Origin of the sequence: Streptomyces sp. NBC_01283, assembly GCF_041435335.1 — a bacterium.
GTDB lineage: Bacteria > Actinomycetota > Actinomycetes > Streptomycetales > Streptomycetaceae > Streptomyces.
The window spans coordinates 3,513,726-3,571,396 of the sequence record NZ_CP108430.1 but is presented as its reverse complement, the minus strand read 5'-3'; the positions used below and the strand labels follow the sequence as shown (position 1 = coordinate 3,571,396).

General features: G+C 70.3%; 47 protein-coding genes (2 of these 47 cut by a window edge). 32 read left to right on the top strand and 15 right to left on the bottom strand.

The genetic code is table 11. The features are described from left to right. The 6 genes in view from OG302_RS16110 to OG302_RS16085 are tightly spaced (each overlapping or abutting the next) and all read left to right on the top strand, a layout consistent with a single transcriptional unit that may run on beyond the window. A protein-coding gene (locus OG302_RS16110; RefSeq protein ID WP_371750136.1) for an O-antigen ligase family protein crosses the window boundary here: on the top strand, positions 1–411 show its end. 897 nt of this gene lie to the left of the window's left edge; only the last 411 of its 1,308 coding nucleotides appear in the window; its start codon lies beyond the left edge, outside the window; its stop codon occupies positions 409–411. Further along, positions 408–2,120 (top strand): murein biosynthesis integral membrane protein MurJ, encoded by a 1,713-nt coding sequence (gene murJ / locus OG302_RS16105; protein WP_371527429.1) that lies wholly within the window; start codon positions 408–410, stop codon positions 2,118–2,120. Before OG302_RS16110 ends, murJ begins: the two co-directional genes overlap by 4 nt. Then, positions 2,110–2,895: a polysaccharide deacetylase family protein gene (locus OG302_RS16100; protein ID WP_371527428.1), complete on the top strand. Its 786-nt coding sequence runs from the start codon at positions 2,110–2,112 to the stop codon at positions 2,893–2,895. Before murJ ends, OG302_RS16100 begins: the two co-directional genes overlap by 11 nt. Beyond that, positions 2,892–4,022 carry a glycosyltransferase gene (locus OG302_RS16095; RefSeq protein WP_371527427.1) on the top strand — a complete coding sequence of 377 codons (1,131 nt, stop codon included), beginning with the start codon at positions 2,892–2,894 and terminating at the stop codon, positions 4,020–4,022. The genes OG302_RS16100 and OG302_RS16095 overlap by 4 nt, the downstream gene beginning before the upstream one ends. Beyond that, positions 4,022–4,681 carry a lipopolysaccharide biosynthesis protein gene (locus OG302_RS16090; RefSeq protein WP_371527426.1) on the top strand — a complete coding sequence of 220 codons (660 nt, stop codon included), beginning with the start codon at positions 4,022–4,024 and terminating at the stop codon, positions 4,679–4,681. Before OG302_RS16095 ends, OG302_RS16090 begins: the two co-directional genes overlap by 1 nt. Then, positions 4,681–5,799, top strand: a complete 1,119-nt coding sequence (locus OG302_RS16085; protein WP_371527425.1) for a GNAT family N-acetyltransferase — start codon at positions 4,681–4,683, stop codon at positions 5,797–5,799. Before OG302_RS16090 ends, OG302_RS16085 begins: the two co-directional genes overlap by 1 nt. A 10-nt stretch (positions 5,800–5,809) precedes the next feature. Here OG302_RS16085 and OG302_RS16080 read toward each other — a convergent pair whose 3' ends face one another. Further along, positions 5,810–7,084: a glycoside hydrolase family 26 protein gene (locus OG302_RS16080; RefSeq protein WP_371527424.1), complete on the bottom strand. Its 1,275-nt coding sequence runs from the start codon at positions 7,082–7,084 to the stop codon at positions 5,810–5,812. Positions 7,085–7,214: 130 nt separating this feature from the next. Here OG302_RS16080 and OG302_RS16075 point away from each other — a divergent pair, with 130 nt between their 5' ends. After that, positions 7,215–8,549, top strand: a complete 1,335-nt coding sequence (locus tag OG302_RS16075; protein ID WP_371527423.1) for an ATP-grasp domain-containing protein — start codon at positions 7,215–7,217, stop codon at positions 8,547–8,549. Next, the gene (locus OG302_RS16070) at positions 8,549–9,817 is read left to right on the top strand and encodes an NAD(P)-binding domain-containing protein (RefSeq protein ID WP_371527422.1); all 1,269 of its coding nucleotides are present in this window, start codon (positions 8,549–8,551) and stop codon (positions 9,815–9,817) included. The genes OG302_RS16075 and OG302_RS16070 overlap by 1 nt, the downstream gene beginning before the upstream one ends. Before the next feature lie 246 nt (positions 9,818–10,063). Here the strand turns inward: OG302_RS16070 and OG302_RS16065 are convergent, their stop codons facing one another. The 3 genes from OG302_RS16065 to OG302_RS16055 all read right to left on the bottom strand — a co-directional run bounded on the left by OG302_RS16065 (position 10,064) and on the right by OG302_RS16055 (position 11,934). Continuing rightward, positions 10,064–10,960, bottom strand: coding sequence for a chaplin family protein (locus tag OG302_RS16065; protein ID WP_371527421.1), 897 nt, complete (start codon positions 10,958–10,960; stop codon positions 10,064–10,066). Positions 10,961–11,058: 98 nt separating this feature from the next. After that, the gene (locus OG302_RS16060) at positions 11,059–11,316 is read right to left on the bottom strand and encodes a chaplin (protein ID WP_371527420.1); all 258 of its coding nucleotides are present in this window, start codon (positions 11,314–11,316) and stop codon (positions 11,059–11,061) included. Between the two features lie 207 nt (positions 11,317–11,523). After that, positions 11,524–11,934: a rodlin gene (locus OG302_RS16055; protein ID WP_371527419.1), complete on the bottom strand. Its 411-nt coding sequence runs from the start codon at positions 11,932–11,934 to the stop codon at positions 11,524–11,526. Positions 11,935–12,140: 206 nt separating this feature from the next. Here OG302_RS16055 and OG302_RS16050 point away from each other — a divergent pair, with 206 nt between their 5' ends. The 7 genes from OG302_RS16050 to OG302_RS16020 all read left to right on the top strand — a co-directional run bounded on the left by OG302_RS16050 (position 12,141) and on the right by OG302_RS16020 (position 18,364). Further along, entirely contained in the window at positions 12,141–12,551 is a 411-nt protein-coding gene (locus tag OG302_RS16050) for a rodlin (protein ID WP_371527418.1), read from the top strand. Positions 12,552–13,149: 598 nt separating this feature from the next. Then, positions 13,150–14,085, top strand: coding sequence for an LCP family protein (locus OG302_RS16045; RefSeq protein ID WP_371527417.1), 936 nt, complete (start codon positions 13,150–13,152; stop codon positions 14,083–14,085). Between the two features lie 111 nt (positions 14,086–14,196). Further along, positions 14,197–14,604: a rodlin gene (locus tag OG302_RS16040; protein WP_371527416.1), complete on the top strand. Its 408-nt coding sequence runs from the start codon at positions 14,197–14,199 to the stop codon at positions 14,602–14,604. A gap of 104 nt (positions 14,605–14,708) precedes the next feature. Next, the gene (locus OG302_RS16035; RefSeq protein ID WP_371527415.1) at positions 14,709–15,026 is read left to right on the top strand and encodes a trypco2 family protein; all 318 of its coding nucleotides are present in this window, start codon (positions 14,709–14,711) and stop codon (positions 15,024–15,026) included. An 11-nt stretch (positions 15,027–15,037) separates the two neighbouring features. Then, positions 15,038–16,105 carry a trypsin-like peptidase domain-containing protein gene (locus tag OG302_RS16030; protein WP_371527414.1) on the top strand — a complete coding sequence of 356 codons (1,068 nt, stop codon included), beginning with the start codon at positions 15,038–15,040 and terminating at the stop codon, positions 16,103–16,105. A 124-nt stretch (positions 16,106–16,229) separates the two neighbouring features. Further along, positions 16,230–16,394 (top strand): hypothetical protein, encoded by a 165-nt coding sequence (locus OG302_RS16025; RefSeq protein ID WP_371527413.1) that lies wholly within the window; start codon positions 16,230–16,232, stop codon positions 16,392–16,394. Positions 16,395–16,447: 53 nt separating this feature from the next. Then, positions 16,448–18,364: an HEXXH motif-containing putative peptide modification protein gene (locus tag OG302_RS16020; protein ID WP_371527412.1), complete on the top strand. Its 1,917-nt coding sequence runs from the start codon at positions 16,448–16,450 to the stop codon at positions 18,362–18,364. A 33-nt stretch (positions 18,365–18,397) separates the two neighbouring features. On the opposite strand, the gene fxsT is transcribed toward OG302_RS16020, so the two are convergent. The 3 genes from fxsT to OG302_RS16005 all read right to left on the bottom strand — a co-directional run bounded on the left by fxsT (position 18,398) and on the right by OG302_RS16005 (position 25,587). Continuing rightward, the gene (gene fxsT, locus OG302_RS16015) at positions 18,398–22,300 is read right to left on the bottom strand and encodes an FxSxx-COOH system tetratricopeptide repeat protein (RefSeq protein WP_371527411.1); all 3,903 of its coding nucleotides are present in this window, start codon (positions 22,298–22,300) and stop codon (positions 18,398–18,400) included. A gap of 398 nt (positions 22,301–22,698) precedes the next feature. Then, the gene (locus OG302_RS16010) at positions 22,699–24,150 is read right to left on the bottom strand and encodes a hypothetical protein (protein ID WP_371527410.1); all 1,452 of its coding nucleotides are present in this window, start codon (positions 24,148–24,150) and stop codon (positions 22,699–22,701) included. A gap of 321 nt (positions 24,151–24,471) precedes the next feature. After that, positions 24,472–25,587, bottom strand: a complete 1,116-nt coding sequence (locus OG302_RS16005) for a threonine synthase (RefSeq protein ID WP_371527409.1) — start codon at positions 25,585–25,587, stop codon at positions 24,472–24,474. 286 nt (positions 25,588–25,873) lie between these two features. Between OG302_RS16005 and OG302_RS16000 the strand changes: the two genes are divergently transcribed. The 9 genes from OG302_RS16000 (at position 25,874) to OG302_RS15960 (ending at position 37,357) form a co-directional block, all read left to right on the top strand. Beyond that, on the top strand, positions 25,874–27,448 hold the full coding sequence (locus OG302_RS16000; protein ID WP_371527408.1) for a S8 family serine peptidase: 1,575 nt from the start codon (positions 25,874–25,876) through the stop codon (positions 27,446–27,448). Between the two features lie 231 nt (positions 27,449–27,679). After that, positions 27,680–28,900 carry a DUF4190 domain-containing protein gene (locus tag OG302_RS15995; protein ID WP_371527407.1) on the top strand — a complete coding sequence of 407 codons (1,221 nt, stop codon included), beginning with the start codon at positions 27,680–27,682 and terminating at the stop codon, positions 28,898–28,900. A gap of 115 nt (positions 28,901–29,015) precedes the next feature. After that, positions 29,016–30,281 (top strand): alpha/beta hydrolase fold domain-containing protein, encoded by a 1,266-nt coding sequence (locus tag OG302_RS15990; protein ID WP_371527406.1) that lies wholly within the window; start codon positions 29,016–29,018, stop codon positions 30,279–30,281. 174 nt (positions 30,282–30,455) lie between these two features. Further along, a complete protein-coding gene (locus OG302_RS15985) occupies positions 30,456–31,208 on the top strand; it encodes a GntR family transcriptional regulator (protein ID WP_361833161.1) in 753 nt (250 codons plus the stop codon). Positions 31,209–31,387: 179 nt separating this feature from the next. Next, a complete protein-coding gene (locus OG302_RS15980) occupies positions 31,388–33,082 on the top strand; it encodes a cytosine permease (RefSeq protein WP_371527405.1) in 1,695 nt (564 codons plus the stop codon). Between the two features lie 205 nt (positions 33,083–33,287). Then, on the top strand, positions 33,288–33,473 hold the full coding sequence (locus OG302_RS15975; protein ID WP_371527404.1) for an SPOR domain-containing protein: 186 nt from the start codon (positions 33,288–33,290) through the stop codon (positions 33,471–33,473). Between the two features lie 18 nt (positions 33,474–33,491). Further along, the gene (locus tag OG302_RS15970) at positions 33,492–33,878 is read left to right on the top strand and encodes a (deoxy)nucleoside triphosphate pyrophosphohydrolase (RefSeq protein WP_371527403.1); all 387 of its coding nucleotides are present in this window, start codon (positions 33,492–33,494) and stop codon (positions 33,876–33,878) included. Positions 33,879–34,137: 259 nt separating this feature from the next. After that, positions 34,138–34,554: an ATP-binding protein gene (locus OG302_RS15965; protein WP_371527402.1), complete on the top strand. Its 417-nt coding sequence runs from the start codon at positions 34,138–34,140 to the stop codon at positions 34,552–34,554. Positions 34,555–34,720: 166 nt separating this feature from the next. Next, positions 34,721–37,357 (top strand): SpoIIE family protein phosphatase, encoded by a 2,637-nt coding sequence (locus OG302_RS15960; RefSeq protein WP_371527401.1) that lies wholly within the window; start codon positions 34,721–34,723, stop codon positions 37,355–37,357. Positions 37,358–37,417: 60 nt separating this feature from the next. Here the strand turns inward: OG302_RS15960 and OG302_RS15955 are convergent, their stop codons facing one another. Next, a complete protein-coding gene (locus OG302_RS15955; protein WP_371527400.1) occupies positions 37,418–38,131 on the bottom strand; it encodes a PspA/IM30 family protein in 714 nt (237 codons plus the stop codon). 103 nt (positions 38,132–38,234) lie between these two features. Continuing rightward, a complete protein-coding gene (locus OG302_RS15950) occupies positions 38,235–40,328 on the bottom strand; it encodes a TPM domain-containing protein (protein ID WP_371750135.1) in 2,094 nt (697 codons plus the stop codon). A gap of 359 nt (positions 40,329–40,687) precedes the next feature. On the opposite strand from OG302_RS15950, the gene OG302_RS15945 reads away from it, so the two are divergent. Further along, positions 40,688–41,410 (top strand): DUF4232 domain-containing protein, encoded by a 723-nt coding sequence (locus OG302_RS15945; RefSeq protein ID WP_371527399.1) that lies wholly within the window; start codon positions 40,688–40,690, stop codon positions 41,408–41,410. A 138-nt stretch (positions 41,411–41,548) separates the two neighbouring features. Here OG302_RS15945 and OG302_RS15940 read toward each other — a convergent pair whose 3' ends face one another. From OG302_RS15940 to OG302_RS15915, 6 genes are all read right to left on the bottom strand, one after another. Then, positions 41,549–42,232, bottom strand: a complete 684-nt coding sequence (locus tag OG302_RS15940; protein WP_371527398.1) for a phosphotransferase — start codon at positions 42,230–42,232, stop codon at positions 41,549–41,551. A 52-nt stretch (positions 42,233–42,284) separates the two neighbouring features. Beyond that, positions 42,285–43,520 carry an alpha/beta hydrolase family protein gene (locus tag OG302_RS15935; protein ID WP_371527397.1) on the bottom strand — a complete coding sequence of 412 codons (1,236 nt, stop codon included), beginning with the start codon at positions 43,518–43,520 and terminating at the stop codon, positions 42,285–42,287. A 216-nt stretch (positions 43,521–43,736) separates the two neighbouring features. Then, the gene (locus OG302_RS15930; protein ID WP_371527396.1) at positions 43,737–44,582 is read right to left on the bottom strand and encodes a succinate dehydrogenase/fumarate reductase iron-sulfur subunit; all 846 of its coding nucleotides are present in this window, start codon (positions 44,580–44,582) and stop codon (positions 43,737–43,739) included. Then, a complete protein-coding gene (locus OG302_RS15925) occupies positions 44,579–46,516 on the bottom strand; it encodes a fumarate reductase/succinate dehydrogenase flavoprotein subunit (RefSeq protein WP_371527395.1) in 1,938 nt (645 codons plus the stop codon). Before OG302_RS15925 ends, OG302_RS15930 begins: the two co-directional genes overlap by 4 nt. Next, complete coding sequence (locus OG302_RS15920) at positions 46,516–47,349, bottom strand: hypothetical protein (protein WP_371527394.1); 834 nt, start codon at positions 47,347–47,349, stop codon at positions 46,516–46,518. Before OG302_RS15920 ends, OG302_RS15925 begins: the two co-directional genes overlap by 1 nt. 92 nt (positions 47,350–47,441) lie before the next feature. Further along, positions 47,442–47,756, bottom strand: coding sequence for a hypothetical protein (locus OG302_RS15915; protein WP_371527393.1), 315 nt, complete (start codon positions 47,754–47,756; stop codon positions 47,442–47,444). Positions 47,757–48,170: 414 nt separating this feature from the next. On the opposite strand from OG302_RS15915, the gene OG302_RS15910 reads away from it, so the two are divergent. The 7 genes from OG302_RS15910 to OG302_RS15880 form a co-directional block, all read left to right on the top strand. Next, positions 48,171–50,513: an ABC transporter family substrate-binding protein gene (locus tag OG302_RS15910; protein WP_371527392.1), complete on the top strand. Its 2,343-nt coding sequence runs from the start codon at positions 48,171–48,173 to the stop codon at positions 50,511–50,513. A 242-nt stretch (positions 50,514–50,755) separates the two neighbouring features. Next, positions 50,756–51,061 (top strand): helix-turn-helix domain-containing protein, encoded by a 306-nt coding sequence (locus OG302_RS15905; RefSeq protein ID WP_371527391.1) that lies wholly within the window; start codon positions 50,756–50,758, stop codon positions 51,059–51,061. Between the two features lie 168 nt (positions 51,062–51,229). Then, positions 51,230–53,104 carry a translational GTPase TypA gene (gene typA / locus OG302_RS15900; protein ID WP_371527390.1) on the top strand — a complete coding sequence of 625 codons (1,875 nt, stop codon included), beginning with the start codon at positions 51,230–51,232 and terminating at the stop codon, positions 53,102–53,104. A gap of 625 nt (positions 53,105–53,729) precedes the next feature. Then, a complete protein-coding gene (locus OG302_RS15895) occupies positions 53,730–55,355 on the top strand; it encodes an ABC transporter substrate-binding protein (RefSeq protein ID WP_371527389.1) in 1,626 nt (541 codons plus the stop codon). Between the two features lie 81 nt (positions 55,356–55,436). Next, positions 55,437–56,366, top strand: a complete 930-nt coding sequence (locus tag OG302_RS15890) for an ABC transporter permease (protein ID WP_371527388.1) — start codon at positions 55,437–55,439, stop codon at positions 56,364–56,366. Beyond that, positions 56,359–57,321, top strand: a complete 963-nt coding sequence (locus OG302_RS15885) for an ABC transporter permease (protein WP_371527387.1) — start codon at positions 56,359–56,361, stop codon at positions 57,319–57,321. Before OG302_RS15890 ends, OG302_RS15885 begins: the two co-directional genes overlap by 8 nt. 11 nt (positions 57,322–57,332) lie before the next feature. Further along, positions 57,333–57,671 carry the 5' end (the start) of an ABC transporter ATP-binding protein gene (locus OG302_RS15880; protein ID WP_371527386.1) on the top strand. 723 nt of this gene lie beyond the right edge of the window, so 339 of the gene's 1,062 nt are visible here — the first part of the coding sequence; it begins with the start codon at positions 57,333–57,335; the stop codon falls past the right edge of the window.

Below are 57,671 nucleotides of genomic sequence, written 5' to 3'. Positions count from 1 at the left end.
AAGGCCTTCCCCGACCACCGCGACAGCCACGCGTCGCTCGCCCTCTCCTCGGCCAGCGACACCGGGGGCGCGGGCGCCAAGTTCAGCCGTCAGCCGCTGCTCTCCCCGCACAACATGTATCTGCTCGTCCTCGGCGAGCAGGGGCTGCTCGGCCTGTGCACGCTGGTGGGCAGCTGGGCGGCCTTCCTGCTGCTCGGCATGCGGCGGCTCACCCGGGTGCGCGGGGGCGCCGGAGCGGACTGCGCGCTCGTCGCGTGCGGGCTGCTGCTGTGGCAGCTGGTGGACTTCTCGTACGCCGACATCGGCGGGCCATCGACGGTGCTCATGGCCGTGGTCCTCGGGCTCGTGGCCTGGTGGTCGCTGTCCGGGCGCGCCCTGTCCGCCCCGATGCCCGGGGAGGCCCCGCGATGACCTCCACGACCCACGAGGTGGACACCGGCCGCGCCGGGAAGGTGCTCGCCCCGGACACCGGTGCTGGTGCCGACTCCGACTCGGAGTCGGGGTTCGGGTCCGGGTCCGGGTCCGGGTCCGGGTCCGGGTCCGGCAAGGGTTCCGATCCCTCCAACGGCTTTCTCGCCAAGGCCGCTCTGGTCACCGCGCTCCTCACGGTGGCCGGCTCCGTGCTCGGGCTCGTGCGCGACCAGGCGCTCGCCCACTTCTTCGGGGCGGGCTCCGAGACCGACGCCTTCCTCGTCGCGTGGACCGTTCCCGAGGTGGCCACCACCCTGCTCATCGAGGACGGCCTCGCGTTCGCGCTCGTCCCCGCCTTCAGCATGGCGCTGGCCCGCCGCGGCCGGGGCGCGCGCCGCGATCCGGTCCGCGCGCTGGTGGCCGCGTCGCTGCCCCGCCTGATGCTGGCCTCCGGGATGGTCGCGCTGATCCTGATGGCCGGGGCGCCGGTCCTGGTGGAGGTCCTCGCGCCGGGTCTGCCCGACCCGCGCCTCGCCGTGGACTGCACACGGCTGACCGCCACCTGTGTCTTCACCTTCGGCCTCGCCGGATACTGCAGCGCGGCCCTGCGCGCCCACCGCCGGTTCGTGGCCCCCGCGGCCATCTACGTCTTCTACAACATCGGCATCGTCACCGCCGTGTTCGTCCTCGCCCCCCGCTACGGCGTCCGGGCGGCTGCCCTGGGCGTCGCGGTCGGCGGCGTACTCATGGTGCTCGTCCAGGCCCCCTCGCTCTGGCGCCGGCTCACCCGCGACACGGCGGACGCGCCCGACGGGAAGGCGGCCGGCCCCTCGGCCCCCGCGCTGATGAGCGGCACCCTCGTCGCCACCGTGCTGCTGTTCGCGCTGTGCCGCCAGTCGCAGGTGCTCATCGAGCGCTTCCTGGCGTCCTCGCTGCCCTCGGGAGCCATCTCGCACCTGAACTACGCCCAGAAAGTGGCGCAGGTGCCGATGATCCTCTCCCTGATGCTGTGCACGGTCACGCTCCCCGTCGTCGCGCGGGCCCTGGCCGACGGCGACGTCAAGCGCGCCAGGTCACGTGTCGAGCGGGACCTGGGCCTGGCGGGCTGCGTGGTGCTCCTCGGCACCGCCGTGGTGATCGCCTGCGCGCCGCAGCTCATCCACCTCATGTTCCAGCGCGGTGCGTTCACCGCGCAGGACACCGTCGCCACGGCCGCCGTGATGCGCGTCTACGCCCTGGGTCTCCTCGGTCACACGCTGGTCGGGGCGCTCGTCCGCTCGTACTTCTCCGGCGGGCGGGCCACCTGGTTCCCGCTGGGCGCGATGGCGGTCGGGGTCGCCGCGACCGCCGGGATCGGCAGCTGGGCGGTGGACCTGTGGGGCGTACGCGGCATCGCGCTCGCCAACGCCGCCGGGATCAGCGTCGCGGCCTTCGTGCTGCTGTGCGGGATGGGCCCGCGCAACGTGCCGATCCGGGTCCGCCAGGTCCTTGGCGAACTGGTCAAGCCGGTGGCCGCGATGGTGTGCGCCACCGGGTTCGGCGGTGCGATCGCGAGCAACGTCGACTCGCCCGTCCTCGCCGTCGTCGCCGGGTCCGCGGTCGTCGCCGCCGTCTTCGCCCTGGTGCTCCGGGCCCTGAAGGCCCAGGCCTTCGAGCCCGTCGTCCGTTCCGTCACATCCGCCACACGAAAGCTCGCGCATGTCCGTTGACACAGCATTCGGTGAGACCCCCCGATCACGGCGCACGCGGCACTGGCTGCCCGAAGCGCCGATGTGGGTGGCGATGTACCACTCCGTGGACACCTGCGCGGACGACCCCTACAAGATCACCGTCTCGCCGGAACGCCTGGCCGCCCAACTGCGCTGGCTGCGCAGACAGGGCCTGCGCGGCGTGAGCATGTCGCGGCTCCTCATGGCGCGGGCTCGTGGCGAGGGGCGCGACCTGGTGGGCCTCACCTTCGACGATGGGTACACGGACTTCGTCGACCACGCCCTGCCGCTCCTGCACCGCTACGACTTCGACGCCACCGTCTTCGTGCTCCCGGGCCGCCTCGCGGGCGACAACGCGTGGGATCCGCTTGGCCCGCGCAAACCGCTGCTCGACGCGGCGGGCATCCGCCACGCAGCCGCCGAAGGGATGGAGGTCGCCTCGCACGGCCTGACGCACGTCGACCTCACCCGGGCGGACGACCGGCTGCTGTGGCAGGAGACCAGCGGCAGCCGGGTCGCACTCTCCGACCTCATCGGCCGCGAGGTCGAGGGCTTCTGCTACCCGTACGGCACCGTCGACCAGCGCGTCGTCGACACCGTGCGAGCGGCCGGCTACCGCTACGCGTGCGCGATCTCCCCGGGCCCCCTGACCGGGGTGCACGCCCTGCCCCGCGTCCACATCGGGCAGGAGGACACCGCCCTGCGGCTCCAGCTGAAGCTGCGGCTGAACCGGCTGCGCCGCCGCGCGGTCCGCGAACCGGCGGTGACCGGATGAGGGCCCTGCACATCATCACCGGCCTCGGCGTCGGCGGTGCCGAACAGCAACTGCGGCTTCTTCTGCGCCACTTGCCGGTCGACTGCGACGTCGTCACCCTCACCAATCCGGGACCGGTCGCCGAGGGCCTGACGGCCGACGGGGTGCGCGTCATCCACCTGGGCATGTCCGGCAACCGCGACCTGGGCGCCGTGCCCCGCCTCGTGAAGGTCATCCGCGGCGGCGGCTACGACCTCGTGCACACCCACCTGTTCCGCGCCTGTCTCTACGGGCGCGTCGCCGCCCGCCTCGCGGGGAAGCGCGCCGTCGTGGCCACCGAACACTCCCTCGGCGACTCGCAGATGGAGGGACGGCCGCTGACCCCGGGCGTTCGCGCGCTGTACCTGACCGGCGAGCGCCTGGGCCGGGCCACGGTGGCGGTCTCCCCGTCCGTCGCCGAGCGGCTCAGCCGCTGGGGGGTGCCACGGCAGCGCATCCACGTCGTCCCGAACGGCATCGACGTCGAGCGGTTCCGCTTCGACCCCCGGGCCCGGATCGCCGCCCGCCGTCAACTGGGGCTCCCGGACGCGGCGTTCGTCGTCGGCGGGGTCGGGCGGCTGGCCCCCGGCAAGCGGTTCGACGTCCTGCTGCACGCCCTGGCCGCGCTGCCCCAGGACGTGCGCGTACTGCTGGTGGGCGGCGGCCCCGACGAGGCAAGGCTGCGCGCGACGGCCGCCCAACTGGGCGTGGCTGACCGGGTGTTGTTCGCGGGGGAGCGGCCTCATCTGTCCGGGCAGGGGGCCGACCTGCCCGCGCTCCTCGCCGCCATGGACGTCCTCGCGTCGCCGTCACCCGAGGAGGCCTTCGGCCTTGCCGTCGTCGAGGGCCTCGCCGCCGGTCTGCCGGTGCTCTACGTGCGGTGCCCCGCCGTCGAGGACCTCCCGCCGGGGGCGGACAGCGGCGCCGAGCGCGTCACGGGCGACCCGGACTCCTTCGCGCGGGCGCTGCTGCGGGCTCGGTCGGCGGGGTCACGGGCGCGGCTGCCCCTGGCGGCCGCGCACCACTACGGCATCACCCGCAGCGCGGCACAGCTGATGCATGTCTACGAGGCAGCAGCCTCCGGCTCGACCCCGAGAGTGAGTTCCTGATGACCGATACCCTCAGCAGGCGGCACCGCCCGGCAGGACCGGCCCCGATGCTGGCCCGCGTGAAGCGACTGCCCGCGTGGTGGATCCTCCCGGCGGGAGCTGCCATCGGCGCCCTCACCGGCGGTCTGTACGGCGTGGTCAAGACACCCGAGTACACCGCCACCAGCTATGTGATCGCCGTCCCGCAGAAGGACTCCGACCCCACCGCCGCACTGGGCTTCGCCACGGCGTACGGCCGCGTCGCCACCCAGCTCGCCGTGCTCGGCGACGCCCAGGTGGAGTCGGGCGTCTCGCCCGGGACGCTGCGCGAGAGCGTACGGGCGGCCACCTCGCCCGACGCCCCGATGATCTCCATCTCGGCGACCGCGGCCCAGGCCGGCAAGGCGGCCGACATCGCCAACGCGGTCTCGCGCTCCCTGACCGAGAACGCGAACCACACCAAGGACCGCACGCGGGTACGCCTCCTGCAGCTCTCCCGTGCGGTCAAGCCCGCGGACCCCGCATCGGCGACGGCGCCGATGACCGCCCTGGTGGGCGCCAGCGCCGGAGGCCTGCTCGGCGGGCTCGCCCTCCTCGTGCGCCCCCGCCGCGCCGAGGACGCGCCGTCGGCCGCGGTACCGGGACCCGCGCAGTCCGCCGACCTCAACCGGGAGAGGTGATGGAGGTGGCCGACAGCGCACTGACGGTCGAACTCTGCACGGACGAGGCCGAGTTCGGCAGCCTCGCCGCGGCGTGGGCCCGGCTGCACCGCAGATGCCGCACGGCGACGCCGTTCCAGAGCCACGCCTGGCTGCACTCGTGGTGGCTCTCCTACGGAACCCGCGGGCGGCTCCGCGTGGTCCTCGTGCGCAAGGACGGCGAGCTCGTCGCCGCGGCCCCGCTGATGCGCGCGTACGTCCCGCTCCCCGCGCTCGTGCCGCTGGGCGGCGCGATCTCCGACTTCACCGACGTGCTGCTCGACGACGCGTTCGCCGACGAGGCCGCGGCCGCGCTGGCCGACGGCCTGTCGGAACTGGCCCGCACCGCGCTGATCGACTTCCGCGAGGTCCGGTCGGGAGCGGCCGTGGAGCGCATCTACGAAAGCTGGCGCGGACCCCGGCTCCGCCTCGTGGACTCGCTCTGCCTGGAGCTGCCCGCGGCCTCGATGGAGGAACTGCTCGGGCGGCTGCCCGCGCCGCGCGCCCAGCGGGCCCGCGCCAAGATCCGCAAGATCGACGCGCTCGGCGTCGAGCGGCGGATCGTACGGCACGACGAGGTGGACGCATCGGTGCGCACGCTCCTGCACCTGCACCAACTCCAGTGGCAGGGACGCAAGGTGACGTCCGAGCACCTCCAGGAGCGGTTCTCCGAGCACCTGATCAGGTCGGTGGGGCTCATGGTCAGGTCGGGCGACGCGGTGGTCACCGAGTTCCGGCTCGACGACGCCGTGGTGGCGGCCGATCTGACCCTGCTGTCGCCGCACCTGATCGGCGGCTATCTGTACGGGGCGCATCCGCGACTGCGCGAGCGGAAGGTCGACGTGGCGACGATGCTCCTGAACGCCTGCGCGCAGCACACCGAGGGCGACCGGAGCCGGGTCCTGAGCCTCCTGCGCGGCAACGAACCGTACAAGCACCACTGGCGACCCGAGGAGGCCGTCAACCACCGCCTGCTCCTCGCCCGCAGACGCACCGCCCCCGTGCTGCGGGCCGCCGCATGGGACGCGGCGGCCCGCAGCCGGGGCAAGGAGCTCCTGCGCAAGCGCCGGGAACGCCAGGAACGCCGGAAACAGTCCTGAGCGCCCTTCCCTACGGCCGCTTGTACCAGTCGAGGCGCATACAGAGCTTGCCGCCGAGCCAGTGCTCGACCCACTCGCCCAGGTTCAGCGGCGAACAGTTGGGCGGCGTCGTGGGCTGCGTCGGCTCCGGGGCGGTGGGCTCGGTGTCCGTACGGCCGAAGAGCAGGGAGCGGTAGGCCTTGGACGACTTGGGGTTGTCCCCGCACTGCCACACGCCGTGCGGGCAGTAGTCGGTGACGGTGTTGTACAGCGGTTTGTGCTCGTCCATCCAGGCGAGCATCTTCCGCATGTACTCCTCGTTGTCGCCGTTACGGAAAAGGCCCCACTCCGGGTAGGAGATGTCCTTGCCGTGGGCCTTCGCGAATTCCACGTGCTGTTTCAGGCCGTACGGCTCGCTGACCTGCTCGGCGAAATCGGTGCCCGTCGGCTGGTCGTACGAGTCCATTCCGACGATGTCCACGACGTCGTCCCCGGGATAGCACTGCGTCCAGGGAATGGCGTCCCGGCCCCTGTTCGGCGTGAAGTCGAACTTGAACTTCTGTCCCGGCACCGAACGCATCGTCGTGACGATGCGCTTCCAGTACTTCTTCCAGGCCTCCGGGTCGGGCCCGCACCGATGGGTGTACGTGGTGCCGTTCATCTCCCAGCCGAGCACCACCACGGTGTCCGGGACCTTCAGCTTCACGAGCCGTTCGGCGAGGGCGCGGTAATGCTCGTCGAAATCGCCCGCGGCGCCGCGGGCGAGGAGCGAACGCACCTCCGAGTCGCCGACGTGGTCCTCGTTTCGCTCCATCATGGGGACGTTGAGCACGAAGAGCCGGTTGTCCTTCTCGCGCCGCCACTCGGCCCAGCTCTCCAGGAAGTCCGGAGCCCCCGCGATGTTGCTCCACCGGTCGCCCGGCAGGTAGGTGTGCCCCACGCGCAGCTCGGCGCCGCCCAGCCACTTGCTGAGCTCGGCCATGCGCTGCACGCCCTGGGGCCCGTAGGCGAGGTAGGCCCCGAACGCGGGCTTCCCGGCCGCCTTGGCCGCGTCCGCGGGGCTCGGCGTCGCGACGGGCTGCACGCCGGACGGGGCGAGCGGACCGACCGGGGGTGTCGGGGCGGCCGGGGAGGGGACCGGGACAGGTGCCGCCGTCGGCAGACCGGGCAGGGCGGCCGGTGGTTCGGGGTCCTGGCCGGCTCCCCACGCGTAGCCGGGTCCGACGGCGAGGGCTGCCGATGCAACGATTCCGGTGGCAATGAATGCCAGCCGTTTACTGGTGGTCTGGCGTCTCTGCAAGGCCATGGTCGCTCCTCATGCTGCGCCTCCGTCTACTGACACTCAGTCATATGTATTTCTATTGCGCCAATCGAGCCCCTAATCCTTTGGGCGTGCCCATCGCCCGCATGGGGGATCGAATTGAGAGAATTTGGCCGTGCTAACTCTCGACACCCGAGTCCCCGCGGTTCTGCTGCGGATCGATCGGAACCCTTTTCATCACGGCACACTCGGAGCTGTCCGGTCGCTGGGCCGCGCGGGAGTGGAGGTGCATGTGGCCGCCGCGGAATCCGCGGAGAGCCCGGTGCGCAGATCCCGCTATCTGCACCAGACGCACCCTCCACCGCCGCCGGGCGCGTCCCTCGGGGAAATCGCCGCCGTATTGCGCCGCATCTCCCACCGGGTGGCCAGACCGTCCGTCCTCATTCCCATGGACGACGCCGGAGCCCTCGCGATCGGACGCCTGCAGAAGGACCTGTGCGCCACCTATCTCCTGCCGGACCAGGCGAGCGGACTCGCGGAGCGGGTGGCCGACAAGGCGACGCTGGCCCAGGTGTGCGCCGCGGCCGGGATCCCCCACCCGGTGACGCTCCTCCCGCGGAGCCCGGCCCAGGCAGCCGCAGCCGTACGGCGGTTGGGGCTTCCTGTAGTGGCCAAGTGGAGCCGCCCGTGGCTGGTCCCCGCCGGGACGGACCTGCGCAGCACGGTCCTGGTGCGGTCGGCCGACCAGGCCCAGGAGCTCTACCGGCGCAGCGAGGAGGCGGGCAGCCGCCTGCTGCTGCAGGCCTTCCTGCCGGGCGGCCCCGGGCGCGACTGGTTCGTCCACGGTTACGCCGACCGGACGGGGTCCGTGCGCGGCGGCGGCTCCGGCCGCAAGCACCGCTCCTGGCCCCGCGGGGCCGGTCTGACGGCGGTGGGTGAGTGGACGCCCGACCCGGGCCTGCGGGCCGGCGTGGAGAGGCTGATCGGCACCCTGGGCTACCGGGGGATCTTCGACCTCGACTTCCGGGTGGACCCCGCGACCGGCGAGCACTGCCTGCTCGACTTCAACCCGCGGCCCGGCGCCCAGTTCCGGCTGTTCGCCGACGGGGCCGACCTGGACGTGGTGCGTGCCCAGCACCTGGACATGACACACCGGCCGCTGCCGGCCGCCGCCGCTCTCCCGGGCCGCTCGTTCGTCGTGGAGAACTACTCCCCGCTGGCCGCCGTACGCGTCCTGATGACGGCGGGGCCCGCCTCCACCGCGGCCCACCGCCGCGAGCTGGCCTGGCACGCCCGCGACGACATGGCTCCCGCGCGCGCCATGTGGGTGCTGTGGTGCCGGCACGTGACGCGGCGCCTCCTCGGCCGGCTGAGGCGGACGGCGCGCCCCGCCGGACCGCCCCCGGGGGAGGACGTGCGGGCGCGGATGGTGCGCCAGGTGTGCACGCCCGACGGCCCCGGCCGCGCCGAGGACGCCCGCACCGATGACGAGAGAGCGAGCAGTTGCTGATGTATGACCTGTTGGTTGTCGGAGCCGGGCCCTACGGTCTCTCCATCGCGTCGCACGCGGCCGGTGCCGGACTCGACGTACGCGTCTTCGGCAGACCCATGGCCTCCTGGCGCGACCACATGCCGCGGGGCATGTTCCTCAAGTCGGAGCCCTGGGCGTCGAACCTCTCCGACCCCCGGCGCCGCTACGGCCTCGCCGCGTACTGCGAGCGCAACGGGATGCGGGCCCGACACGGCGAACCGATCTCCGTGGAGACGTTCGCCTCCTACGGCCTGTGGTTCGCGCGGCACGCCGTACCGGACGTCGACGAACGCATGGTGGCGTCGGTCGGCGCCTGCCCCGGCGGCTTCGAGCTGGTCACGGACGACGGTCAGACCGTCCGTGGCCGCACGGTGGCCCTGGCCGTCGGCGTGATCCCCTTCGTCGAGATCCCCTCGGCCCTGCACGGGCTCGGCCCGGAGCACGTCACGCACAGCAGCCACCACCGGGACCTGGACCGCTTCCGGGACCGGGACGTCACCGTGATCGGCGGCGGCCAGGCGGCCCTGGAGACCGCCGCGCTCCTCGCCGAGCAGGGCACCCGCGTGCGCGTGCTCGCCCGCTCGCGCCGGCTGAGCTGGAACACCGTGCCCCCGGAGTGGAAGCGCCCGTGGTGGCAGTCCGCCCGCGCCCCGCACAGCGGCCTCGGCTGCGGCTGGCGCAACTGGTTCTACGCCGAGGTGCCGGGCGGCTTCCGGCGGCTCCCCGAGGCCACGCGCGCCCGCATCTCCGCCTCGGCGCTCGGCCCCGCGGGGGCCTGGTGGGTGCGCGACCGGGTCGAGTCACGCGTCGAGGTGCTGCTCGACCACGAGGTCGCCACGGCGTCGGTCACGTCGGGCCGGGTGCGGCTCGCCACCGTCGGCAGCACCGGCGGCGGCCCGGACTTCGAGACGGACCACGTCATCGCCGCCACCGGATTCAAGGCCACCGGCGCGCGCCTGGGCCTGCTGGCCCCGGAGGTGCGCGGCAGCCTGGCGGTGAACGCCGCCGACGAGCCCTACGCCTCCACCGGGTTCGAGTCGTCGTACCCCGGTCTGTTCCTGGCGGGCCTGGTGACGGCGGGCAGCTTCGGCCCGGCGATGCGCTTCGTGCAGGGGGCCTCGTTCACGGCGGAGCGGCTGGTACGGGGCGTGCGGCGCAGCCTGCGGCACGGCCCGGCGGGCTCCGCCGTCCCGGCGCCGGCGGGCGAGCGGGGCCGCCGGTCGCCCCTGGGCGCCGTCAAGCACTGAGCGGGAATCCCGGCTCTGGCGAACCCGATCAGGTGATGCCATCGGCGAACGGGTGAATCGGTTCTTCGTCCGCGGCGATCAGGTGGTGGACTCTGTCGTCATGGGACGGGCCTGGTTGCCCTCCGCCAGCCGTCGGCTCCATGCCGTGGGTAGGCAACACCCCCTTCGCGGGCCGGCCCCCCTCCCGTTCTGGCGGGGAAGAGACCCTCGGGTGTCTCTTCCCCGCCAGCGGCTTGTCCGGGCGGACTAGCGGCCCGATGAGGCGAACCCGCGGCGGTACAGGATCCCTCCGCCAACCAGCAGAGCGGCGCTCGCCGCTGCGGCGGCCAGGAGGTCCTGGTCGCTTCCGGTCTCGGCGAGCCGGGCGACGGCGTGCGGCGCCTCGTGGGCGGCCGACGGCATCTGCCGCGAGGTCGAGGACGCGACGTACTGCGGCGGCTGACCGGCCTTCACCGGCGGCATGGCGCGGTCGGTCGGCGGCTCGACGGACCGGGGAGGCGTCTCGGGCGAGTGAGGCGTCTCGTGCTGCGGGGGCGTCGGTGCGGGCGCTCCGTTGGCACAGCCGTTGCCGAACGCCGGGTTGAGCGCGGCGATCACGTCCACGGTGTTGCCGCAGGCGTTGACCGGGATGTCCAGGAGAGCCTGTACGTCGTTGCCCGACAGGATGCCGGGCGAGTGGCTGGCCTCGCTCTCGGCCAGCGACTGGGTGCCCGCGTGCGTGTCCTGGTAGGCGTCCCTGTCCGAGTCGTCGCCGTACCCGGACCCGTGCCCCGAACCGTGCCCGGACCTGTCGTGCGTCTTGGTGGCCGCAGGTTCCTGCGTCGCCGCCCGCTTCGGGGCGACGGCGTGCTGCTTCGGGACGGCGGCGTGCCGCTTCGGGGCCTCGGCGTGCTGCTTGGGGGCCTCGGAGTTCGCGCAGCTGTTGCCCATGGTGGGGTTGCCCACGCCGACCGCGTTCGCGGAGTTGCCGCAGGCGTTCACCGGCACCTCCACGGGGGCCTGCACGCTGTTCCCGGACAAGATCCCGGGCGAATCCGTCGCCACGCCGTCCGCGCCCGCGGCGAACGCGTGCGTCCCGGACAGGGAGAGGATGCTGGTCGCGGCCGCGGTCGCGAGCATCCCTTTACCGATGACCTGTCGCATGTAGTTGTCTTCCTCTGAGCAGTGGAAAAGCCGGCCTTGGAGTCGTAGCGACGGTCCAAGGCCGGCCAGGAAAAACAGCCCGGTGGCTGGGTGCTACCTCAGGTGTTGGCGCAGGTGTTGCCGAACGCCGGGTTCAGCAGGGCGATCACGTCGACGGTGTTGCCGCACAGGTTGACCGGAACGTGGACCGGGACCTGGACGAGGTTGCCGGAGAGAACGCCCGGGGACCCGACGGCCGCACCCTCGGCGCCGGCGTCGGCGAACGCGGGGGCCGCCATGCTCATGGCCATGACGACACCAGCGATGATCGTTGCGCTCTTCTTGTGCTTCACAGAAGTTCCCTTCTCTGTGGTCATGCCGATCTGGCAGTCGAAACCGAGCGAGAACTACGTTTACGTCTCGCACCATGACCCGCAGTCTGCAAACGAGTTGAGAGTCCGGAAGAAACCGGCGTTTTCGACCGTTCGGTAAATTCACCCGAATTACCGCAGAAGAAAATGAAGAAGCCCGGGCTGCCCGGCCTTGAATCAGGCGGGCAGCCCGAGCGTTCTCACACCGGCAGATCAGCCGTTGAGCTCACCGTTCCCGGACAGGACCGGGATGTCGTTCAGGATGTGCGACAGCGGCTCGTCGCCCTTGGCCTGCGTGGAGTTCTCGGTGCACTGCTGGTTCTGAGGCGCCGACAGGATCGGGATGTCCTGGACTCCGACGTTCACGAGCGCGACGAGCGACTGGAGGTTCGCCTTGACCGGGAGACCGACACAGGGCTTGTTCAGCGAACCCTGGACGAGGGAGAGCTGGGGGCTCATGTCGCCGTGCGTCGCGGAGTTGCCGTACGCCTGCTTGGACCCGTTGCCACTGAGCGACGTGGTGCCGTGGTCGTCACCGATGGCCAGCGCCGAAGGGGCCGCAGCAGCGGACAGACCGACGACGGAAACGGCAACTGCCGCCGTGGCCATAGCCTTCTTCATCATTTTGTGTGTTCCTTTTCTGGCAGAAGCTCGAGTCACTGCACGCTGCCCAACCTGCCTGCAGGAGTTTGAGTTTCGGGGCTTCACTCGATTGGGGTCCGCGCCAGCCCTCCGTTGGGCCATCAGAGTGAAACGGAGCAACTATGTGCAGGCCGCGGAGTTAATCAGAGCGCTCCGGCGAACGGGGTTACTCCAGAAGGGAATTACTTGTGATTAAGAAGGGTATGGCTGCAGCCGCGGTTGCCGTCTCCGTCGTCGGCATGTCGGCCGCCGTAGCTCCGTCGGCCATGGCGATCGGTGACGACCACGGCACGACGTCGCTCAGCGGCAACGGCGCCCAGCAGGCGTACGGCAACTCCGCCACGTACGGCAACATGAGCCCGCAGATGGCGCTGATCCAGGGTTCGCTGAACAAGCCCTGCATCGGTCTCCCGGTCAAGGCGAACCTCCAGTCGCTCGTCGCGCTCGTGAACGTCGGAGTCCAGGACATCCCGATCCTGTCGGCGCCTCAGAACCAGCAGTGCACCGAGAACTCCACGCAGGCCAAGGGCGACGAGCCGCTGTCGCACATCCTGTCCGACATCCCGGTCCTGTCCGGGAACGGGACGGCCAACCACTGATCCCCCACGCATCGCACAGCGGGCCGCCGTTCACCGGCGGCCCGCTGCCGCGTTCCCCATCCGCCGTGCCGTCAGCCCCGTGGCCAGTGATCCATTGACATAAGAGCTCTCCATTCCTGGTCGGGGCGGCCCGGAACGGTTTTCCCCTGCCTTTCCCAGGAGTCCTGCAACGACGTGAAGATGGGGTCATCGACACGGCGTTCCGGGGAATTCCTGCTCAACGGGATGAGGCCCTGCCGCTTCCATTGACGCTTGAAGTCAGCCATGTTCCCTCGCCATCGATGGGCGTGTGTCGAGCCATCTGTTCCAGGTGTGGAATCCAGGGAAACCGAACGTTTAGGGCGAACGAGTTGTTGTTCGTGCGTGCCGCGAACACCCGCACTCCGCAGTGCCGTCGAGCGGTTTACCGTTTCTTCGTCCCGGTTCCCCCGCAGCGGAGTTCAGCTTGCGCACTCACCTCTACTCACCGACCGGATCCCGGCGCGCGCGAATGCTGCGTCTCGCCATTCCGGGGGTCCTTCTGGTCGCCGCCGCCGTTGGAATGGGAAACGCCACGGCAACGCCGCTCCCTGTCCAACGCGTCGATGTCTTCGGCGACATGAAGAACCGACCGAACGAGGGAAGCGGTACGAATATCCTCCTGATGGGGACGGACGGCCGTGACACCATCACGCGCAAGGAGAAGCGCACATTCCACGCGGGCGGAGTCGCCTGCAATTGCACGGACACGCTCATGCTGGTCCATGTCTCCGAGGCGCGGGACCGCGTCAGTGTCGTCAGCCTTCCCAGGGATTCCTACGCCGACATCCCCGCGCACCGCGACGAGGCCACGGGAGAAGAACGCCCGGCGCATCCGGGGAAGATCAACGGCGCCTACGCGGAAGGCGGTCCCGCGCTGTCGGTGCGCACGGTCGAGGGGATGACCGGCGTCCGCGTCGACCGGTACCTGCAGCTCGACTTCCGGCGCTTCATGGACAGCGTCGAGACGGTCGGCGGCGTGCGGGTCTGCACGCCCCGCGCCCTCAAGGACAGGACGACCAAGCTGGACCTCGCGCCCGGCAGCCATCTGCTCAACGGGGGCCGGTCCCTGCAGTACGTCCGCTCCCGGCACGTGGACCTGAGCGCCGACTTCGGGCGGATCCAGCGACAGCAGCGCTTCCTCGTGGCCGCGCTGCGCAGCGTACGTACGGAGAACGTGCTGGCCGACCCGGTGAGGGCGGCGCGGCTCGGCCGGCTGCTGGCCGGATCGGCGCGGGTCGACCGGGGGTTCAGCACCGAGCAGATCCTGGCCCTCGCGGCGGATCTCGGCAGACTCCCGGCGTCGTCCATGGAGTTCACCACGGTGCCCGTCAGCGGCTTCAGCGAGACGCTGAACGGCGCGCTCCAGTGGGACCGGGCCAAGGCCGGCAAGGTCTTCGCGGCCCTCGGCCAGGACCGGCCCCTGACACCCCGCGACTCCAAGGCCAGGCTGAGCGATCCGCCGAGGTTCGGGAGCCCGGTGACCGTCCGCGGCGACACCCTGGAGTGCCGTTGACGGCGCTCTGATTACTAGGCCAACCGGGTCGAACGTCGCAACCATCACCGTGTCAGACAGTTGATCATCACGCGGCTCTGCCAAGGGAGCCCGCTCTTGAAGGGAATCAAAATGAACAAGCTGTGGGCATCCGCGGCCGTTGCCGCCTCTGTCGCCGGAATCTCGGCAGGGATGGCCCCCCAGGCCCTGGCGATCGGTGACGACCGAGGCACCACGTCGCTCAGCGGCAACGGCGCCGAGACGGCATTCGGCAACTCCGCGACCAAGGGCAACCAGAGCCCCCAGCTCACGCTCGTCCAGGGCACGCTGAACAAGCCCTGCCTCGGTATCCCGGTGAAGGCGAACGTCCAGTCGATCCTCGCGCTGGTGAACGTCGGAGTCCAGGACATCCCGGTCCTGTCGGCGCCTCAGAACCAGCAGTGCACCGAGAACTCCACGCAGGCCAAGGGCGACGAGCCGCTGTCGCACATCCTGTCCGACATCCCGGTCCTGTCCGGCAACGGCGCCGGCAACGGCTGACCTTGCCTCAGGGGGCCGGCCGTCGTCGTGCCGGCCGGCCCCTTCGGCTTTCCCCGGGTCGCCTCCGCCGTGTGGGGGCGACACGCCGGGGGTAGAGGCCCGGCGTGATTGAACTCGCCGAGATGATCGCGCAGTTACGTGGGGAACTCGCCGCCGCCATGGCCGCGGGCGAGGAAGCCGAGGACGCCGAGGACACAGCACTGCGCTTCGAGCTGGGTCCCGTACAACTGGAGGCGGAGTTCGCCGTACAGCGGTCCGCCGGGGCCGACGGCAGGATCCGCTTCTGGGTCGTCGAGGCAGGCGCCTCAGGCCAGCAGGCGACCAGCACCACCCACCGCGTCACCCTCAGCCTGGAACCCCGCGTCCGTGGTTCCGATCAGCGGCCCTGGGTCAGCGGTGACCAGGCCGCGCGCGAGCGCTGAGTCCGGCCACCGTGGCGGCGTCAGAGGGTCTTGAGGCGGCGAGGGTCGCCGAAGTGCTGGTGGAGAGGCCGGGCGGAGCGCCCGGACGGCGCGGGTCCGGATACCGCGTGGGGGAGCGGTCCGTGCTGACGGCCGCACATGTGGTCGCGGGCCCGGTGGCGTCGGTGCGGGTGCGCTTCGACGCCGATCTGCCGGGGGAGTGGAGCACCGACGTACGCGTCGTGCTGCTCGCCGGGGCCGTGGACATGGCGCTCCTCGAACTCAAGGCCGTTCCGCCCCGGGGTCCGGTCGTCGGGAGCCCCCGCTACGGCGCCGTGCCCGAGTCCGATGTGGTGCTTCCCTTCAGCGCGATGGGCTTTCCCCGTTTCAAACTGCGGGACGACGGCATGCGTCTCCTCGACGACGGCGCCCCCAGCCAGTACCGGGACTCCTGCCATGTCTCGGGGACCGTCTCCGTCCTGTCCAACCGCCGCGAGGGCACACTCGAACTGGCCGTTCTCGCACCGCGCGAGGACCCCGATCCCGGCCGCTCTCCGTGGGAGGGGATGTCCGGCGCGGCGGTCTGGTCGGGGGGCGCCGTGATCGGCTTGGTGAGCTCCCATCACCGGTCGGACGGCCTGGGGCGGCTCGCGGCCTGCCGGGTGGAGAACTGGTACGGCGCGTTGTCCCCGGCCGAGTGGGAACTCCTCCACTCAGGGGCGGGTCTTCCGCCGCTCGGAGCGCTGGGTTCCGCAGCCGGCTCGGAGGGGCCGCCGGCCCCCGCGAGCCTCACCGGCCTCCCCTCTGACCTGCCCTTGCGGGAACTCATGGGGCTCGTCGACGCGTTGGTGGAGATCCCGGCGCTGAAGGACGCGAACGGCCTGGGTCTGGTGCTCGCCAGCATCGACGCGGAGATCGCCGCGAACCGGCCGAGGGACTCCCGGCTCAGGATGGACATCTACGGCATCGTGCGCACCTGTCTGCGCTACCGGGGCACCCTCGATCAGCTCCTGGAGACTGTCCGGCTGCTGGAGGGGCAGTCGGCAGAAGTGGCCCGCGTCGACCGCGAGGCGGCTCAACTGGCCAAGCGTTACTGCTGACTTGATGTCGGGCACGGCTCGGATGCGGGGTTTCGCAGCGTGCCGTGCTGGGTCATCATGAGGGGGAAAGGGATGGCGCATGCACGGAATCACGGGAGGGGACTTGGCAGCCGTGGAGCAATCGATGCCTGCCGTCGAGTCCGATCTCGTAGATCTCTCGGGGGTTTCTCTTGAAGCGCTGCTTTCCATGGACGGCAGTGCCATCGAGGGGTCACTGGCGCCTCTGCTGCGCCACATCGACGACGCCAGGGCCGTCACGATGTCGTACAGCCCCTCCCGCTTCGACTGACACGACGGGGGCGACCGGGAGTTCCGCAGCCGTACCCACGCCGTGGGGCACCCATGGCGGATAGGGACGGGGCGGCGACAGGCCTGACGTTCCACCGGCTCTCGGCGCCCAGCGTCCTCGCGCTCGCGCGGGGCGAGGGTGGCGGCGCGGCCGTGACGGAGCTGCTCGCCGCTGAGCGCAGCCGCCGCCTGCTGCTTCTGCGGGCCTTCGCCGACGGCCTGGCCGGGGGCGGTCCACCGCAGCCCGCCGGGACGGACGCCTTGTCGCACCGGGATGCCTGGTCGCTGCTCGGGCGCGCCCAACAGCGGTCGGCCCAGGCGTTCGAGGACGTCCTGATGTGCCCGCACACCGGCATGTGGCTCTCGGTCGCCCTGCGCAGACTGCGGGGCGCGACGACCTACGAGGAAGCGCCCCTGTGGGTGGTGGTGGGACACCTGTCGGCGCTGGCCGCCGCCGCGGCGACCAGGGCTGGCCTCGACTTCGCCCTCACCGTCCCGGTCCGCCGGGGCCGGGTGCCGCTGCCGACCCTGGGCTGCGCGGTGCTCGGGGACGCGGCGGAGCCGTGGGGCACGGCGCGGGTCGAGGCGCGCGGCGGGCGGCTGCGGGTGTCCGGCGGCCGGGACACCGTGACGGCCGGGCCCGAGTGGTCCCGTGACGCGCCGGGCTGGCACGCCGTGCGGCGTCTTCGGCTGGACGGCACGGGCCCCGGAAAGTTCCTGGTGCTCGACGAACTGGACCCCTACCGCACCCTCCCGCACCCCAGCCCGCCACGGCTCCTGTCCGGCGACGACGCACGGCTCTGGCAGGACATGCTCACCGAAGCGTGGGAGATCCTGCTGCGCGACGAGCCGGAGAGCGCGGAGGCGATGCGCGTCGGGCTGCTGTCGCTCGCCCCCACCCCGGCCAGGGAAAGGTATCGGCCGCACAGTGTCACGGCGGGGGACGCGTTCGGCGGCGTCATGGCGTCACGGCCGGACGACGTCGCTCAGCTCGCCGCCACGCTGGTGCACGAGTTCCAGCACACCAAGCTGGGCGGGCTGATCCACCTGGGGCCCCTGAGCGAGCCACCGGTTCGGCAAGGGGCGGGGGAAGAGCCGCGGGAGGAGCAACCGGAGGATCTCTTCTACGCACCCTGGCGGGACGATCCGCGACCGTTGAGCGGGCTGCTCCAGGGGATCTACGCCTTCGCGGGCGTCGCCCGGTTCTGGTGTGCCCACCGGCATGCGGCCGATGCCGCGCACGCCCCGATGGCCCACTTCGAGTTCGCGCTGTGGCGCGCCCAGGTGGCGTCCACCGTGCGGCTCGTCCACCGTCACGAACACCTGACGCCTCTGGGCCGGCGGCTCCTCGGCGCGCTGCGCGGGCGCTGCGAGCAGTGGATGGCCCAGCCGGTGCCGCCCGCCGAACTCGCGATCGCCGATGAGGCGGCTGCCGACCACCGTGCCCGCTGGCGCGCACACCACCTGTCGCCGCCCGCCGCGGCCGTGCAGGAGACCGTGCGGGCCTGGCTGCGGGGCGACGCCCGGCCTCCCGCGGCGCTCGCGGCGCGGCCCGAGCTCGTACCGGACGCAGAGACCCGCTACCTCGACACCGCGGCCGTCCTGGCCCGCTACCGCCTCGGCGCCCCCGCGGCCGACCCGGGCGACATCGAAGGGGTCTGCGCCGCCGACCTGCTGCTCGCACGCGGCGACCGGGACGCGGCGCGGGACGCGTTCGTCGCCCGGCTCGCGGGCAAGGAAGCGGCGTTCGCTGCCTGGGCGGGGCTGGGGCGCGCCCTCTCCGGGGCGGATGAACACCAAGCCGCGTCCCGCCTCCTGCGCCACCGCCCGGAGCGGGCCCGCGCCGTACAGAGCGCGCTGGAACACGCCACGGGGCAGGGGGCCGATCCGGTGGCGCTCGCGACGTGGCTGGGGCGGGGCGAGCTCGGCCTGCCCCAGGAGCCGGGCCCCCAGGAGCCGGGCAAGGACTAGCGCGGCCGGGGCGCGGGCCCCCGCCGCGACGGGTTACAGCGGCACCGGGTCGATGTCGCAGTTGGCCCGCTGTCCTGCCTTGGCCTGGACGGTGGCCGGGTGCGGAGCGGCAGGCTCCGCGCGGAGCCTGGGCTCGTCGAGCACGCGCTCCATGCGCGCGATGGTGTCCGCCCGCAGGGTGGCGCCATCGGCCTCCTCGCCCAGCGCGATGAGGTCCATCGCCAGGTTGACCGCGCAGGCCAGCGTGGTGGGGTGGTCCTCGCCGAGGGCGATGCGGCAGCGCTCCAGGGTCGCCTCGCCGAGTACGCGGGCGGCGGCGTGGTCGTCCAGCGCGGCCAGGTCACTGGCCAGGTTGATGGCACAGGCCAGGGCGATGGGGTGGGCCGCGCCGAGCCGTTCGGTGAGAGAGGAGAGGGCCGCTTCGTCGAGCCGGCGTGCCTCGTCGGGCTGGCCGAGCAGACGCAACGTCACCGCGAGGTCGATGTCGGCGGCCAGCACGTGGGGATGGCTGGGGTCGAAGATGTCGCGGTATCCCCGGCAGGCCCTGACGCCCCGCTCGCGAGCCGCCTGGAGGTCGCCGTTCTCGCGCAGGGCGATGGACAGCGTCAGGGCGGCGGAGAGCGACTGAGGGTGGTTGTCGCCGTAGCGGCGGGTGAAGCGGGAGCTGGCGTCGGTGGCCAGTTCCAGGGACTTGGCGTGGTCGCCCTCCTTGCGGCAGGCCTCGCTGAGCTGGCGCACCGTGCCGATGGTGGCGGGGTTGCCGCGGCCGAACACCTCGCGGTAGGCGTTCATGACGGCTTCCTGGCGGGCGCGCGCGCCGACGTAGTCCCCTGTTTCACGCATGTCGATGGCGACGTTGAGCTCGGTGTGCAGCGTCTGCTGATGGTCCTGGCCGAGTACCCGGAGCTTCAACGCCAGTGTCTGCTGGTCGAGTTCGAACGCCTGGCGGAAATCACCCATCAGACGCAGGCTCACCGCGAGGTTGTGGGCGGTGTTGAGGGTGGTCGGGTCCTCTTCGCCGAAGGCCCTGCGGGCCCGCTCGTACACCGTGCGGTCCAGCTCGGCGCCGAGCGCGAAGTCGCCCTCGACGCGGCGCACGGCTGCCTCGAGGTTCATCGCGTCCAGGGCGTCCTCCCGGGAGTCCTCACGGTCGGCCGGGGCCGTGCGCTCGTAGATCGCCCTGATCTCGGCGACGAGGTCCGCGGCCTCGCGGTGGCGGCCGACGCTCCAGTAGTAGAAGCTCAGCTTCTGCCCCATGAGGAGCGTCATCTGGTCTTCCTCGCCGAACACGTCCCGCCAGGTCGCCCAGGCCCGCTCGGAGAAGTCGATCGCCACGTCGTGGTCGCCCCAGTGGTAGAGGTACTGGGCGACATTCAGGACGAGCTGCCGCACCCACGGCTGGTCCGACTTCACCGCCTCGGATGCGATGACGTGGCTGTACAGCTCCGCGTAGCGGGGCCAGTTGGCCGGGGACACCGGAGACTTGGGGTCGGCGGCGGCCAGCAGGGTGTGGGCGCCGTGCCGCATCCGGGCCTGCTCCTCCGGGGTCATGCGGTTGTTCAGGACCAGCTGAACGAGGCGGTGCATCTCGATGGAGTTCGTACGGTGGTCGATGCGGGCCAGGGAGTATCGGTTCACTTCCCTTATGGCGCGGGCCAGTCGCATCGGGTCGTTCAGTGTCGCGTCGAGCTCCGGGAAGATGCTGCTGTTCCCCAGGCCGGAGAAGATGGACCGCGAGATCGGGTCCGGGGCGAAGTACGAGCAGAGCTGCAGCAGGCGCAGGGCCGAGGGGCTGCGGTTCTCCAGGTGGTCCAGGGACACGTTCCAGGCGGCCGCCACCGGCAGTTGGTAGTCCGGGGGCGGTGACGTCTCCAGGAGCTCGGTCCGCTTGCTCTCGAAGAGGCGCAGATACTCGGAAGCGGGCATGCCCGTCTCCGCACGCCAGGCGGCGGCCTGCTCCAGGGCGAGCGGCAGGTCTCCCAGCGCCTCGGCCAGCCGGTCGGCCTCGTCCTCCTGGAGGGGCGGCCCCGAGTGGCGCAGGAGTTCCTTGCTCTCCTCGCGGGTGAAGACGTCCACCTCGAGCGAGCCGCCGACAAGACCCCAGCGCCGGTTGCGGGAGGTGACCAGGATCGTGCCGTTGCCCCCGGTGGGGAAGTAGTGGCGTACCTGCTCGGGGTTGTCGGCGTTGTCGAAGATCAGCAGCCAGCGCGAGAAGGGACGCCCCTCGCGCAGCGCCTCACGCACCGCGGGACCCGCGATGTTCGCTTCGGTGCTGGTCTCCAGGCCCAGGCGCCCGGCCAGCTCCACCAGCGCCTGACCGATCTGGCCCGGCCGCTCGGAGGGAATCCACCAGACGATGTCGTACTCACCCTGATGGCGATAGGCGTACTCGATGGCGAGCTGGGTCTTGCCCACACCGCCCATGCCGTGGATCGCCTCGGGCAGCACCGTGGTGGTGCCCTCGCGCAGACGCTCGCCGAGCAGTTCGAGGAGCTCTGCGCGGCCGGTGAAATTGGGGTTGCGGGGCGGCAGATTTCCCCAGACGCGCGGCAGTGATGTGCGGTCCCCCTCCACCGTTTGCTGGGGCGTAGTCGACATCACCGATGCTCCTTCAGGATGGGGCCGAGAGACGGGGGTTCCACCGCTTTTCTCCAGGCTGACTGCGTATCGACGATCGTGCCAGCCAAGTACCCCTGCCAGCAGGGCGGCGCGCTGCATGAAACGTCCGGAGAGTGCTCTCAGCGCGGCGAGTTCCACGCGGAGGAAGCCGATGTTGCGGCTGTTCACCTTGGGCATGGCCAGGGTGTCCAGCGGTTCGGCGGGGGAGGGGAGCAGCGAGGGAGGGCCGGTTCCGTCGCCCGCCAGTAACGCGCGTACGTCGTGCAGTATGCGTGCCGTGTCGCTGCGACGGCCCAGTGCGAGGAGTTCCTCGCGGATGTCGGGGGCGAACGAGAACGCCACATCCGTGATGGCGTCGCCCTGTTCCCCGCTGGGCCGGACGAGGCCGCTCATCAGCAGCTCCGACGCGTGCACCGGTCCCGCTCCCGGTGTGGTCTCAAGGACCTTGCGGATGAGGGGGAGGCTCAGCGGGACGGCGGCTAAGCGTGTCGCCAGGGTGAATGCCGTGGGCGATGCTCCGGCGCGGAAGTCCGACACGCGCTCCGACGCTGGCACCGTGCTGCGCGGATCGGGGACGTCGTCCGTCCACGGCAGGGCGCGCGCCGCGTCGGGCCTGCGCTTCCACTCCCGCGCCCGGGTGGCGGACATCTCCACCCAGCGTGGCTCGGGGCCCGTGACGAGCTGGGTCCAGGCCTCGGCCCAGCGGTTGGTCAGCGCAAGGACCGGCACCAGGACCGGGTCGCCCTCGAACTCCGGCTCGTCCGGGTCGCGCGACTCCACCGGGGCCTCGCGCAGCTCCCAGTCGAGCTCGCTGTTGGCCGCCCAGGCATGTCCTGCGCGCAGCCGCACCCGGGAGACGTCCAGGCCCGTGCGGAACCACAGCTGCTGGGGGAGCACGTGCACCAGGGCGACCGGGCATGTACGGCCCCAGGCGCGCAGCAGCGGCATGACCGCGCCCGACCGCCATCCGGCCGCGAGACCGTCGGTCAGCACGAGGACCACACGGCGCATGTCTCCGGGGCTGCCGAGCGGTTCCTCGGGGCAGATCCGGGCGGGGTCGGTCTCGTCGGTGCCGCGCAGGCGCAGCACGCGTACGCGCGCGAAGTCCCCTTCGCGGTTCAGCTCGTCGACCAGGTCGCCGACGGCGTGATCCCAGATCCGCATCGTCAGGTGGCTGTCGAGGACGAGGACCGCTTCGGAGCGCTCCTGCGCGCCGGGCCGGCCCGACCGCGCATGCCCGAGTCGGCCGAGAACGGACGCGGCCTCACGTCGTGCCCGCGTCGCCGGTCCCTGCCGCTGCCCTCCGTCGTCATGCATATGCGCCCTCAAGGCGTCGTGGCGGCCAGGACAATGGTGCGGAGTCCCGCAGTGCGCGGGCGTGCGTGACATCCACAAGCGCAGCCTGACAGTGCGCCCGCACTGCAAGCAAGGGGGTACGGCGGCATGGGCCGGGGCGCACGGAAATCGTGCTAGAAGTCGCGCCTGCGGCAGCGAAAGTAGTGCCTACGGCCCAGGACATGGTGCCCTCGGCGTACGGCTCCGTGCGCCCCGCGGGCAGGCGTGTGCGCCTGTGGGTCGGGCGCACGCGCCCGCCCGGCAGGTGTGTGCTCCCCTCGGGAAGCAGCCGCACGGCGGCGGAGGCCGGCTCGTTCATGGCGCGGCACCCCCTCTCGCCGTGTGCGGGAGGTTCACGGACCGGTGGCCGGCGGTCCCGTTCAACTCGTCACCGGCGCACGGTCGGGGCCGGGCGGCCCGGGTCTGCGTTCCGGATCGTCGAGCAGGATCGCCAGATGGCGTCCCACGTGGTTGTCCCAGCCCTCGGGGCCCAGCGCCAGGGCCTCCTTGCGCCAATTTCCGGCGCGCGTCACGAGGCTGGACAGGCCCCTGTCCTGGACCATCTCGGCGACCGCTTCCTTGAAGGCGGGGTCCCCGCAGTCACCCCGGTGCCAGATCATCGCGGGAACCCCGGCCCGCAGGCCCGCCATGAACTCCTGGTGGCTGGTCGGTGAGTCGGTGCCGGGCGGCTCGCTCAGCACAAGACAGACCGCGTGGTCGTCCTCCTTCAGCTCGCGCTCCAGGTGGAAGTGCGACTGGCCGGGAGGGTTGAAGTACGAATGGCTGTCGGCGGGCTGCTCCTTGAGCTGGCGCCATTTCTTGTGCCAGGGGCGGTGCCAGGCGGCCCTGCGCAGGCGCTCGAAGCTGCGGATCAGGACCGAGTAGTCCATCACCAGGGGGGTCGGGGACGAGGAGGACGACTCCTTGTGCCACCACTCCACGGGCTCGCCCAGTAATTCCCACGGGAGGATGAATTCCAGGACGACCGGTTGGCGCAGGTCCGCCCACCGCTCCTCGGTCTGCTCGATGAGGACCTCCACCTCGGCGGGCAGGTCGTCGCGGTGCAGATGCAGCGTCTCGCCGGGCACGGGATGCCAGCCCTCGGCGTCCGACTGCCGCCAGTGGGAGAGGAAATAGCGGTCCGGATCCACTCCGTCGGGCTCGAACTGGATCATCAGATACGCGGGCACCATGGGCGGCGGGGCCTGCTGGGCCATGCCGCTGCGCTGCCAGTCGGCGATCTGGTCCTCCAGGCCCCAGGCCCTGGACTGCTGACGGTTCCAGCGACGCAGGTCTTCCGCTGCCTCCATCTGTCCGTCCTCCACGAGCCGTTCGGCGGCCAGGGCCAGGAACGCCATGCTGACGGGGAGTTCCTTCGCGGCGGTGTTGTCGCCGGCCAGTCGTAAGAAGACTGCCCATCCCGTGTCGCACCACGCGGGCAATTCCTGGGTGCGTGACCGGCTGGCCCGACGGGCGAGCGTGGTGAGTCCGGCCGACGACCGCATGTCCCGCAGGACGGGCTGCAAGGGACGCAGGTCGGCGCCGTCGAAGAATTCCACTGCCTCCCATTCGTCCACCAGCCGCAGCAGCGACACCGTGGCGGAGGACTGCTGCTCCAGATACCGCAGGCAGCGCACCAGACACCCAAGACCGTCCGGGACCTGCGCGCAGCGCTCCACCAGTTGCAGCAGCCAGGGGCGCAGCGGCGCGTTGCGCAGGGGTTCCACGGGGGATTCCAGCTCGTCACTCAGCATGCGCACCCAAAGATCGGCGCTGTTCTCCTGTCGCACCGTGCTCGAATCCTGCAGTACGTCGACGATGTCGGCGACCAATTCGTTGCGAACCCTCGCAGGGCTGCGCCCTTCCACCCCCGTGACCTCCCGATCGCCACCAGCAGTCAGCAGTCAGCACTCATGTGAATCGATGGTGCGGCACCGTCATATCGATGGTGGCGACAAGCGTACGACCACAGCCCAGCGCAGGGCAGGTCTCCGGCCATTAGCAGAGCACAGCTGTGACCATTGGTCGAATTCTGTCAACTCCCGAGCTGTGAAGCGCAGTTCGTGCCGTGGAGAGAGGGTGGCGCCGGCGTTCCCGGCTCCATCGGGCCGCCCTTGTCGAACGGTGGTGCCATACGCCGGGGCTCCTTGATGTCAGGTGGCGGCCAGTCCTGATTTCAGGCCCGCTCCGCACAGCGGGACCACGGCTGTCCGTTCACCGAGGGCGCCGTCCCTCACGGCCGCCCAGCATGCGACGCCGGTCGCCTCGACGTACAAGCCGCGTCCCGCCAGATCCAGTTGGGCGGCCCGGATCTGGTCCTCCGTGACCGTCAGGAAGGTGCCGCCGGATCCGCGTACGGCCCGCAGGATCTGCCGTGCGCGGGGCGGGCGCGGGATCGCGATGCCCTCCGCGAGCGTCGGCGCCATCGGCTCCGTCCCGGGGGCGTACAGAGGCTCGTCGGCGCCCGCGCGCCACGCCTCGGCCAGCGGGGAGACCGCGGCGGCCTGCACGGCGTACAGCGCGGGCGCCTTGGCGATCAGGCCCGCCGAGTGCAGTTCCCGCACCGCGAGGGCCGCACCGAGCAGCAGGGTGCCGTTGCCCACCGGCACCACGAGCACGTCCGGCAGGCGGCCGCCCAGGTCCTCCCAGAGCTCATGGACGTACGTCTTGGTGCCCTGCAGGAAATAGGGGTTGTGGACGTGCGAGGCGTAGAAGGTGCCCGGCTCGTCGGCTGCCGTCCGGGCCGCCCACGCCGTCTTCTCGCGGTCTCCGGGAACGACTTCGAGCCGCGCCCCGTGCGCGCCGATCTGCTCCAGCTTCTTCGGCGACGTGCCCTCGGGGACGTACACCGTGCAGGGCAGTCCGGCCCGCGCGCAGTACGCGGCGACCGCCGTGCCCGCGTTGCCGCTGCTGTCGGCGATCACGCGCTCCGGGGCGAGGCGCGCCGCGAGCGTGGCGAGCATGACCGCGCCCCGGTCCTTGAAGGAGAGCGTCGGCATCAGGAAGTCGAGCTTGGCCGAGATCGCGCCATCCAGCGGTACGAGCGGTGTGCGGCCCTCACCGAGGGAGAAGGCGGGGGCGGGCAGGGGCAGGGACTCTGCGTACCGCCACAGGGAATTGACCCTTCCGTTCAGGGCCTTCAGCGACGCGGGATTGGGGGAGAAGTCCAGGTCGAGCGGGCCACGGCAGACGGGGCAGCACCAGGCGAGGGTGCCCGCGGGGACCCGGGTTCCGTCGGCGGGGCAGAAACAATCCGGCAATGCTGTCATGTGGTCAGGCTAGTTGGGGCAGTTGGGGCCGATGTGTCATGACGGGTGCGTGGCGGTCATGTTACGTCCGGTCCTGACCCTTGTGGGTTTCCTATGGGTCCGCCAATCTTTCGTCCCGACGAAGGCAAGAGCAGGCAAGGCGACTTGACATGTCCCTGTCTTTTGTTGGTGTGCCTGCGGGCACCACCCCAGCACCATCAGCTTCATCGCAGGCCATCAGCTTCACCCCAAGCACCATCAGCAACACCCCCCACCAGCGCACCACCTATTGAGGAGGACCCCTCAGATGGCAGTGATGCGTCATACCCGCCGAAGACTGGCCGGGATCAGCGCGACAGCGGTCGCGGCCCTCGCCCTCGGCGTCGTCTCCGCCCTCCCCGCGACCGCACAGCCGGGGCAGGCCCAAGGCACGGTCGAGAACGCCGGAGTCCCCGGGGCGATACCCGGCAGCTACATAGTCACCCTCGACGAGGACGCCGCGAAGGCGGGCTCCAAGGCGGGCAAGGCGCTGGCCGACGAGTACGGCGCCGAGATCAAGCGCACGTACAAGAAGGCCCTCAACGGTTACGCGGTCGAGCTCTCCGCCGACGAGGCCAAGAAGTTCGCGGCGGACCCGGCGGTCGAGTCCGTCGTGCAGAACCGGACGTTCACGGTCGACGCCACCCAGCCGAACCCGCCGTCCTGGGGCCTGGACCGCATCGACCAGAAGACGCTCCCGCTGAACAACTCGTACACCTATCCGGACTCCGCCGGTGAGGGCGTCACGGCGTACGTCATCGACACCGGAGTCCGCATCAGCCACAGCGACTTCGGCGGGCGTGCTTCCTACGGATACGACGCCATCGACAACGACAACACCGCGCAGGACGGCCACGGCCACGGCACGCACGTCGCCGGCACCGTCGCCGGGACCCTGCATGGCGTCGCAAAGAAGGCGAAGATCGTCGGCGTGCGCGTCCTGAACAACCAGGGCTCGGGCACCACCGCGCAGGTCGTCGCGGGCATCGACTGGGTCACCCAGAACGCGGTCAAGCCGGCCGTCGCGAACATGTCGCTCGGCGGCGGCGCCGACAGCGCCCTCGACACGGCCGTACGCAACGCCGTCGCGTCCGGCATCACCTTCGCCGTCGCGGCCGGCAACGAGTCCGTCAACGCCTCCACGCGCTCTCCCGCGCGCGTGACCGAGGCCATCACGGTCGGCGCCACCACGAACACCGACGCCAAGGCGAGCTACTCCAACTTCGGCAGCGTCCTGGACCTGTTCGCGCCGGGCTCGTCCATCACCTCGACCTGGAACACCAGCGACACCGCGACGAACACCATCTCCGGTACGTCGATGGCGTCCCCGCACACCGCGGGCGCCGCGGCGCTCTACCTCGCGGACAACCGCGACGCGACCCCGGCGCAGGTGTCCGCGGCCCTGGTCAGCGCCGCCTCCACGGGCGTCGTCACCAGCCCCGGAACGGGCTCGCCCAACCGCCTCCTGAACGTGGGCCCCGGCTCGACGAACCCTCCGGGCCCCAAGTTCGAGAACACGACCGACTTCGCGATCAGTGACAACGCCACGGTCGAATCGCCGATCACCGTGACCGGCGTCCCCGGTTCCGCGCCCGCCTCCCTGAGCGTGCCGGTCGCCATCAAGCACACCTATGTGGGTGACCTCCAGGTGCAGCTGATCGCGCCCGACGGCAGCGCGTACACGCTGAAGGGCTATGGGACCGGCGGAAGTTCGGACGACATCAACACCACATACACGGTCAACGCGTCGTCCGAGACGGCCAACGGGACGTGGAAGCTGCGGGTGAGCGACAACGCGGCACAGGACGTCGGAAAGATCGACTCCTGGGGGCTGCAGTTCTGAAGTTCTGAAGTTCCGAGTCCTGTGCTCTGAGTGATTCCTTCTGGGGCCTCGTCCTCGCGGCACGGCTCCGGGTCGCCGACCCGGACCGCCGCGGGGACGAGGCGTGCGGGGGCGGTGAAGAGGTTGGCGCTATGGGGCTAGATCTACCCATTTAGTGCCCGGCTCGTGCGCCGCATACGATGCGAGGCCGTCCGCATCGACCGACCCGCCCGAACCAGGAGCACGGAACCCGTGGCCATACCCCCGCCCCCCGACTTCGGTGGCTGTCCCCAGCAGCCGTACGGGCAGGCCCCGTACGGACCGCCCGTGCAGCCCCCGTACCCGGGTGGGCCCCAGGTGCCGTACCAGCAGTGGCCCGGCGGGTACTCGCCGTACTCCCGGCCTCCGGTCAACGGCTTCGCGATCGCCTCGCTCGTTCTCGGGATCCTCTGCTTCCTGCCCGCCGTCGGACTGGTCCTCGGGCTGGTGGCGCTCGCGCAGATCAGGAAGAAGGGCGAGCGCGGCAAGGGCCTGGCGATCGCGGGCAGCGTCCTCTCCGTCGTCGGCGTCGTGCTGCTGGTGCTCGCCGTCGTCACGGGAGGCGCGCGTGACTTCATGGACGGCTTCAGGGAGGCCGCGCGTGACGCCAGGAACAGTGCCGGGTTCCCCGTCGGCAAGGGGGAGTGCTTCAACGTCCCCGGCAGCAGGCTCGAAGGGGCGGAGTACGCCTACCAGGTCGACCGGGTGCCCTGCTCCGCGCGGCACGACGGGGAGGTCTTCGCGTCGGTCCGGGTGAACCACGACAGCTACCCGGGCGACTCCGCCCTCACGTATCTCGCCGAGGAGAAGTGCGTCCGCCTGCAGGCCGACTACGTCCTCGACAGCTGGGCCGACTGGGGCGACGCCCAGGTCAACTACTTCGTGCCCGACCGGGAGACCTGGCGCCAGGGGGGCCGCCACATCACCTGCCTCTTCGGTGACGCAGGGCAGAAGCGCTCGCTGAAGGGCTCGTTGCGCCGCGACGGCACGAATCTGGACGCCGATCAGCTCGCCTACCTGAAGGCCGACAAGGCCCTCTACGACGCCTACGGGTCCGAGCCCGACGCGGAGAGGTTCGAGGACGACCTGCCGGGCCACAAGGAGTGGGCCGGCCGCGTCGACAAGGGCCTCGCCGAGCAGGCGCGGCTGCTGCGCGCGCATGACTGGCCCGCGAAGGCCGACGCCGACATCACCGCCCTCGTCGACGCGATCGAGCGGAACCGCAAGCAGTGGAAGAGGGCGTCCACCGCCGAGGATGCCGACGCCTTTTCCGAGCGCTACGTACCGGCGCAACGGCACATCAGCGGCGCGCGCGAGGCCGCCGCCCGCAAGGCCCTGGGCCTGGCGACCACTTCACCGCGTGACGCGACTCCCGGGGACGAGAGCGCGGGCGGTCACGAGGACGACGGAGGCGGGGCGGGCGCCGCGGTGTGACGAGGGGGCGGCGGTGCGGCGAGGTGGCGGAACGGAGGCGTGGCGACCGGGTACGGGTGCCGCGAAGCCGCTCACCTTAAGGGCCTTTTGTCCGCTTCTGTGATAGTTCTTCGGCGTGACGACCGTCGTGACGCCGACCGTCGCAGGCCAGCGCACTCCGGGGCCCGCGGCGTCGGACCCTCCCCGAAGGCGCGGCCGCAACGGCAGGAACGGGCCCAGGGTTTCGTGCGTCGCGCACCTCTCCCGCGGACTCCTCGTCGTCGTCGCCCTCCTGAACGCCGCCCTTGTCGTGCTCGTCGCCGCCCCGCTGCCCCGCATCCCCCTCCTGGTGCTCGTCGCGGGGGCGGTCACCTCCTGGGGGCTCGTGCTCGTGCCCCCCGCGGTCATCGGCCTGGCCGCCGGCGCCGTCGCGGGGCGGCGCCACCCCTGGTGCGCCGGACTGGCCGTACTGACCGCGTTCGTCGCGCTCGTGTACGGCGTCATGCCGTACGCCGCCGGATACCGCACCGCCCAGGACAACGGGCAATCCCTGGCTCCCACCGCCTACTTCCAGGGTGTCAACTACGCCAAGGCTCCCGACGGCGACCGCACCCGCCGCTACGCCCGCACCGGCGAGCAGCGCGGAAAGCTGGACCTCTGGACGCTGCCGAAGCGGACCGGGGTGCGTCATCCGGCCGTGGTCTGGGTGCACGGGGGAGGCTGGAACAAGGGGCACCGCGGGCAGAGCCCCGCATGGAACCGCTGGTTCAACGCGCGGGGCTGGTCCGTCTTCGACATCGACTACCGGCTCGCGCCCCGTGTGACCCAGCTCGACCAGATCGGCGACGTGAAGTGCGCCGTGGGCTGGGTGCGGCGCCACGCGCGCGTGTTCGGCATCGACCCCGACCGCCTTGTCCTCGCGGGGAGTTCGGCGGGCGGCAATCTCGCGCTCGCGGCCGCCTACACGGAGGGTGATGACCGGGTCCCCGCGTCCTGTGCGGTGCGTGACAGCTCGGTCGCCGGGGTGATCTCCCTCTATGGGCCGACCGACATGGGGCGCCTCATCGCGGGGACCGCGCTGCGCGGCGACCCCATGATCCCGCGTCTGATGGGCGGTTCGGCGAAGGCCGTCCCCGCCCGCTACCTCCTCGGTTCGCCCGCGAAGCTCGTACGGACGGATGTGCCGCCCACGCTCCTGCTGCACGGCAGCGCGGACCGGGCGGTGCCGGTGGCGCAGGCGCGGGAGCTCGCGCGGCGTCTCGAAGCGGCCGGGGCGCCGGCGACGTATGTCGAACTGCCCTGGGCCGACCACTGCTTCGACGTGAACTGGGGCGGCTGGGGGAGCCAGATCGCGAGATCGGCGATCTCCCGCTTCCTTGACATCCGGGGCGCGAGCGCTTGATCGTCACTCCGTGGGCCACCGCGGGAAAGTGATCGCCATAGCTGCGGAAAGCCCCTGCGTAAAGACCTGAGCACCGCAAAATCATCACTTCGGGTGATTCCTTGGCCTTGGGTTGCGGCCAACAACCCACGGTTGCCAGGCTGTTGCTGTCTGTCAACCTGATGGGAGTGGCCAGTGACTTTCGGTGAACAGCCGGCGTATCTGCGTGTCGCGGGTGATCTCCGCAAGAAGATCGTCGACGGTTCGCTGCCGCCGCACACCCGGCTCCCCTCGCAGGCCAGGATCCGCGAGGAGTACGGGGTGTCGGACACGGTCGCCCTGGAGGCCCGCAAGGTCCTGATGGCCGAAGGCCTGGTCGAAGGACGTTCCGGATCCGGCACGTATGTGCGCGAGCGACCCGTGCCCCGCCGCGTGGCGCGAACCGGCTACCGAGCCTCCGGCGGCTCGACGCCGTTCCGTCAGGAGCAGGCGGAGGACGGCGCGCGCGGCACCTGGGAGTCCCGCAGCGAGCAGGTGGAGGCCGCGAGCGCGACCGCCGAGCGGCTCGGCATCCGCGCGGGCGACCGCGTGATGTGCACCAAGTACGTGTACCGCGACGCGGGCGAGGTCATGATGCTCTCCACCTCCTGGGAGCCCCTCGCCGTCACCGGACGCACTCCGGTGATGCTCCCCGAGGAAGGGCCGCTCGGCGGCTGCGGAGTGGTCGAGCGCATGGCGGCCATCGACGTGGTCGTGGACAACGTCGCGGAGGAGGTCGGCGCCCGCCCGGGGCTCGCGGAGGAGCTCATGGCGCTCGGCGGCGTCCCCGGCCATGTGGTGATCGTCGTGCAGCGGACGTACTACGCGTCGGGTAAACCGGTCGAGACGGCCGACGTGGTGGTCCCCGCCGACCGGTACCGGATCGCATACCACCTGCCGGTGAAGTGACCGGGTGCTCCGGCGTACGCCCCGGATTCCGGACGGGCCCGTCCGCCCGCCGTGATCACGAGTTAACGCGCGCCGGTCTTCCGTAACGCCGGAGCAATGAGTCCCTGCAACGACTTGTCATGTACGGCTCCTAACTTCATCGCCCGTACCCGCAATCCGGTCGGACGACAGGAACTCGCATGACGGACACGGCCACCCGCGACACCAGCGCCGCCGAAGGACCGCCGCCCCAGCGCAGTTACGCCAGGATGGCGGCCGACGAGAGCCGCGAGGACTACTCCCTGCGGTATGCGCCGCACTCCTTCCGGCGCTGGTCGCCGACGATGGTGGCGTCAACGGCGCTCGGCGGCATCGCCTACCTCGCGGACTTCGCGATCGGCGCGTCCATCGTCCTCACATACGGCTTCACCAGCGGACTCGCCTCGATCCTGTGCGCCGCGACGATCATCTTCGTCACCGGCATCCCGATCGCGCGGGCCTGCGCCAAGTACGGCCTGGACATGGACCTGGTGACCCGCGGCGCCGGCTTCGGCTACTTCGGCTCGACGCTGACGTCGCTGATCTACGCCTCGTTCACATTCATCTTCTTCGCGCTCGAAGGCTCGATCATGGCCCAGGCCATGCACCAGGCCGTCGGACTCCCGGTGGAGATCGGCTACTTGATCACGACGCTCATCGTGATCCCGATCGTCTTCCGCGGCATGGGCGCCCTGGCCAAGGTGCAGGCGTGGACGCAGCCGATCTGGCTCATCGGCATGGTGCTGCCCTTCGTGGTGCTCGCCTTCGAGGCGCCGGACGCCTGGGGCGCCTTCGGCTCCTTCGGAGGGACCGAGGGGGCCGGCAGCGGCTTCTCCTGGGTCGCTTTCGGGCTCGGCACGGGTGTCGCGCTCTCGCTCATCGCCCAGATCGGCGAGCAGGCGGACTATCTGCGCTTCATGCCCGCCAAGACCGAGCAGAACAGGCGGCGTTGGAATCTGGCCGTCCTCGCGGCGGGCCCCGGCTGGGTCATCATCGGCGCTGCCAAGCAGCTCGGCGGCGCGTTCCTGGCGTTCGTGGCGCTGGAGGCCGTCGGCAGGACGCACGCCCTGGAGCCGATCGCCCCGCAGATCGAGGCCCTCAAGCCCTGGCTCGGCTCCTTCGCGCTGCCCGCGGCGGCCCTCTTCGTGATCGTCTCCCAGGTCAAGATCAACGTGACCAACGCCTACAGCGGTTCGCTGTCCTGGTCGAACTTCTTCTCCCGCATCACGCACAGGCACCCGGGCCGGGTCTGGTACATCTTCCTCAACCTCGCCATCGCGCTGACGCTGATGGAGATGAACATGTTCGCGGCCCTCAACAAGCTGCTCGGCTTCTACTCGAACGTCGGCATCGCGTGGATCGTGGCGGTCGCCGCCGACCTCGTCATCAACAAGAGGATGGGCTGGAGTCCCCCGTACATCGAGTTCAAGAGGGCCTACCTGTACGCGGTGAACCCGGCGGGCTTCGGTTCGATGGTGATCGCGTCGGTCGTGTCGATCCTCGCCTTCTTCGGCCTCTTCGGGGAGTACGCGGAAGCCTTCTCGACCTTCATCGCGGCCGGACTCGCCGTGACCCTCTGCCCGTTGATCGCGTGGGCGACGAAGGGCAAGTACTACCTGGCGCGCCCGAACCCGGTGAACGGCCCGCATGTCGATGTCCCCGACGTGACGGCCACGCACGCGTGCGGCGTCTGCGAGACGGCGTACGAACTCCCCGACATCGCGGACTGCCCGGTCCAGGGCGGCCCGATCTGCTCCTTGTGCTGCTCACTGGACGCGGAATGCGGCGACGTCTGCCGCACGTCGCCGCCGAGTGAGCCGGTGCTCATGCCGATGCCGACGGTGCGCGCCGACTGACGCGGGCTCGCACCGGCCGAACCGGTGGCACCAGGGGGCGCACCCGCCAAGGTGCGCCCCCTCGGCGATGGCCAATTGCGTACCTCTTTGTGCAAACTCGTATCCGCTGAGTAAAGGTCGGGCGTAGGCTCGGGCATATGCGGATTGCGGTTTCCTTATTGATCGAGGCGTGGCGCGCGCCGGGGGCGGCGAGCGGAGGGGCGCGATGAATGACGGAACGTCCGTACTTCCCTGGTTCGTCATACGGCAGGACGACAACGGCAACCGCTACAGGGTGGGCAGGTACGCGACGAAGGCCGAGGCCGAGAGGATCGCGAACAGCCTCGACGATCACGGCCGCCAGCAGCTGTACTGGGTGGAGAAGCTGAGCCAGAACGGCAGCGCGCACTGACCGCATAGGCTCCGCCGTATGACGGAACGGATCGTGGTGGGCGCCGCCCTGTACGACGGCGGGCGCCTGCTGGCCGCGCGCCGCAGCGCACCCCCCGAGCTCGCGGGCCGCTGGGAACTGCCCGGCGGGAAGGTCGAGCCCGGCGAAAGTCCCGAGGAAGCCCTGGTGCGGGAACTGCGTGAAGAGCTCGGCGTCGCCGCCGAACCGGTCGCGAGGGTGCCCGGGGAGTGGCCGCTCAAGCCGGGGTACGTCCTGTGGGTGTGGACGGTGAAGCTCCTGTCGGGAGTCCCCGAGCCCCTGGAGGACCACGACGAACTGCGCTGGCTCTCGCCCGACGAGGTCTGGTCGGTGGAGTGGCTGGACGCGGACGTCCCGGCGGTGGCGGCCGCGATCGAGTGCCGCTAGGGCCCGTCGGGTGTCGCCACGAGGCGCCGGGTGTCACTGCGAGGCGTCGGGCGTCACCGCGCGGCGTCGGATGCCGCCGAACGTGATCGGATGCCGCCGGTCGGGGGAGCGCGCGAGGCCATGTCTCGCCGCACTTGAGCCCCATCTACGCCGTTCGTGCCACAGTGCGCCCAGGTAAGCGGTAATTCCGCCGGGATATCGGGTATGTGCCCATTAACCCCATGAAACCGGACAAGGGTCCGCTGTTGCTGGTCTGGAAGTGATCGGCGTGATCGACACCGAAGGCGACTGCGCCGAGTGGGATTTTCCCGCAGACCCCGGCGCCGTGCGCATGGCCCGTGCCGTCGTCCGCAAACAACTCGGCGCCTGGGGCCTCGCTGCCCTCGGTGACATCACCGTCCTCCTCGTGAGCGAACTGGTGACCAACTCCCTGCGGCACGCTTCGGGCCCCATCGGGGTACGGCTCGTACGCCCGGCCGGTCCTTCGGGCACTCTTCTCGTAGAGGTCTCCGATCCGCTTCCCGACCCGCCCCAGGAGCGCGACGCCGCACCTGATGACGAGGGGGGCAGGGGTATCCAGTTGGTGGCCCGTGCTTCGCGGCGCTGGGGGACACGACAGGGCAGGACGGGGAGAACGGGGAAGACGGTGTGGTTCGAGCTGGTGCTGCCGGGTTAGAAGACTGGCAGCGTGGGACGGACACAAGGCGGTCACGGGCCAAAAAGAGTTGAGTCCGTGCTGTGATCGTGAACGCCGTGTGGCGTGGCTCCGTAGTGCTGGATACTGCGGGCAGCTGCACCCGGTGACCGGTGCCGGACGTGGTGAGCTGGAGGGGACGGTTCGCGTGAGCGAGATACCAGCGAAGGCGACGGAGCAGGACGGGCCGTCGGATGACGCTAGGGGCGAAGCTGCGGATGATGTGATGTGGCAGAGCAGTCCACCCGGTTCGATCTACGACTACATCAAGGTGGCCTCGTTCTCGATCGGCCCCGACGGGCTCATCGACCAGTGGAGCCTGCGGGCCGAGCGGCTGTTCGGCGTGGCTGCCGACGACGCCGTGGGCAGGGACCCGATCGAGGCGTTCGTCCCGGCCGAGCTGCGCAGCAGCGGGCACCGCAAGATGGCGGAGATCCTGGACGGCAGGGAGTGGACCGGATCCGTCCCCTTCCGGGCGCCCGCACGGTCCGAGAAGCCTGACGGCACCGGCGGGCCCGCCACGGAGTCCTTCGGGGGCTCCGAAGGGATCGCCGAGGTCTATGTCATGCCGACCGAGACGGAGGAGGGTGAGCGGGCCGCCGTCTGCATCGTCGTCGACGTACGGGCGCTGCGGCAGATCGAGACCGACCTCGCCGCCTCGCAGGCCATTTTCGGCCAATCTCCTTTCGGCTTCCTGTTGTTCGGCACGGACCTGAAGGTGCAGCGGGCCAACCGCCGCTTCGCCGCGGTCTTCGGGGGCGGCGTCGAGGACCACCGCGGCCGTACGGTCCACGACTATCTGCCGCGGCACGAGGCCGACCGCATGGCCGCCGCCCTCAAGCGCGTGCTGGAGACCGGCGACTCCGTCACGGACATGCAGATCGTCGGCCCCGCACCCGGCAGCAAGGAACGCCGCCACTGGTCGATCAACCTCTACCGGGTGCACAGCGGTTCCGGCCGCCCCATAGGCATCGCCGGCCTCGGCACCGACGTCACGCAGCGGCACGCCGCCGCCCGCGAGGCCGCTCACGCCCGCCGCAACCTCGCCCTGCTCAACGAGGCGGGCGCCCGGATCGGCAACTCCCTCGACCTGGAGACGACCGCGCGCGAACTGCTCGACGTCACCGTTCCCGGCTTCTGCGACCTCGCCTCCGTGGACCTCTACCAGGGGCTGCTCGACGGCGACGAGACACCTCCCGGCCTCGCCGACGGAAGCGCCGACCTGCGCCGCGTCGCCTACGCGAGCGCCGTCGCCGACGCACCCTTCCCGCAAGGGGGCACCCCCATCGACGTCGGTGCCGTGCACCGGTTCGGCTTCACCTCGCCCTGCGCCGACGCCCTGCGCACGGCACGGCCGCGGCTGGTCTCCGGGGCCGACGAGGGCTCCGCGAGCAGGCTCACCGGCGGGCTCATCCAGTCCACGCTCGCCGTGCCGATGGTCGCCCACGACACCGTCGTCGGCCTCGCCCAGTTCTCCCGCACGAAGGGGAGCGAGCCCTTCGGGGAACGCGACCGCGCCCTCGCCGTCGAACTCGCCGCGCGCGCCGCCGTCTGCATCGACAACGCCCGCCTCTACCGCCGCGAGCACGAACGCGCGCTGATACTGCAACGGTCCCTGCTCCCGCCGGACGACCCCGAGGCGTCCGGCCTGGACATCGCCTGCCGCTACCTCCCGGGCAACGCGGCCACCGAGGTCGGCGGCGACTGGTTCGACGTCATCGAACTTCCGGGCCACCGCACCGCCCTGGTCGTCGGCGACGTCATGGGCCGCGGCCTGCGCGCCGCCGTCGCCATGGGCGAACTGCGCACCGCCGTACGCACCTTGGCGCTCCTTGACCTGGAGCCCGCCGAGGTCCTCTCCGCGCTCGACGAGATCGCCCGCGGCCTCGGCGACCCCTCGGGCACCCAGCAGGCCACGAGAGCGGCCCGTCAGACGCGTTCCGCGAGCGAGACGGACCTTTCCGAGGTCTACCTCGCCACGTGCGTCTACGCGGTCTACGACGCCGTCACGCGCCGCTGCACCTTCGCCAACGCCGGTCACCTGCCGCCCGTGCTCGTCGAGCCCGGCGAATCGCCGCTCATGCTCGACGTGCCGCCCGGCATGCCCCTGGGCGTCGGCGGCGAGCCCTTCGAGGAGGTCGAGGTCGAGCTGCCCGAGGGCGGCCTGCTCGCGCTGTACACGGACGGGCTCGTCGAATCCCGCGACCATCCCCTCGACGAGGGCCTGAACGCCTTCGTACGGGCGCTCGACGACCCCGCGCCCGCCCTCGAGGACGTCTGCGACCACGTCCTGAACACCCTCGACACCCACCACGGAGAGGACGACATCGCCCTGCTCATGGCGCGCATCCAGGGACTGCCCGCCGAGGCCGTCGGCGACTGGACGCTGGAGCGCGACCCCAAGTCGGTGGGCCGGGCGCGCGAACTGGCCTGCGAGCAGCTGCGCTCCTGGGACCTGGACCCCCTCTGCGACACGACCGAACTGCTGGTCAGCGAGCTGGTCACCAACGCGCTGCGGTACGGAGAGGGCGACATCCGGGTACGGCTCCTGCTCGACCGCACCCTCGTGTGCGAGGTGTGGGACGCGGGCCTCGTCCAGCCGCGCCGCCGCCGGGCGCGCGACACGGACGAGGGCGGGCGCGGGCTGCAGCTCGTCGGCCTGCTGAGCGCCGCGTGGGGCTCGCGCAGGACGCCGCGCGGCAAGACGGTGTGGTTCGAGATGCCGTTGCCGGACAGCGGGGTGGAACCGATGGACGCGGCGGAGGCACTGCTCAGCCTCTTCTGATCAGCTTCTTCTGATCGGACTCTTCTGAGGGGCCTCGTGCCGTGCGGGCAGGGTGTGCCGTTACGTCGTGGCCTTCAGGGCGGCGAGACGGGCGGCGACCTCCGCCTCGTCGCCCATGCTGTCCAACTGCTCGAACTGGGCGTCGAGAGAGGACGCGGCGAGCTCCTGCTTCCCCAGCGCCCTGGCCTCCTCGCGGCGCACCTTGTCCTCGAAACGGCCCAACTCGCTTGCCGGGTCCAGGACATCGATGCTCTGGGCGGCGTCCAGCATCTGGTTCTGCGCCTGCGCGGTCTTGGCACGGGCGACCAGCTGATCGCGCTTCGACCGGAGCTCGGTCAGCTTGATGTGCATCTGGTCGAGGCCGGACTTCAGCTTGTCGACGACCTCCGTCTGGGAGGCGATCGTCGGCTCGGCGTCCTGGGCCTCCCGCTCGGACTGCAGCTGCCGCTGCAGCGCGACCTTGGCGAGTCCGTCGAACTTGTCGGCCTCCACGGCACTCCCGCCGGACCGCAGCTCGTCCGCCTTCTTGCTGGCGGCGATCGCCTTTGTGCCCCATTCGGCAGCCGCGTCCTGGTCCTCCTTGTGGTCCAGTTCGAGCATCCGCAGATTGCCGATGGTCGTCGCGACGGCCTCCTCCGCCTCCTGGATGTTGTTCGTGTAGTCGCGGATCAGCTGGTCGAGCATCTTCTGCGGGTCCTCGGCCTGGTCGAGGAGGGAGTTGATGTTGGCCTTGGCGAGCTGGGCCACGCGTCCCAGGATCGTCTGCTTCGTCATGACGGACTCCTTCTTATGAGGCTTGTGAGGGGGGTGAGAGGCGGAGAGGGAGGGGTGGTGTGGGGGAGAGGCGTGGGGGAGAGGCTTGAGGGAGAGGCGTGGCTCAGAACCTTCCGCCTCCGCCCATCCGCCCCCGGGTCCCGCCGCCGCCGAAGCTCCCGGGGCTGCCGCCGCCGAAACCGCCCCCTCCGAAGCCGCCTCCTCCGCCACCCGACCCGCGCCCGCCCATGCCTCCGAAGAGCTCGCCGAGGATGATGCCGCCGAGGACCGCGCCGCCCATGCCGCCGCCGCGCCCACCTCCTCCTCCTCCGTAGGGGTTGCCGTAGCCGCGTACGTCGCGTTCCGCGAGCTGTTGGGCCTGGCGGGCCTGGGCGTCGGCCTGTTGGGCCTCCGCGAGCGCCGCGGCGGCATCGGTGTCCTGGGCGGCCTCCGCGCCCGAGAGGTGCCGCTGGGCCTCGGCAAGCCGGGTCCGCGCCTCGCTGCCCACCGCGCCCCGGTGGGTGTCGATGAAGTCCGCCGCCGTTCCCACGGCGCTGCGCGCGGTGAGCAGGGCCTGGCCGAGCAGGGCTGCGGCGCGCCGACCGGTGACCTCGCGTTCGCGGGCGCCCCTGAGGGACTCGTCGAGGACCGTGTCGGCCTCCTCGACCCGGCGCAGGGCGTCGATCGGGTCGTGCGGGCCCGCCGCCATGCTCGTGCGGACCTCGGCGACCACCGTTTCCGCGCGGGCGATACGGCCGCGCAGGTCAGCCGTGGAGGCGCCCGCCATGGTGCCTTCCAGGAGGCCGCGCGCCTCGGCGAGGTCGGTCTCCGTCTCGGTGAGCGCGGCGGGCAGCTTCTCCGCGGCCAGCGCGAGCTCGTCGGCCAGCCGGTCCACGGCGTCCACGAAGGTGCCCGCCTGGTCGACGGCGCCCTCGGCGGCACGCAGGTGGACGGCGGCCTTGCCGTTGTCGCCCGCGTCGATGGCCTGGCGGGCCTCGTTCAGGTGGGTCGTGGCGAAGAGGAGGCGGTCCTTGGCCTGCTCCACGTGGCCAAGGACGGGCGCCGAGGCCGACGGTGCGTACTGTTCGCGGATCTTGCCGAGGGTGGTCTCCGCCGCCGTGGTGCGGCCCGTGACCTGCCGGAACACCTGCTCGGCGTGGGTCAGGGCCCCCGTGACGTCGCGTTCGAGCGCGCGCAGCTGGTCGAAGCCCGCGGCTTCCGCGTCGAGACGCCGGCCCGCCTCGGTGCAGCGCGCGACGATCTCGTCCAGCATCGTGCGTCTGGTCGCGTCGTCCTCCGGATAGGCGTCGTCCAGCTGCTGGCGCAGCTTGAAGGCCTTGGTCAGCTCGGAGCGGGCGTAGGCGAGAGCGTCCGTGAAGGGCCGCACCGCCTCGTCGCCGAACTGGGCGGTGGCGAAACCGAGCTCCTCCGCACTGGTCCGGATCGCGTCGTCGGTCTCCACCAGGAGCTGCTTGCTCTGCTTGTCGAGCTCCGGGAGCGGTGTTTCCTGCCCGCCCGCCGCCCCCGTGCCCCAGCCGCCGCCTCCGGGCGTCGTACGCGTGTGGGCGCGCTTCTTGCGGCGGCTGTACGCGACTGCCGCGAGGGCACCCGCGCCGCCGACCGCCACGATGGGCAGGACGAGGTCACCGGCGGCCGTTTCGTCCCCGTTGCCGTTGCCGTTGCCGCCCGGATCGGCGGCTCCGGGGGTGGGCGTCGGAGTGGGAACGGGCCGGCCGGAGAGCACCGCGCGATATCCGTTCGCCGCACCGATGGCCGCGCCTGCCCAGTCGTTCTGCCGCAGCGATGGCTTGATCGCGGTGGTGGCGACGTCCTGGAGCTGCGCCTCGGTGAGCCGCGAACCGGCGTCCACGGAGTAGGCGTACTGGCGGTCGTGCGTGGCGACGGCGAGCAGCGCGTCGTCCAGACCGAGTCCGTTGCGCTCGGCGGTGGCGTCCGCCCAGTCCTGCGCGCCCCGCCCGGAGAAGTCGCGTACGTAGACGACGAAGAGCTGGAGGCCGCGGTCGTCGTAGAGCTGGTCGAGCGCCCGTGCGGTGGCGCTCTTGCGGCTGCCGAGCGCGCCCACCTTGTCGGTGATCTGGCCGTCGCGGGAGAGCGTGACCGGGTCGTCGGCCGGGGCGGCGAGTGCTGCGGGGGCGGACAGGAGCAGCAGGCACCACGTGAGCAGTGCGGTGGCTGCCGCTGTCGCCCGCACGGCTATGTGCGAGGGCGGCGTCACATTTGGGAGCGTATGGCCGTCTTGTGGGGTGCGCGACCGGGGACAACGGGCGGCGCCCCGCCCGCGCCACCTGGGTGAAGGCCTCGGCGGCGCCTTGCACGTCCTCGCCCTCTCCCGTGCGACTGCCGCAGCCGCGTCCCGCTCGGCGCCAAGTTCCCTTTCCGGACCCGATCAAGACCGCGCGCCAAGCCGGTTCCTCGAATTTCCCGGTCTCTTTCCGCTGGTCACGGGTGCGTTAGGCGGATGTTAGTGGGACGGGAACCCAGCATTAGCGGCCTCGATCAGAGTCGGTGTCGTTCCCAGGGAGGGAACGCCACCCACCACCTACCGGGGGATACGCCATGCGCTCCAACACCACCATCCGTGGAAACCGCCGCCACACCCTCCGCGTCGCCGCCGCGGTCCTGACCATGGCCGCGAGCCTCTCGCTCACGGCCTGCAACGGCGATGACACCACGGGGCAGGGTGACCCCTCGGCGGCGTCCAGCGCGTCCTCGTCAGGCGGCGGCTCCGGCAAGGACGATGCGGGTTCGGGCGGCTCGGGTGGTTCGGAGCAGGGTGGCGGCAAGGACTCGGCGGGCAAGGACTCGGGCGGGCAGGGCACGGCGGCCGGTTCCGGTTCGGGTCAGAACGCCTCGGTCGGCAAGTGCCGTACGGACGACCTGGACATCTCGGCGTCGGACACCACCATCGACGGCGACAACGAGGGTTCTGTCGCGGTGACGTTCCTGAACAGTGGCGGCAAGGGCTGCGTGCTGTCCGGGTTCGCTGGCATCGACCTGAAGACCAGCGAGGGGAATCTGTCCGCCGAGCGCACGGGGCAGCCGGCCGACCGGATGGTCCTGGCGGACGGCAAGTCGGTGTCCTTCAACATCAGCTACCCGATGAACGACTCGGGCGGCTCCGGCGTCAGCATCACGGGCCTGGTCGTGACCCCGCCCGGGGAGACGAAGCCGTACTCCCTGGAGTGGCCGGGCGCCGCCACCCTGCCCGTCACCGACGGCTCCGGCTCCCCGGTCAAGGTCGGCCCGATCGGCAGCGCCGGCCAGGGCGGAGCCCAGTAGACCGCGCTCGGCTGGCTCTTCACCTTCCTCGCCTTCTTCACCACGACCATCGAACGACCGCAGCAAGGGCCCAGGGCGATCGCAAGCGCCTTGGGTTCCTCCCGTTCATTGGGTTCCTCCTGTTCAACGGGCGCCAGGTCACTGGTGCAGTTCCAGCACCAGTTCCCCCGCCGCCTCCAGCCACCGCACCTCGTCCGCCCCCAGCGTCGGATTCGCCGCCCGGCGTGCGCGGGCCTCAGCCAGGTGGTTCTCGGCCGTGGCCCTGACATCGACCGCCGCGTCCGTCAGGAGCGTGGCCAGAGCGACACGTGACCCGGCCGCCTCGGGTCTGCCGCTCACCGCGACCTCCGCGAGGATCAGCGCCGACATCGCCCAGTCGAGGCCGGGCGGGCCCTCCTCCGTGGTGGACCAGTCGATCACCACCGGCCCCTCCGGGGTGAGGATCACGTTCTCCGGGTGGAGATCGAGGTGCAGGACACGGTCCGCGGGCGAGGTGGACGAGCGGGCCGGAAGGGCGTGCAGCGTGTGCAGCAACCTGGCCAGGATCACCGCCCCCTCCTCCGGTGTGAGCGCGCCCCGCATCGCCGCCTCCGCCATCGTCGGCCCCGTCAGCCGTCCCATGACCAGGTCGGTGTGCGCTGACCCGGGTTCGGCCGGGCGGACCGGCGGTACGGGATACCCGTGCTCCGACAGATACGCCATGACGGCGGCCTCCTCCGTCGCGTCGGTTCCGTCCCGATACCGCCGCAGCACCCATGTGTCGTCCAGCGCGAAGACATCCGCGGTGCGTCCCGAGCCGAGCAGTCGATCAGTCATCCCCATCCCGGGAGCGTAAGCCGACTCCTCCGCAGGCGCAGGGGATCACCGCCCCGGCTCAGCCCGTGAACTCCACCTCCGGATACTTCCCCGAAGGCCCGTCGAGCAGGTGGTCGTCCTGGCCTCGCAGCCAGCGGTCGAAGAACGACGTGGCGTAGGCCCGCTCCGCCGCTATCGCGCGATCCGGGTCGACCGTGCCGGTGTTCTCCTCCATGACCTCGCGGTCCGCCCCGGACTGCGGCAGCAGCGCGGCGAGGTCCGTGTACGTCTGGTGCTTGGAGCCGCGCAGGGTGAGGTTGTGCTTCCAGCCGGTGCTGTGTGACCAGAACGCACGCCACGACGGTTCCGTGGTCCGGTCGCTGCCCATCAGGAGGAACGGGCCGGTCAGGCCATGCTCGGCCACCGGCGTCAGGTTCGTGCCGTTCGGCTCGGGGTTGTTCTCCAGGGTGCCGTCCATGTTCATGCCCGCCTTGACCCGGCCGTCCTCGTACATGGTCTCGGCGGCCGCGATTCCGCCCGCCGACTGGCCGAGCATGCCCACCCGCTTCTGGTCCACGACCTTGGACAGGCCGTGCGGCAGCGAGCCGAGGCGGTCCATGACGAACTTCGAGTCGGCCACCCGGACGTCCAGGACCTTCTTGAGCAGCGCCGGTACCGCTTCCTTCCGCTGCGCCTCCCCGAAGGCCTTGATGAGCGGGGCGTCGTCCTTGACCGAGCCGTCGGGGAACTGCACCCCCGGCGCCTCATAGGTGTGGTCGATCGTCACCACCACATAGCCGCGGCTCGCGAGCTCCTCGACCATGGAAGTGCCCCACGTCCGCGGGTCGTTCGCGCCCGCCGCGTACAACAGGACCGGGCGTCGGCCCCCGCTCGTGTCGGCCGGGGCCCCCTCCCGCGCGTGCGTACGCATCGCTGCGAAGTCGATCGCGTCCTTGGGGATGCCGTGGGGCGCTGTCGCGTTCCAGCGCTCCGCCGCTCCCGGCGTCATGTACGGAGCGAGGTGGTGCCCGCCACTGCCCTTCTTTCCCGCCGCCGGATACCAGACGCTGATCATCAGCTCTCGGTACGGCACGGATTTCACCCAGGGGTCGTGCCGTGAGGTGTCGACGAGGCGGGTCGACAGCGTGCCGATCCGGTGCGGTCCAGTGGGCGCCGGGAGCTTCGCCTCGATGCCCGTGGGGCGGGCCTGCGCGGGGCCTGCGGGCCGGGGGCCCGCATGGGCGGGGGCCGGGGCGGCCAGCATCGACGCCGCCAGACCGGCCGCCGCGAGGCCGAGCACCGACCGCCGGGTCAAGGCCGAACGCGCAGCCGCGGGCAAAGCCGAACGAGTCACTGCCGAGGAAGAGTTCATGCCTCAATGCTGATCTCGCCCGGGCCCCGTGACCATGGGGGAAATCTTGAGTCTTCGGCCTGGGGGATTACCCCCAGGCCCTCAGACCCCCAGCCATCCAGACCCGCCCCTCACCGTTAGCGCCGCAGCGCCGCAGCGCCACCGCTCGCCGCAGCGCCCCTACTGCTCCCCCCGCCGCCGGATCTTGTTCCCGAGCCAGACCAGCGGATCGTACTTCCGGTCAACTGCCCGTTCCTTCAAGGGAATCAGTGCGTTGTCCGTGATCTTGATGCCCTCCGGGCACACCTCCGTACAGCACTTGGTGATGTTGCAGTAGCCGAGCCCGTGCTCGTCCTGGGCGGTCTGCTTGCGGTCGATGCCGGTCTCCGCCGCCGCGTCCAGCGGGTGCATGTCCAGCTCAGCGACCCGCATCAGGAAGCGCGGCCCCGCGAACGCCGCCTTGTTCTCCTCGTGGTCGCGCACCACATGGCACGTGTCCTGGCACAGGAAGCACTCAATGCACTTGCGGAACTCCTGCGAGCGGTCCACGTCCGCCTGCATCATGCGGTACTCGCCGGGGCCGAGGTCGGCGGGCGGCACGAAGGCCGGCACCTCCCGTGCCTTCGTGTAGTTGAAGCCGACGTCCGTCACCAGGTCCCGGACCACGGGGAACGCCCGCAGCGGCGTCACCGTGATGACGTCCTCGCGGTCGAACACCGACATCCGCGTCATGCACATCAGCCGCGGCCGGCCGTTGATCTCCGCCGAGCACGAACCGCACTTGCCCGCCTTGCAGTTCCAGCGCACCGCCAGGTCGGGGGTCTGGGTCGCCTGCAGGCGGTGGATGATGTCGAGGACGACCTCGCCTTCGTTGACCTCGACCTTGAAGTCCTCCAGGTCGCCGCCCTTTACGTCCCCGCGCCAGACCCGGAACCGCGCGTCGTAGGACGTACTGGAGGGAACTGGCGTATTGGAGGGACCCGACGCACCGGAGGGACCCGACGAACTCGGCGTAGCTGTACTCACTCGTAAAGCTCCTCTTCGGCCAGGTACTTGACCAGCTCTTCCTTCTCGAAGAGAGCAAGCAGGTCGGGACGGATGGGCTCGGTGGTGATCCGCACCAGGTCGATCTGGCCGTGCACGGGATCCGTCGCCGCAAGCCCGCCGGAGGGGTCCGTGAGCTGGCAGAGCAGATTCGCGCGGCGCCATTCGCGGTTCATGCCCGGATGGTCCTCGCGGGTGTGCCCGCCCCGGCTCTCCGTGCGCTCCAGGGCGGCCCGTGCCACGCACTCGCCGACGAGCAGCATGTTGCGCAGGTCGAGCGCGAGGTGCCAGCCGGGGTTGAACTGGCGGTGGCCCTCGACACCGGCCCGCCGCGCCCGTACCCGCAGTTCCGCCAGCTTCTCCAGGGCCTGTTCCATCTCGGCCTCGCGGCGGATGATGCCGACCAGGTCGTTCATCGTCTGCTGGAGTTCCTGGTGCAGGGTGTACGGGTTCTCCGGCGTCGCCCCGTCCTCGGGGCCCTCCGCGCTGAACGGCCGCAGCGCCTCGGCCGCCGCCGTGTCCACCTGGACGTCGTCGATCACCGGCCGCGCGCCCGCGCCGGTGAGCCCGGAGGCGTACTGCGCCGCGTGCAGTCCCGCGCGCCGTCCGAAGACGAGCAGGTCGGAGAGGGAGTTGCCGCCGAGCCGGTTGGAGCCGTGCATGCCGCCGGCGACCTCTCCTGCCGCGTACAGGCCCGGTACGCGCTGTGCCGCGGCCGTGTCCGACTCGACCGCGATGCCGCCCATCACGTAGTGGCAGGTCGGTCCGACCTCCATGGCCTCGGCCGTGATGTCGACGTCCGCCAGTTCCTTGAACTGGTGGTACATGGACGGGAGCCGGCGCCTGATGACCTCGGCGGGCATACGCGTCGACACGTCCAGGAAGACCCCCCCGTGCGGTGAGCCGCGACCCGCCTTCACCTCGGAGTTGATGGCGCGCGCCACCTCGTCGCGGGGCAGGAGTTCCGGAGGCCGCCGGTTGTTGTCCGGGTCCTCGTACCAGCGGTCGCCCTCGTCCTCCGACTGGGCGTACTTCTCCTTGAAGACGTCCGGTACGTAGTCGAACATGAACCGCTTGCCCTCGGAGTTGCGCAGTACCCCGCCGTCGCCGCGCACCGACTCGGTGACCAGGATGCCCTTCACCGACGGCGGCCAGACCATTCCCGTCGGGTGGAACTGCACGAACTCCATGTTGAGGAGGGGCGCCCCGGCGAGCAGCGCGAGCGCGTGGCCGTCGCCCGTGTACTCCCACGAGTTCGACGTCACCTTGAAGGACTTGCCGATGCCGCCCGTCGCGAGGACCACGCTCGGGGCCTCCAGGACGAAGAAGCGGCCCGACTCGCGGTCGTAGCAGAACGTGCCGCTGACGCGCTCGCCCTCCTTGAGCACCCGTGTGACCGTGCACTCCTGGAAGACCTTCAACCGCGCTTCGTGGTCACCGAATTCGCGCTCGTCCTCCTGCTGGAGGGAGACGATCTTCTGCTGGAGCGTGCGGATCAGTTCGAGGCCGGTCCGGTCGCCGACGTGGGCGAGCCGCGGATACTCGTGCCCGCCGAAGTTGCGCTGGGAGATCCGCCCGTCCGCCGTACGGTCGAACAGGGCTCCCCAGGTCTCCAACTCCCAGACCCGGTCGGGCGCTTCGCGCGCGTGCAGCTCGGCCATCCGCCATTGGTTGAGGAACTTGCCGCCGCGCAGGGTGTCGCGGAAGTGGACCTGCCAGTTGTCGCCGGAGTTCACGTTGCCCATGGAGGCCGCGATGCCGCCCTCGGCCATCACCGTATGGGCCTTGCCGAACAGGGACTTGCAGATCACGGCGGTACGGGCACCCTGTTCACGTGCCTCGATCGCGGCCCGCAGGCCCGCCCCTCCGGCTCCCACCACGACAACATCCCACTGCTGCCGCTCCACTTGAGACATCAGAACAACCTCGGATCGTCGAAGACGCCGGACGCGATCAGATACACGTAGAAGTCGGCGAGCGCCACGCTCACCAAGGAGGCCCAGGCGAGCAGCATGTGGCGTGCGTTGAGTTTTCCGACCCACTGCCACATGCGGTAGCGCACGGGGTGCTTGGAGAAGTGCTTGAGCTTGCCGCCGACGATGTGCCGGCAGGAGTGACAGGAGAACGTGTACGCCCAGATCAACGTGATGTTGACCAGGAAGACGAGGGTGCCGAGGCCCATGTGGCCCCACTCGTAGTGCTCATCGCGGAACGACAGCACCGTGTCGTACGTGAGGATGCCCGCCACCGGGACCGCCGCGTAGAAGAAGTAGCGGTGGATGTTCTGCAGGATCAGCGGGAAACGGGTCTCTCCGGAGTACTTCTTGTGCGGCTCGGCGACCGCGCAGGCGGGCGGTGAGGCCCAGAAGCCGCGGTAGTAGGCCTTGCGGTAGTAGTAGCAGGTCATCCGGAAGCCGAGCGGGAAGATCAGGATCAGCAGGGCGGGGGACAGGCCCCACCAGCTGCCGAAGATCTCCCAGTTGGGCCCTGACCGCATCGGCTCGCAGTTCTCGGCGAGGCACGGCGAGTAGAACGGCGAGACGTAGGGCGCCGCGTAGTAGTCCGCGTTCGCGAAGGCCCGCCACGTCGAGTAGACGATGAAGGCGAGGAGGCCGGCGGCCGTCGCGGCGGGCGCGAGCCACCAGCGATCGGTCCGCAGATGGGCAGCGCTGATCGCGGCGCGCGTCGCCGCTCGTACGCCGCCCGGATCCTGACCGCTTTTCAGATGGGGTTCCGTGCCAGTGGCCAACGAGGCTCCACTCCTTTGTCCTCAGATCGGCAGTCCTCAGAAGATCGGCAGTCCTCGGTTCGGTGGCGGCCCTCAGGGCGGGGTGCGGCGCCTCAAGGAGCGCGCCGGTCGCTCGCGCCCAGGCCCTCGTCGTCCGAGTCCGTCCACAGGGAGCTGTCGTACGGCGTATCGGGGATGGTGACCAGGTCGGGGCGGTTCGCCGGGGCTCCGGCGAGTCCGGGGGCCGCGGCGCGCAGCAGCGCGACGCTCTCGCGCAGATGGTCGGCGTCCGTGCGGACGCGGCGCACGTCGATCCCGGCAAGACCACCCTGGGAACCCTCGCCGACCTGCTGCTCCAGCTTGCCGACGGTGCGGACCAGATCGTCGACGCATCGCTGAACAGCCGTCAGATCATCCTGCAGAGCCATGACTTGCCCTCACTTCAGGGGTGCGGCGGCAACGTTCATGCGCCTGCGAGTGTCGCGCGTCACATCCCGGCTTGTGAAGGGATCTGCCGGGATTCCCGGCTCGTACGCATGGAAACGCGCCGCCGGAACGCGCCGGTGAACCGCGCCGGGGTGTACGCCGCCCGCCCCGGCCGCGCGTCGGGTGCGCGCCACGGGCTGCGGGCCACATCCGGTCACGCTGGGTCACGCGCGATCACGCGTGGTTGGGCCGCACGAGTGGGATCTGGCACCCCCACGCCGTGTCGCCCCCGCGTGCCGGGGCCCGTCCCCTTCAGTGGATCGATAGATGTGATCAGCTCCATATACCGCCAAACGTGATCAAACCCGGCCCGGTCCTGGTAGCGGGCGGCCGGGCGAGCCCCGGAGGTACCCGTCATGTCCCCAGACCGCGCCAGACTGAGATCTGCCGTGTTCCTCGCCACGGGCGTACTAGCCCTGCCCGCCCTCGCCGCCTGCAGCTCCCAGGACGAGGCAGGCGCCCCGACCGCCGGCCAGGACATCGCGCCCGCAGCCCGGGATCTCGTCGCCGACGGCGGGACCATGAACTGGGCCGTCGACGCGCTGCCGGAGACCCTCAACTCCTTCCAGTCGGACGCGGATGCGGGCACGTCGCGGATCGCGGGGGCCGTTCTGCCGTCGATGTTCCGGCTCGACGCGCAGGGCAGGTCGCAGCAGAACACCGATTTCCTGGAGTCCGCGAAGGTCGTGGAGAGCGAGCCCAAGCAGGTCGTGCTCTACAAGCTCAACCAGCAGGCGGTGTGGAGCGACGGCCGGGAGATCGGCGCCGATGACTTCGCCGCGCAGCAGCGCGCCCTGTCCGGGAAGGACAGCGCGTACTGGACGGCACGCAACGCGGGCTACGACCGCATCGAGAAGATCGAGCAGGGCGAGAACAACCTGGAGGTGCGGGTCACCTTCAACAAGCCCTACGCGGACTGGCGTTCGCTCTTCTCGCCGCTGTATCCGAAGGAGGTCATGGGCACTCCTGACACCTTCAACGACGGTGCGCGGCGCAAGCTCAAGGTGAGCGCGGGTCCGTTCGCGGTGCAGGACTTCGACAGCAAGGCGGACGAGGTCACGCTGGTCCGCAACCCGCGCTGGTGGGGCAGGCCCGCGAAGCTCTCCAAGCTGGTCCTGCGCGAGGTGCCGCGGGAGAAGCGGGCCGCCGCGCTGGCGGAGGGCAAGGTCGATCTGGCCGAGATCGAGGCCCCCGAGGCCCGCCGCATCGCGAACGCGGCGCGCGACAAGGGCGCCCAGGGGCCCCTCAGCCACGGCCCCGAGTCGCAGCTGACCCCCGCGAAGGCGCTGCGCTCCTGGGCGGTGGCCCACGGCTCCGACGAGGAGGCGGCCGACACCGAGCAGCAGGCCCGCCAGCGGACCAACAAGGCGATCAAGAAGTACGCCACCGAACAGACGGGCCTGCGGGGCTACACCGTCCGCAAGTCCCTCGAACCGGCCTACACCCAGCTCGCCCTCAACGGCACCGAGGGCCCGCTCGCCGACGACCGGGTACGGCGCGCGGTGGCCCGCGCCCTCGACCGCGATGAGCTCGCCAAGGCGGTCCTCTCGCCGCTCGGCCTGCCCGCCGTGCCGGTCGGCAGCCACCTGGCCCTCGCCGGGCAGCAGGCGTACGCGGACAACAGCGGGGCCCTCGGGGACCAGGACACCACCGAGGCGCGGGCGCTGCTCGCCGACGCGGGGTGGACGCCGGGCGGTCCGGTGAAGGAGCCGAAGGGGAAGACCGCCGGGGGCGAGGCGGACGCCAAGAAGGCGAAGGCGAAGGCGGAATCCGACTCGGACTCGGCGGAGGACTCCTCGGAGGACTCGGGCGACGACGGCTCGTACGTCGTCGGCGAGGACGACCAGAAGCCCGGAGACAGCGGCACCTCGGTGCTCGCGCCCGCTCCCGCGGCGGCCTACCAGCAGGCGGCGCTGACCCGCCAGGCGGCGTCCCTCACGGCTCCGGGCGAGGCGGACAAGGAAAAGAAGAAGGACCCCAAGAAGCACTCCGAAAAGGCCGAGAAGGCGGAAAAGGCGGAGAAGCACTCCGAGAAGCACTCGGAGAAGCAGGCGGCGAAGGGTGGTGCGCCCGGCGCGTACGCCCCCAAGGGCACCGCGGCACCGGCTGCCACCCCGGCGGCGGGCGGCCCGATGGCCAAGGACGGCAAGCCCCTCACCCTGCGCTTCGTCCTGCCGTCCGGCGACGGTTCGGAATCGCTCCGGACGGTGGCCGACCGGATCTCGCGGATGCTGGAGAAGATCGGGGTCCGCACGGAGACGGCGAAGGTCGCCGACGACAGTTACTTCAAGGACCACATCGCGTCCGGTCAGTACGACCTCGCCCTCTACTCCTGGCCCGCGTCGGCCTTCCCGGCCACGGACGCGCGCCCGATCTTCGCCAAGCCGGTGCCGGCCGCGGACGGCTCGCTGAACGTCGAGCAGAACTACACGCGGGTCGGTACGGATCACATCGATCAGTTGTTCGATCAGGCGATGGGGGAGCTCGACGAGGACGAGAGCCGTGCTCTGGTCAAGAAGGCCGACGCCCGCATCTGGGCCGAGGCAGGATCGATTCCTCTCTATCAGCGCCCCCAGCTGATGGCGGCCCGCACGAACCTCGCGAACGCGGGTGCGTTCGGATTCCAGGTCCCGAACTACGAGGACATGGGCTTCCTGAAGCCGGGCGCCAAGCCCTCGGGCAAGCCCGCGGCGAAGTAGCTCCGCCGCAGGTCACGCTCAGATTCCGCTCAACTCCCTTGCCCGCCGGCACCTCCGGCGGGCAAGGTCGTTCCCGCCCATTGACCCGGGACACCCACCCCTGCCCCATCGCCACGATCGAGTGACAACACAGCGATCCACCCCACGGGTACGCCACGGGCTATAGCGTTGGTGCTATGACCTGAGGTGCCGTCGAACTGAAGCCGGAAGGCTTCTGCTGCGGAGGCGGCCGAGGAGGAATCGTGACTCAGGGCAGGCGTGCCAGCCTTGCCGATGCGCGTGCCGCTCGGGCGATCACGCCCGAGATCGAGGAGGAGTACGCCGCCGCGCGTCTCCGGTTCGTGCTTGCCGAAGCCGTGCGTGAGCGGCGGCAGGAGCTGGGGCTCTCGCAGAGCGAGCTCGGGCGCAGGGCGGACATGACGCAGTCGGCCGTGGCGCGGTTCGAGGGGGGCGGCACCGTGCCCACGATCCCGGTGCTCGACCGGCTGGCCCGCGCGCTGGACCTCCAGCTGCGCGTGGAGCCGGCGCCGCACGCCGAGAGCGCCTAGTTCTGGGGGTAAAACCCCAGCTCAGGGCCCCCGCGAGGGGCCCGCGGAGGTCGCCTCCCCGTAAGGGACGTAGACTGGGGTGAGGCCGTGGCGTGTTCTGCCCGGCAGGGCACGCGTGCCGGACCGTACGCGCGGCCATCCACTCTTCCCGGGAGAAGCGCAGCTCGTATGCCCACGCGCCATGACATTCGTAATGTTGCCATCGTCGCCCACGTCGACCACGGCAAGACCACCCTGGTCGACGCCATGCTCAAGCAGGCCGGCTCCTTCGCCGCGCACGCAGCCGAGTCGCTCGACGACCGCATGATGGACTCGAACGACCTGGAGCGTGAGAAGGGCATCACGATCCTGGCCAAGAACACGGCCGTCAAGTACCACCCCAAGGATGGCGGCGACGTCATCACCATCAACATCATCGACACCCCCGGCCACGCCGACTTCGGTGGTGAGGTCGAGCGCGGCCTGTCGATGGTGGACGCGGTGGTGCTCCTGGTGGACGCCTCCGAGGGTCCGCTGCCCCAGACCCGCTTCGTGCTCCGCAAGGCCCTCGCGGCCAAGATGCCGGTCATCCTGTGCATCAACAAGACGGACCGTCCCGACTCGCGCATCGCCGAGGTCGTCGACGAGACGTACGACCTCTTCCTGGACCTCGACGCGGACGAGGACCAGATCGAGTTCCCGATCGTCTACGCCTGCGCCCGTGACGGCGTCGCCTCGCTGACCAAGCCGGAGGACGGCACCGTCCCGGCCGACAGCGAGAACCTGGAGCCGTTCTTCTCCACGATCCTGGAGACCGTCCCGGCTCCGGAGTACGACGAGGAGGCCCCGCTCCAGGCGCACGTCACGAACCTGGACGCCGACAACTTCCTCGGCCGTATCGCCCTCTGCCGTGTCGAGCAGGGCGAGCTGCGCAAGGGCCAGACCGTCACGTGGATCAAGCGCGACGGGTCGCAGTCCAACGTCCGCATCACCGAGCTGATGATGACCGAGGCGCTCACGCGCAAGCCCGCCGAGAAGGCGGGCCCCGGTGACATCTGCGCCATCGCCGGTATCCCGGAGATCATGATCGGTGAGACCCTCGCCGACCCCGAGAACCCGATCGCGCTGCCGCTCATCACGGTCGACGAGCCCGCGATCTCCATGACCATCGGCACCAACACCTCGCCGCTCGTCGGCAAGGGCGGCAAGGGCCACAAGGTCACCGCCCGCCAGGTGAAGGACCGTCTGGACAAGGAGCTCATCGGTAACGTCTCGCTCCGTGTCCTGGACACCGAGCGCCCCGACGCCTGGGAGGTCCAGGGCCGTGGTGAGCTCGCGCTCGCCATCCTGGTCGAGCAGATGCGCCGCGAGGGCTTCGAGCTCACCGTCGGCAAGCCCGAGGTCGTCACCAAGCAGATCGACGGCAAGACGTACGAGCCGATCGAGCGCATGACCATCGACTCGCCCGAGGAGCACCTCGGCGCCATCACGCAGCTGATGGCGACCCGCAAGGGCCGCATGGAGACGATGACCAACCACGGCTCCGGCTGGATCCGCATGGAGTGGATCGTCCCGTCGCGTGGCCTCATCGGCTTCCGTACGGAGTTCCTGACCCAGACCCGCGGCACCGGCATCGCGCACTCGATCTTCGAGGGTCACGAGCCGTGGTTCGGCGACCTGCGCACCCGTCACAACGGCTCGCTCGTCGCGGACCGTTCGGGTTCGGTCACGCCGTTCGCGATGGTCAACCTCCAGGAGCGCGGTGTCATCTTCACCGAGGCCGGCACCGAGGTGTACGAGGGCATGATCGTCGGCGAGAACTCGCGCGCCGACGACATGGACGTGAACATCACCAAGGAGAAGAAGCTCACCAACATGCGTGCGGCTTCCGCGGACACGACCGAGAACGTCGTGCCCGCCCGCAAGCTGTCGCTTGAGCAGTCCCTGGAGTTCTGCCGCGACGACGAGTGCATCGAGGTGACCCCGGAGACCGTGCGTATCCGCAAGGTCGTCCTGGACCAGAAGCAGCGTGGCCGCACCGCCTCGCGCGCCAAGCACGGCTAAGGCCGGGGCAAAGCCCGGCTAAAAACTCGGGCTCGGCACAACTGCCGCTGACGCTCTGCGAATTCGGCATCTGAGGCCGGTTTCCGCCTCTCCCCAGGGAGAGGCGGAAACCGGCCTCTCGCGCGTCTGCGGGGGTTACCCCCTTGCGCGGCCCTGAGCGGCACTACGCTGGCCCAGGCTTCCGGGGGCGGCGGTTCCGCACCGTCGCGACTCTCCGCGCATCTACGCGCGTCCACAGAGCCGCCCCCGAAGACGCCGTGAGTCGGCTCCGGTTCGGTCGGCCGCAACCTGTTTTCCTGGACCATCTGTCCGGAATGCGGACACCGTTGACCGTTAGATGTGTAACACGTCCGTTTCGCAACCATCTATCTCGGATCGGTTTGTCCGGATTTTGGAAGTTGTACGCACCAGGTGTGATTGAACCGAGACCAAAAGAGTGTGGTCGGGCGGTACCTCATGGCTAATAGTTGACCGCGTATAGCTCGGGTCAATGGGTCACGCGCTGTGGGGAGCGCCGACTCACGAGCACACTGGGGTACTTCGATCTACGCGCCGTCAGGGGTGTCGGCGCGGTTTCTTGTACCCCCTCTTGTAGTGAACAAGTGGACTCATGAGGAGGAACCCCATGCGTGGTGCCAAGAGCGCCAAGTGGGTCGCGATAGCGGGTGTCGTGGCGCTGACGGCAACGGCCTGTGGTGGCGGCGACGACAGCAGCAGCGGCAGTGGCAAGGTGGACCCGAAGGGGATCGTCAGCTACGCCAATGGTGAGCCGCAGAACGCCCTGCAGCCTTCCAACACCATGGAGGCGTACGGCAGCGTCGTCATCGACTCGCTCTTCACGGGCCTGGTCCACTACGACAAGCAGGGCAACATCACCTACGAGAACGCCGAGTCGGTCACCCCCGACAAGGCGAACAAGGTGTGGACCGTCAAGCTGAAGCCGGGCTGGAAGTTCCACAACGGTGAGGCTGTCACCGCCAAGTCGTACGTCGACGCCTGGAACTGGGCGGCCGACCCGGCCAACGGCCAGCAGAACAGTGGCTGGTACCGCGACATCGCCGGCTACGACAAGGTCCACCCCGAGAAGGGGAAGGCCAAGTCGAAGTCGATGGAGGGCCTGAAGGTCGTCGACGACAACACCTTCACCATCACGCTGAACACGGGCATCCCGTACTACGCGTACAAGCTCGTCTATGCGCCCTTCTACCCGATGCCTTCGGCAGCGCTGAAGGACCCGAAGAAGTACGGCGAGGCGCCCGTCGGCAACGGCCCGTACAAGTTCAAGAGCTGGGACCACAAGAAGTCGGTCCAGGTGACCGCGTGGTCCGGCTACAAGGGTGACGCCAAGCCGAAGAACGGCGGCATCAACTTCAAGGCGTACACGACGCCGCAGGCCGCGTACGACGACCTGCGCTCGGACAACGTCGACACGATGCCGCTGATCCCGGACAGCGAGCTCGCCAACTTCAAGCAGGACTTCGGCGACCGCGCCATCGAGCAGGACTTCTCGGCGATCAACACGGTCAACCCGGCGTTCTACAGCAAGACGTTCAAGGACGTCGACGTCAAGGTCATCCAGGGTCTTTCGATGGCCATCGACCGCGACACCATCGCGAAGACCACCTTCGCCGGTACGCGTGAGTCCGCCACGGGCTGGGTCGCCAAGGGCGTCAAGGGCTACAAGGCCGACGCCTGTGGTGAGTTCTGCAAGTTCAACCCGAAGAAGGCCAAGCAGTTCGTCAAGGACGGCGGCGGCGTTCCCGGGAACAAGGTCTCCATCCAGTACAACGCCGACCAGCCGCACAAGGGTTGGGTCACGGCGGTGTGCAACAGCATCACCAAGTCGACCGGCGTGAAGTGCGTCGGCGACCCGAAGACCGACTTCCAGGCCGACACCGAGGTGCGGGACAAGAAGCAGGTCAAGGCGATGTACCGGTCGGGCTGGGTGCTCGACTACCCGTTCAACGGCAACTTCCTCGCCGACCTCTACGGCACGGGCGTCGACGGCAACAAGGGCGGTTTCTCGGACAAGAAGTTCGACGAGCTGACCAAGAAGGCCGATGCGGCCAAGACCGTCGACGAGTCCGCGGAGCTCTACCAGAAGGCCGAAGCGCGTCTGGCAGAGACCTTCCCGGGTATCCCCCTCTGGTACAACAAGGTGCTCTCCGCGTCCTCCAAGAACGTGAAGAACGTCAAGTTCGACCAGGCCGGAGACCCTGTCCTCACCGACATCGAGGTCTTCGAGAAGTAGGCGTCGGAGCCCAGTTCCCGAAGCGACGCCCGGCGATCCCGGGCGTCGCTTCGGGCGGCTCCGGATTGGACGGAGGCACCAATGGGGCGATATGTCGCGCGGCGACTGCTCCAGATGATCCCGGTCTTCATCGGGACAACCCTGTTGATCTTCATCATGGTCAACGTGCTCCCCGGCGACCCCGTACGGGCGCTGTGGGGCGACAAGCCGCCGGACCCGGCGCAGGTGGCGCAGATTCGCCACGACCGAGGTCTGGATCTGCCGCTCTGGGAGCAGTACCTGCATTACATGAAGGGGCTCCTGCAGGGAGACTTCGGCAAGACGATCGCCGGAAACAGGCCGGTGCTCGACGAGATCACCCAGGCGTTCCCGGTCTCGCTTCGCCTGGCCGCCATGGCCTGGTCCTTCGAACTCGTGGTCGGCATCACGCTGGGCGTGCTCGCGGGCATCAGGCGCGGGCGCATCGTGGACAACGGGGTGACGCTGTTCACGCTCCTCGTCATTTCCGTCCCCATCTTCGTGATCGGCCGTCTCTTCCAGCTCTATTTCGGCAATGAGCTGGAGTGGATCACACCGACGGTCCAGGACTCCGAGAACCTGGGGCAGTTGATGGTGCCGGCACTGGTGCTGGGCATGGTCGGCCTGGCCTACGTGGCGCGCCTCACCCGTACGTCCGTGGCTGAGAACCGCTCGGCGGACTACATGCGCACGGCCGTCGCCAAGGGCCTTCCGCGCAAGCGCATCATCACCAGGCACCTGCTCCGCAACTCGCTGATTCCCGTGGTCACTTACCTCGGCACCGACATCGGTGCCCTGATGAGCGGCGCGGTCATCACCGAGGGCATCTTCAATGTGACAGGCGTCGGCAACCTCCTCTTCCAGGGCCTGGCCCACCGGGAGGGCGCGGTCATCGTCGGCATTGTGACCGTTCTGGTGCTCGTATACCTCGTCGCCAGCCTGATCGTCGACCTGCTTTACGCGGTCCTGGACCCGAGGATCCGTTATGCCTGACCTCACCAAGACCTCGACTTCGGACGAGACGGCCGCGGCACAGGACGAAGTGGTGGCGGGAGCTGCCGTCTCGGCCGTGCCTGCGCCTGGTAAGCCGCGCAGCCTGTGGGGAGACGCCTGGCGGGATCTGCGCCGCAACCCGCTCTTCGTCATATCCGCAGTGCTGATCCTCGTCCTGCTCCTGGTGGCCGCCTTCCCCGGCCTGTTCACCAGCGCCAACCCGGAGTCCGGCGACCAGGTCAACCACTTCCTGGGCAAGCCGAACCTGGGCCACTTCTTCCAGCCGGATTGGTTCGGATACGACAGGACGGGCCGCAGCATCTATGCCCGCGTTCTCTACGGAGCGCGGAACTCGATCACGGTTGGCATCAGCGTGACGCTGCTAGTCACTCTCTTCGGCGGCCTGTGCGGCATGCTCGCCGGCTACTTCGGCGGGTTCTGGGACAGCCTCATTTCCCGGCTGACCGACGTGTTCTTCGGGATCCCGTTCCTGCTTGGCGCCATGGTCGTCCTGAACGCCTTCACCGAGCGCACCGTGTGGGTGGTCACAGGCGCTCTGGCCTTCCTCGGCTGGACGCAGATCGCCCGCGTGATGCGCGGCGCAGTCATCACCACCAAGCACGCGGACTACGTGGTGGCGGCACGCGCACTTGGCGCCGGGACCAAGCGGATCATGTTCCGCCACATCCTGCCGAACGCCATCGCTCCGGTGATCGTCGTCGCGACCATCTCGCTCGGTACGTACATCGTCGCCGAGTCGACGCTGTCCTACCTGGGTCTCGGTCTTGCCGATGACGCCATCTCCTGGGGCGGCGACATCTCCGACGCGACACAGGACATCCGGAACAACCCGCACACGCTGTTCTTCCCCGCTGGGATGCTCAGCCTGACCGTGCTGGCGTTCATCATGATGGGTGACGCCGTACGCGAAGCCCTCGACCCGAAGCTGCGCTGAGGGAGGCGTAAATGACCAGCATCGACATCAAGGAAGACTCGGTTCCCGCCCCCCGCTCGGGTGAGGAAAAGAGCGGCAGGCTGCTTGACGTCAAGGACCTGCACGTCGAGTTCCACACCCGTGAAGGCGTGGTCAAGGCGGTCAACGGCGTCAACTACAGCGTGGACGCGGGCGAGACGCTCGCCGTGCTCGGTGAGTCGGGCTCCGGCAAGTCCGTGACCGCCCAGGCGATCATGGGCATCCTCGACATGCCGCCCGGCAAGATCCCGCAGGGCGAGATCCTCTTCCGCGGCCAGGACATGCTGAAGATGTCCAACGAGGAGCGCAGGAAGATCCGTGGTCGCAAGATC

Bases quoted from the DNA above. Each gene is read 5' to 3' on its own strand.
- murJ (WP_371527429.1), top strand. From the start codon at position 408: ATGACCTCCACGACCCACGAGGTGGACACCGGCCGCGCCGGGAAGGTG.
- OG302_RS16100 (WP_371527428.1), top strand. From the start codon at position 2,110: ATGTCCGTTGACACAGCATTCGGTGAGACCCCCCGATCACGGCGCACG.
- OG302_RS16095 (WP_371527427.1), top strand. From the start codon at position 2,892: ATGAGGGCCCTGCACATCATCACCGGCCTCGGCGTCGGCGGTGCCGAA.
- OG302_RS16090 (WP_371527426.1), top strand. From the start codon at position 4,022: ATGACCGATACCCTCAGCAGGCGGCACCGCCCGGCAGGACCGGCCCCG.
- OG302_RS16085 (WP_371527425.1), top strand. From the start codon at position 4,681: ATGGAGGTGGCCGACAGCGCACTGACGGTCGAACTCTGCACGGACGAG.
- OG302_RS16080 (WP_371527424.1), bottom strand. From the start codon at position 7,084: ATGGCCTTGCAGAGACGCCAGACCACCAGTAAACGGCTGGCATTCATT.
- OG302_RS16070 (WP_371527422.1), top strand. From the start codon at position 8,549: ATGTATGACCTGTTGGTTGTCGGAGCCGGGCCCTACGGTCTCTCCATC.
- OG302_RS16065 (WP_371527421.1), bottom strand. From the start codon at position 10,960: ATGCGACAGGTCATCGGTAAAGGGATGCTCGCGACCGCGGCCGCGACC.
- OG302_RS16060 (WP_371527420.1), bottom strand. From the start codon at position 11,316: ATGACCACAGAGAAGGGAACTTCTGTGAAGCACAAGAAGAGCGCAACG.
- OG302_RS16055 (WP_371527419.1), bottom strand. From the start codon at position 11,934: ATGATGAAGAAGGCTATGGCCACGGCGGCAGTTGCCGTTTCCGTCGTC.
- OG302_RS16045 (WP_371527417.1), top strand. From the start codon at position 13,150: ATGAAGAACCGACCGAACGAGGGAAGCGGTACGAATATCCTCCTGATG.
- OG302_RS16040 (WP_371527416.1), top strand. From the start codon at position 14,197: ATGAACAAGCTGTGGGCATCCGCGGCCGTTGCCGCCTCTGTCGCCGGA.
- OG302_RS16025 (WP_371527413.1), top strand. From the start codon at position 16,230: ATGCCTGCCGTCGAGTCCGATCTCGTAGATCTCTCGGGGGTTTCTCTT.
- OG302_RS16020 (WP_371527412.1), top strand. From the start codon at position 16,448: ATGGCGGATAGGGACGGGGCGGCGACAGGCCTGACGTTCCACCGGCTC.
- fxsT (WP_371527411.1), bottom strand. From the start codon at position 22,300: ATGCATGACGACGGAGGGCAGCGGCAGGGACCGGCGACGCGGGCACGA.
- OG302_RS16005 (WP_371527409.1), bottom strand. From the start codon at position 25,587: ATGACAGCATTGCCGGATTGTTTCTGCCCCGCCGACGGAACCCGGGTC.
- OG302_RS16000 (WP_371527408.1), top strand. From the start codon at position 25,874: ATGGCAGTGATGCGTCATACCCGCCGAAGACTGGCCGGGATCAGCGCG.
- OG302_RS15980 (WP_371527405.1), top strand. From the start codon at position 31,388: ATGACGGACACGGCCACCCGCGACACCAGCGCCGCCGAAGGACCGCCG.
- OG302_RS15975 (WP_371527404.1), top strand. From the start codon at position 33,288: ATGAATGACGGAACGTCCGTACTTCCCTGGTTCGTCATACGGCAGGAC.
- OG302_RS15970 (WP_371527403.1), top strand. From the start codon at position 33,492: ATGACGGAACGGATCGTGGTGGGCGCCGCCCTGTACGACGGCGGGCGC.
- OG302_RS15955 (WP_371527400.1), bottom strand. From the start codon at position 38,131: ATGACGAAGCAGACGATCCTGGGACGCGTGGCCCAGCTCGCCAAGGCC.
- OG302_RS15945 (WP_371527399.1), top strand. From the start codon at position 40,688: ATGCGCTCCAACACCACCATCCGTGGAAACCGCCGCCACACCCTCCGC.
- OG302_RS15940 (WP_371527398.1), bottom strand. From the start codon at position 42,232: ATGGGGATGACTGATCGACTGCTCGGCTCGGGACGCACCGCGGATGTC.
- OG302_RS15925 (WP_371527395.1), bottom strand. From the start codon at position 46,516: ATGTCTCAAGTGGAGCGGCAGCAGTGGGATGTTGTCGTGGTGGGAGCC.
- OG302_RS15915 (WP_371527393.1), bottom strand. From the start codon at position 47,756: ATGGCTCTGCAGGATGATCTGACGGCTGTTCAGCGATGCGTCGACGAT.
- OG302_RS15910 (WP_371527392.1), top strand. From the start codon at position 48,171: ATGTCCCCAGACCGCGCCAGACTGAGATCTGCCGTGTTCCTCGCCACG.
- typA (WP_371527390.1), top strand. From the start codon at position 51,230: ATGCCCACGCGCCATGACATTCGTAATGTTGCCATCGTCGCCCACGTC.
- OG302_RS15895 (WP_371527389.1), top strand. From the start codon at position 53,730: ATGCGTGGTGCCAAGAGCGCCAAGTGGGTCGCGATAGCGGGTGTCGTG.
- OG302_RS15890 (WP_371527388.1), top strand. From the start codon at position 55,437: ATGGGGCGATATGTCGCGCGGCGACTGCTCCAGATGATCCCGGTCTTC.
- OG302_RS15885 (WP_371527387.1), top strand. From the start codon at position 56,359: ATGCCTGACCTCACCAAGACCTCGACTTCGGACGAGACGGCCGCGGCA.